The 51,562-nt window shown below is 71.7% G+C and carries 38 protein-coding genes (1 of these 38 only partly in view); 13 read left to right on the top strand and 25 right to left on the bottom strand.

Going from position 1 to position 51,562, the window contains the following annotated elements; all coding sequences use genetic code 11:
* On the bottom strand, nucleotides 1–910 hold a 910-nt coding region (locus ACWEN6_RS00685; RefSeq protein ID WP_452568282.1), incomplete at its 3' end, for a PAS domain-containing protein.
* Between the two features lie 488 nt (nucleotides 911–1,398).
* Between ACWEN6_RS00685 and ACWEN6_RS00680 the strand changes: the two genes are divergently transcribed.
* Nucleotides 1,399–1,725, top strand: coding sequence for a hypothetical protein (locus ACWEN6_RS00680; protein WP_452568281.1), 327 nt, complete (start codon nucleotides 1,399–1,401; stop codon nucleotides 1,723–1,725).
* 106 nt (nucleotides 1,726–1,831) lie between these two features.
* On the top strand, nucleotides 1,832–3,709 hold the full coding sequence (locus ACWEN6_RS00675) for a hypothetical protein (RefSeq protein WP_452568280.1): 1,878 nt from the start codon (nucleotides 1,832–1,834) through the stop codon (nucleotides 3,707–3,709).
* Nucleotides 3,710–3,748: 39 nt separating this feature from the next.
* On the opposite strand, the gene ACWEN6_RS00670 is transcribed toward ACWEN6_RS00675, so the two are convergent.
* The 7 genes from ACWEN6_RS00670 to ACWEN6_RS00640 form a co-directional block, all read right to left on the bottom strand.
* Nucleotides 3,749–5,458: an ABC transporter family substrate-binding protein gene (locus ACWEN6_RS00670; RefSeq protein WP_452568279.1), complete on the bottom strand. Its 1,710-nt coding sequence runs from the start codon at nucleotides 5,456–5,458 to the stop codon at nucleotides 3,749–3,751.
* 40 nt (nucleotides 5,459–5,498) lie between these two features.
* Nucleotides 5,499–7,604, bottom strand: coding sequence for a dipeptide ABC transporter ATP-binding protein (locus ACWEN6_RS00665; protein WP_452568515.1), 2,106 nt, complete (start codon nucleotides 7,602–7,604; stop codon nucleotides 5,499–5,501).
* A 164-nt stretch (nucleotides 7,605–7,768) separates the two neighbouring features.
* Nucleotides 7,769–8,683, bottom strand: a complete 915-nt coding sequence (locus ACWEN6_RS00660) for an ABC transporter permease (protein ID WP_452568278.1) — start codon at nucleotides 8,681–8,683, stop codon at nucleotides 7,769–7,771.
* Nucleotides 8,680–9,666 carry an ABC transporter permease gene (locus tag ACWEN6_RS00655; RefSeq protein ID WP_452568277.1) on the bottom strand — a complete coding sequence of 329 codons (987 nt, stop codon included), beginning with the start codon at nucleotides 9,664–9,666 and terminating at the stop codon, nucleotides 8,680–8,682. The genes ACWEN6_RS00660 and ACWEN6_RS00655 overlap by 4 nt, the downstream gene beginning before the upstream one ends.
* Nucleotides 9,667–9,888: 222 nt before the next feature.
* Nucleotides 9,889–12,102, bottom strand: a complete 2,214-nt coding sequence (locus tag ACWEN6_RS00650) for an AAA family ATPase (RefSeq protein ID WP_452568276.1) — start codon at nucleotides 12,100–12,102, stop codon at nucleotides 9,889–9,891.
* A gap of 344 nt (nucleotides 12,103–12,446) precedes the next feature.
* A complete protein-coding gene (locus tag ACWEN6_RS00645; RefSeq protein ID WP_452568275.1) occupies nucleotides 12,447–12,881 on the bottom strand; it encodes a CBS domain-containing protein in 435 nt (144 codons plus the stop codon).
* Nucleotides 12,882–13,074: 193 nt separating this feature from the next.
* Entirely contained in the window at nucleotides 13,075–14,937 is a 1,863-nt protein-coding gene (locus ACWEN6_RS00640; protein ID WP_452568274.1) for a tetratricopeptide repeat protein, read from the bottom strand.
* Nucleotides 14,938–15,337: 400 nt separating this feature from the next.
* Between ACWEN6_RS00640 and ACWEN6_RS00635 the strand changes: the two genes are divergently transcribed.
* From ACWEN6_RS00635 to ACWEN6_RS00625, 3 genes are all read left to right on the top strand, one after another.
* Nucleotides 15,338–16,843: an MFS transporter gene (locus ACWEN6_RS00635; RefSeq protein WP_452568273.1), complete on the top strand. Its 1,506-nt coding sequence runs from the start codon at nucleotides 15,338–15,340 to the stop codon at nucleotides 16,841–16,843.
* 174 nt (nucleotides 16,844–17,017) lie between these two features.
* Nucleotides 17,018–17,848 carry a DoxX family protein gene (locus tag ACWEN6_RS00630; RefSeq protein WP_452568272.1) on the top strand — a complete coding sequence of 277 codons (831 nt, stop codon included), beginning with the start codon at nucleotides 17,018–17,020 and terminating at the stop codon, nucleotides 17,846–17,848.
* Between the two features lie 84 nt (nucleotides 17,849–17,932).
* Nucleotides 17,933–19,105: a low temperature requirement protein A gene (locus ACWEN6_RS00625; RefSeq protein WP_452568271.1), complete on the top strand. Its 1,173-nt coding sequence runs from the start codon at nucleotides 17,933–17,935 to the stop codon at nucleotides 19,103–19,105.
* A gap of 99 nt (nucleotides 19,106–19,204) precedes the next feature.
* Here the strand turns inward: ACWEN6_RS00625 and ACWEN6_RS00620 are convergent, their stop codons facing one another.
* The 3 genes from ACWEN6_RS00620 to ACWEN6_RS00610 form a co-directional block, all read right to left on the bottom strand.
* A complete protein-coding gene (locus tag ACWEN6_RS00620; RefSeq protein ID WP_452568270.1) occupies nucleotides 19,205–20,260 on the bottom strand; it encodes a LacI family DNA-binding transcriptional regulator in 1,056 nt (351 codons plus the stop codon).
* Nucleotides 20,257–23,094, bottom strand: coding sequence for a glycoside hydrolase family 3 C-terminal domain-containing protein (locus ACWEN6_RS00615; protein WP_452568269.1), 2,838 nt, complete (start codon nucleotides 23,092–23,094; stop codon nucleotides 20,257–20,259). Before ACWEN6_RS00615 ends, ACWEN6_RS00620 begins: the two co-directional genes overlap by 4 nt.
* A gap of 206 nt (nucleotides 23,095–23,300) precedes the next feature.
* A complete protein-coding gene (locus ACWEN6_RS00610; RefSeq protein ID WP_452568268.1) occupies nucleotides 23,301–24,512 on the bottom strand; it encodes an ROK family protein in 1,212 nt (403 codons plus the stop codon).
* A gap of 314 nt (nucleotides 24,513–24,826) precedes the next feature.
* On the opposite strand from ACWEN6_RS00610, the gene ACWEN6_RS00605 reads away from it, so the two are divergent.
* The 4 genes from ACWEN6_RS00605 to ACWEN6_RS00590 all read left to right on the top strand — a co-directional run bounded on the left by ACWEN6_RS00605 (nucleotide 24,827) and on the right by ACWEN6_RS00590 (nucleotide 30,220).
* Nucleotides 24,827–26,539: an extracellular solute-binding protein gene (locus ACWEN6_RS00605; RefSeq protein ID WP_452568267.1), complete on the top strand. Its 1,713-nt coding sequence runs from the start codon at nucleotides 24,827–24,829 to the stop codon at nucleotides 26,537–26,539.
* An 87-nt stretch (nucleotides 26,540–26,626) separates the two neighbouring features.
* The gene (locus ACWEN6_RS00600) at nucleotides 26,627–27,679 is read left to right on the top strand and encodes an ABC transporter permease (RefSeq protein WP_452568514.1); all 1,053 of its coding nucleotides are present in this window, start codon (nucleotides 26,627–26,629) and stop codon (nucleotides 27,677–27,679) included.
* The gene (locus tag ACWEN6_RS00595) at nucleotides 27,676–28,581 is read left to right on the top strand and encodes a carbohydrate ABC transporter permease (protein ID WP_452568266.1); all 906 of its coding nucleotides are present in this window, start codon (nucleotides 27,676–27,678) and stop codon (nucleotides 28,579–28,581) included. Before ACWEN6_RS00600 ends, ACWEN6_RS00595 begins: the two co-directional genes overlap by 4 nt.
* A gap of 10 nt (nucleotides 28,582–28,591) precedes the next feature.
* Nucleotides 28,592–30,220, top strand: a complete 1,629-nt coding sequence (locus ACWEN6_RS00590) for an alkaline phosphatase family protein (protein ID WP_452568265.1) — start codon at nucleotides 28,592–28,594, stop codon at nucleotides 30,218–30,220.
* Between the two features lie 51 nt (nucleotides 30,221–30,271).
* Here ACWEN6_RS00590 and ACWEN6_RS00585 read toward each other — a convergent pair whose 3' ends face one another.
* A complete protein-coding gene (locus ACWEN6_RS00585) occupies nucleotides 30,272–30,520 on the bottom strand; it encodes a hypothetical protein (protein ID WP_354849931.1) in 249 nt (82 codons plus the stop codon).
* Nucleotides 30,521–30,822: 302 nt separating this feature from the next.
* Between ACWEN6_RS00585 and ACWEN6_RS00580 the strand changes: the two genes are divergently transcribed.
* Complete coding sequence (locus ACWEN6_RS00580) at nucleotides 30,823–32,880, top strand: protein kinase domain-containing protein (protein ID WP_452568264.1); 2,058 nt, start codon at nucleotides 30,823–30,825, stop codon at nucleotides 32,878–32,880.
* A 5-nt stretch (nucleotides 32,881–32,885) separates the two neighbouring features.
* Entirely contained in the window at nucleotides 32,886–34,949 is a 2,064-nt protein-coding gene (locus tag ACWEN6_RS00575; RefSeq protein ID WP_452568263.1) for a protein kinase domain-containing protein, read from the top strand.
* 100 nt (nucleotides 34,950–35,049) lie between these two features.
* On the opposite strand, the gene ACWEN6_RS00570 is transcribed toward ACWEN6_RS00575, so the two are convergent.
* Nucleotides 35,050–35,250 (bottom strand): DUF397 domain-containing protein, encoded by a 201-nt coding sequence (locus ACWEN6_RS00570; RefSeq protein ID WP_452568262.1) that lies wholly within the window; start codon nucleotides 35,248–35,250, stop codon nucleotides 35,050–35,052.
* Entirely contained in the window at nucleotides 35,241–36,071 is an 831-nt protein-coding gene (locus ACWEN6_RS00565) for a helix-turn-helix domain-containing protein (RefSeq protein WP_452568261.1), read from the bottom strand. The genes ACWEN6_RS00570 and ACWEN6_RS00565 overlap by 10 nt, the downstream gene beginning before the upstream one ends.
* Before the next feature lie 345 nt (nucleotides 36,072–36,416).
* Here ACWEN6_RS00565 and ACWEN6_RS00560 point away from each other — a divergent pair, with 345 nt between their 5' ends.
* Both ACWEN6_RS00560 and ACWEN6_RS00555 read left to right on the top strand, forming a co-directional pair.
* Complete coding sequence (locus ACWEN6_RS00560; protein WP_452568260.1) at nucleotides 36,417–36,722, top strand: hypothetical protein; 306 nt, start codon at nucleotides 36,417–36,419, stop codon at nucleotides 36,720–36,722.
* Entirely contained in the window at nucleotides 36,667–37,089 is a 423-nt protein-coding gene (locus tag ACWEN6_RS00555; protein WP_452568259.1) for a PIN domain-containing protein, read from the top strand. The genes ACWEN6_RS00560 and ACWEN6_RS00555 overlap by 56 nt, the downstream gene beginning before the upstream one ends.
* A 22-nt stretch (nucleotides 37,090–37,111) precedes the next feature.
* On the opposite strand, the gene ACWEN6_RS00550 is transcribed toward ACWEN6_RS00555, so the two are convergent.
* The 11 genes from ACWEN6_RS00550 to ACWEN6_RS00500 all read right to left on the bottom strand — a co-directional run.
* Nucleotides 37,112–38,683, bottom strand: coding sequence for a SpoIIE family protein phosphatase (locus ACWEN6_RS00550; RefSeq protein ID WP_452568258.1), 1,572 nt, complete (start codon nucleotides 38,681–38,683; stop codon nucleotides 37,112–37,114).
* Nucleotides 38,680–40,374, bottom strand: a complete 1,695-nt coding sequence (locus tag ACWEN6_RS00545; protein ID WP_452568257.1) for an ATP-binding response regulator — start codon at nucleotides 40,372–40,374, stop codon at nucleotides 38,680–38,682. Before ACWEN6_RS00545 ends, ACWEN6_RS00550 begins: the two co-directional genes overlap by 4 nt.
* On the bottom strand, nucleotides 40,344–41,339 hold the full coding sequence (locus tag ACWEN6_RS00540) for an ATP-binding protein (RefSeq protein ID WP_452568513.1): 996 nt from the start codon (nucleotides 41,337–41,339) through the stop codon (nucleotides 40,344–40,346). The genes ACWEN6_RS00545 and ACWEN6_RS00540 overlap by 31 nt, the downstream gene beginning before the upstream one ends.
* Nucleotides 41,336–41,737, bottom strand: a complete 402-nt coding sequence (locus ACWEN6_RS00535) for an anti-sigma regulatory factor (protein ID WP_354849904.1) — start codon at nucleotides 41,735–41,737, stop codon at nucleotides 41,336–41,338. Before ACWEN6_RS00535 ends, ACWEN6_RS00540 begins: the two co-directional genes overlap by 4 nt.
* Nucleotides 41,734–42,099, bottom strand: coding sequence for an STAS domain-containing protein (locus ACWEN6_RS00530; protein ID WP_354849901.1), 366 nt, complete (start codon nucleotides 42,097–42,099; stop codon nucleotides 41,734–41,736). Before ACWEN6_RS00530 ends, ACWEN6_RS00535 begins: the two co-directional genes overlap by 4 nt.
* Nucleotides 42,099–42,935, bottom strand: a complete 837-nt coding sequence (locus ACWEN6_RS00525) for an STAS domain-containing protein (protein ID WP_452568256.1) — start codon at nucleotides 42,933–42,935, stop codon at nucleotides 42,099–42,101. Before ACWEN6_RS00525 ends, ACWEN6_RS00530 begins: the two co-directional genes overlap by 1 nt.
* 217 nt (nucleotides 42,936–43,152) lie before the next feature.
* Nucleotides 43,153–46,092 (bottom strand): glycoside hydrolase family 3 C-terminal domain-containing protein, encoded by a 2,940-nt coding sequence (locus ACWEN6_RS00520; protein ID WP_452568255.1) that lies wholly within the window; start codon nucleotides 46,090–46,092, stop codon nucleotides 43,153–43,155.
* Between the two features lie 72 nt (nucleotides 46,093–46,164).
* Nucleotides 46,165–47,055 (bottom strand): carbohydrate ABC transporter permease, encoded by an 891-nt coding sequence (locus ACWEN6_RS00515; protein WP_452568254.1) that lies wholly within the window; start codon nucleotides 47,053–47,055, stop codon nucleotides 46,165–46,167.
* Nucleotides 47,052–47,993: a carbohydrate ABC transporter permease gene (locus ACWEN6_RS00510; RefSeq protein ID WP_380829669.1), complete on the bottom strand. Its 942-nt coding sequence runs from the start codon at nucleotides 47,991–47,993 to the stop codon at nucleotides 47,052–47,054. The genes ACWEN6_RS00515 and ACWEN6_RS00510 overlap by 4 nt, the downstream gene beginning before the upstream one ends.
* A 115-nt stretch (nucleotides 47,994–48,108) precedes the next feature.
* Nucleotides 48,109–49,428: an ABC transporter substrate-binding protein gene (locus ACWEN6_RS00505; RefSeq protein ID WP_452568253.1), complete on the bottom strand. Its 1,320-nt coding sequence runs from the start codon at nucleotides 49,426–49,428 to the stop codon at nucleotides 48,109–48,111.
* A gap of 18 nt (nucleotides 49,429–49,446) precedes the next feature.
* Nucleotides 49,447–51,562, bottom strand: partial view of a TIM-barrel domain-containing protein gene (locus ACWEN6_RS00500; RefSeq protein WP_452568252.1) — the 3' portion only. The gene runs 170 nt beyond the window's last position; only the last 2,116 of its 2,286 coding nucleotides appear in the window; its start codon lies beyond the right edge, outside the window; its stop codon occupies nucleotides 49,447–49,449.

The following is a 51,562-nucleotide window of genomic DNA, read 5'->3' as shown; positions in this document are numbered from 1 at the left end:
CGACCTGCTCGACCGTGAGGGCCTCGGCGAGCTGGGCGGTGGCGCCCTGCAGGCGCGCGGTGCGCAGGGCGGCGGCGCCGAGCTGGTCGGTCAACCGTCCCCGCATCTCCTCGGCCTCGCGCTGCGGCGTCACGTCGCTGTTGGCGCCCACCCACTCGACGACCCGGCCGTGCCGGATGATCGGGACGGCGCGCACCTCGAAGTGGCGGTAGCCGCTGGCCCGGGTGCGGACGCGGTAGCTCCACTCGAACAGGGTGCGGCCGCGCAGGGCCTCGCGCCAGGCCTCCTCGGCGGCCGGCCGGTCGTCGGGATGAACGGCCTCCAGCCAGCCGTAGGCGAGGTACTCCTCCAGGCTCTGGCCGGTGATGGCCCGCCACTGCGGGGCGTCGTCGACGACGGCCCCGGTGGGCGAGGCGATCCACACGAGCTGCTGCTGGGACTCCACCAGCGAGCGGTAGCGCTCCTCGCTGCGGCGCAACTCCTCCTCGGCGAGCTGGCGCTCGGTGACGTCCACGCCGAACATCGCGACCCCGGCGAGCGCCCCCTTGTCGCCGTGGATCGGGTAGAACGACAAACTCCAGTGGCGGAGCTCACCGGTGGCCGACATGCTGCGGTAGCGCTGGTCGTCGTGGACGACGGCGCGGTGCTCCTGGACGACCCTGCGCAGGGCGGCCTCGATGAGGGCCGACAGGTCGGCGGCGACGATCTCGGACGCCAACCGGCCGACGTGCTCCTCGGCGGCCACGCCGCTGGCGTCGGCGAAACTCTGGTTGACCCGCTGGATCCTGCCGGTGGCGTCGAAGAACGCGAAAGCGAACGGGGCCTCCGCCAGCAGGCCTGCGAACAGGGCGGGGTCTGAGATGTCCACACCCGACTCCCGGGGACGGGGCACGGAGGTTTCGGCGCTCATGGTCGGCACCTCCGTCGCGTGCCAGGGTCTCCCACGAGGCACATCTCCATAACTGTGATTGGTAGCGCGGAATCTGCACTACATCATCGGCGATGGGCACGCGCGGACGGAAGCCCCGGCCGCGATGCGGTCAACGCATCCTGTCAAAAACGCGCCGCGGTGTGCAGCAAGATCGGCCGACTTTCTCACCACGCGCATCGTGGCCTGGTCGGTCCGCAGCACCTCGGCCAAGCCTCCACCCCTCCGGCATCCGCGACCCTGACGGCGGCGCGAGGCGCCGCGACGGCACATGGCGCGCCCGGGACCGGACGCGTTTCGAAGACAGCTTCCCACAGGAGCGGCTCCGGGGTGCCCGATGTGCCGAACCCTTACGGCGGCAGGGGTTGACACCATCGCGAGAAAGGGTGGAATGGGAACCGCACGCCCCCTCAGAGCACTGGTCCGGGGGATGGATGTCCCCCGGCTCATCGGAGGATGCGAAACCGCCCATGCCTGCTCTAGCAACGCGTTTCACCGAAGGGACCGCCGACCGGCGGGGGACCGGCTCACAGGCGACCGCACCGCGTGAGCCCCGTTCTCCCGCGTCGGGGGACGAAACCGCCGTCAGTGCCCGTCTCCAGGACGAGTTCCTCGGAGTGCCCGTCGAGGTCGTTGACCGCTGTGTGGAGGACGTCGAGGCGTGCGCCGCGCATCTCGGCGTCGATGTCACCACGGCCGTCGTCGAGCGCATCGCCCGCGAGCATCTGCTGGCGGTGGCGAGCTCGGTGCCGCTGACCGACCGCCCGCCGAGCGGCGCGCACGAGCCCCGCGGATGACCTTCGCCGGCTCGGCGGGGTGACAACGCGGCCCTGACTGTAACAGCGGGGTCACCAGGGCGCGTTCCGTGCACCTTTCGGGCGCGGAATGCGAGAAGGTAAGGGCGTGAGCCGCCGACGACGACGAGACCCCCGGGGGACCCAGCCGCCGGACGACGTGTTCGCGGAAATGCTTACGGCGGCCCGCGAACTGCTCGCCGTCCGCAGTCCTCTGGACGCCGAGCTGATGGTCTCCGACATGCTGGGCGCCTGGTGGGGCCGCAGGCTGCGCCGGGGCGACGTGGAGGAGTTCCTCGGCGAGGGGCTGGTCGACTACGCCGCGAAGGCCGGCACGCCCGCCGCCCTCACGTTGCTGGTCGCCGTCGCCTATCTCGGCACCGCCCGTCAGGCCGCCAAGGCCGAGGGCGCCGCGCTGGCGCTCATGGAGTCCGACGTCGCCCGGCCCCGCTGGGCCGAGCGCGTTGGAGCGGTCAAACCGCGCGGCTGTTACGTCTCCAGGGACGCCTACGGCGACCAGGACACCGTGGTGTGCACCTTCGCCTACCGCGGGGCCCCTCCGGCCTTCCAGGGCCGCGACAGCGCCGCCTCCGCCGCCGTCTCCGCCCACGCCTCCTCCCACGGCGCCGCGGCCCCGGCCGGCTCGTCCCAGGGCACGGGCGCCGCCGCCCACGGGGCGTCCGCCGCCCAGAGCACGGGCGCCGCCGCCCAGGAGGCACCCGCCGCGCAGGGGGCGCCGGCCACTCAGGAGACCGCCGCCCAGGAGGCCGCCGGCCAGGCGACGGCCGGCCACGGGGCGGTCGCCTCCTCCGGCCAGGACGCCGCGACCGCGCCGCAGGCGCCGGCCCCTCCGGTGGAGCATCCCGAGGACGCCCACGCGCTGGTGGTGGTCGTCGACTACAACATGCGCGGCATGGCCCGCGACGCCTGGGTCTCCTCCCACGTGGACGAGCTGCTGCGCAAAGCCGCCGTCGAGGCCGCGGGCAATCCGATGCTGTCGTTCGAGGAGATCGAGCCGCAGCAGGCCAGGGCGCTGCTGGAGTTCGCGATGAAGGCCACCGCCGGGTCCCTGGGCCGCCGCAAGGGCCCGAAGCTCGTCAGCGACGGCTACAGCGCCTTCCACGCCTTCGCCAGGGCCCGCATCAAGGCGCTGCCCCCGGGCCGCAAGCGCCCCGCCCCGCTGCTCAGCGAGGCGCCCTACAGCCGCGACCGCCGGGCGATGCTGGCGGCGGAGTTCCTGGCCTCCGACGCCGCCGAGCACCTGTCGGACCCCTCGGCCGCCTCCCGGTGCGCCGACCACATCATCGACTACGGCTGCGACGAGGACTTCAACCGCCCGCTGCGGGTCAGCCCCACCAAGTGCGAGACCTTCCTGCTCGACTGGCTGCCGCGCAAGGTGCTGCTCAGCCCGGCCGAGCAGGAGGCCATGCCGCACGTCCTGCTGTCGTGGGTGCGCTTCGCCGCCGCCAGGACCGGCCTTCCCGAGGAGGGCGTGCGGGCGACGCTGGACGCCGTCTGGGAGGCCACGGGGCGCTTCACCGAGGCCTACCGCGACCCGACGACCTTCGGCCTGGACCGCTCCCTCGTGGAACGTCTCCTGCCCGACGGCGACCTTTCGGCCCTGGCGCGGCGGGCCTTCGCCTTCCCGTTCCTGGAGGGCACGCACGGCGACGTCGAGCTGTGGCGGCTGCGGCCCTCGGAGGACGCCGACCGCCGCATCCTGCTGGAGATCGACCACGCCGACGAGCGCGACCGCCCGGACTTCGCCGAGCACCTGGCCTGGCACGAGGAGATCGCCAAGCGGCTGTGGGACGGCGAGCCCGAGCAGCTGTGGGAGGCCGCGCAGCGCCTGCTCGACCTCGGGCACGACCGGCACGACGTGCTGCACGTCCTGATGGAGATCGCCGAGCGCATCGGCGACCACCCCGACGAGCTGGCCGCCGCCCTGGACGACATCGCCGACATCCCCGACGAACCGCCCGCCTGACCGAGGTGTGTCCCGGCCTCGGGGGCCGGGACGGGGCGATCAGCGCGTGAAGCCGATGTCGGCGTACCTGAGGGTGTAGAAGCCCGGGGCGCCGATGTTGGCCAGGGTCGCCTTGACCCCCCAGTTCTGGGGGCGCTGGTAGAGCGGCAGCACGTTGACCTCGCGCCAGATCAGCTTGTCGGCCTCGTTGGCGTCGCGGCGCGCCCGCACCGGGTTGAGGTCGGAGGACGCCCGGCGCATCGCGGCGTCGATCTCGGGGCTGCCCGACCTGCCGAAGTTGGCGTTCCAGCGCGCCTTGCCGTCGGAGGCCCTGGTGCGGTCGGCGTAGGTGGCGTAGCTGCTGGAGATCGGGAACGGCGTGCCGATGTAGGAGAACGGCGCGATGTCGAAGTTGCCGGGGATGACGTACTTGGAGAAGAAGTCGTCGCTCGGCACCGACTGGATGGTGACCGTCACCCCGATGCGGCGCAGCATGGCCTGGGCGAGCTCGGCCTCCGACTTGCTGAGCTGCAGCCCGGAGGGGATGACGAAGCGCACCGCGAGCTCCTTGCCGTCCTTTCGCCGGGTCGGGCTCGCCCTGCGCCAGCCCGCGGCGTCCAGCAGGCGCTCGGCCTTGGCCGGGTCGAAGGCGCCGAGTTCACCGGAGTTGTCCTGGTAGCCGACCTGGGTGTTCATGAACAGGTGGTTCTGCAGCGGCGTGCCCTTCCAGCCGAGGCCCTGCAGGTCGGACCGGGTGATCGCCGAGCGGTCCAGGCCGAGGACGATGGCCTGGCGCACCCGGGCGTCCGAAAGCGCGGGGCTCTCGGCGTTGAGGGTGAGGTGCCGGAAGTCGGGCCCCGCGGCCTGGCGGATGACCGCGCCCCTGGCCTGCGCCGCCCTGGCGAGGTCGGGCGCGGACGGGCCGACGTCAAAGACGTCCAGCTCACCGTTGGTGAACGCCCCGACGAGGGAGTCGGTGGCCAGCGACCGGTAGATGATCTTGTCGAGCTTGGCGCGCCCGCCCCACCACCGGTCGTCGCGGACGATCGTGATCGTCTTGGCGGTCAGGTCGAACGCCTGAAATCTGAACGGCCCGGCGGTCACCGGCACGCGGTTCAGCCAGCCGGTGTTGAAGGCGTCCGGCGTCGCGTCGGCCGACTTCGGATACAGCGGCCAGAACAGCGACTGCCACTCTGAGAAGGGCGTCTGGAAGGTGACCTGCACCTCGTAGTCGTCCTTGCCCCGGGCGACGCTCGCGATGTCCTGGTAGCCGGTCGTCGAGGCGACGTGGAAATCGGGGTTGCGGCCGTTCATGGCCTTCCACTGGGCCTCGTAGTCCTGCCAGGTGATCGGCCGGCCGTCGGACCAGCGGGCCCGGCGGTTGAGGGTGTAGGTGACCACCTGGCGGGGGTTGGTCGCGGTGACCCGGGCGTCGGTGACGTAGTCGGTGTTCGGGGTGGGCGTGGCGTTCTCGTCGGCGCGGAAGGCGGCGGGCATGAGCGCGTCGACGACCTTCTTGACCTCGGCCAGGTTGCCGTCGACGTGGTTGATGTTCCACTGGGTGGGGAACTCGGTGAGCCCCCAGTGCAGGGTGCCGCCGTCCTTCACCCGCTCGCGGGGCACCGGGTTGACGTCGAAGGCCTTCACGGACGCGGGCGCGCCCCCGGCGGCGCGGTGGCCGCCGTCCGCGCCGCCCCCGCAGGACGCGGCCGTGAGCGGCACGGCGACGGCCAGGGCGGCGGCCAGCGCCCGCCTGCGGACTGTTGTCACGTTTCCTCCCGATCTACAAGCTCTCGATACCGGCGCCGCCTCAGACGACGCCCAGCCTCTCCGCGTGGTGGCACGCGGCCCCGTGGTCGCCCTCCACCGGGCGGACCTCGGGCTCCTCCTCGACGCAGCGCTCCCGCGCCGGGCCGGCGAGGGTCGCGAACTTCGGGCAGCGGGTGCGGAACCGGCAGCCCGACGGGGGGTCGGCGGGACTGGGGAGGTCGCCTTCCAGCAGGATCCGGCGGCGCCGGCGCTCCTTGTCGGGGTCGGGGATGGGGACGGCGGACAGCAGGGCCTGGGTGTAGGGGTGCGCCGGGCTGCCGTAGACCCGCTCGACCCGGCCGATCTCGGCGATGCGGCCGAGGTACATGACGGCCACGCGGTCGGCGATGTGCCGGACGACGGCCAGGTCGTGGGCCACGAAGAGGTAGGACAGCCCGAGGCGCCGCCCGAGTCCGGACAGCAGGTTGAGCACCCCCGCCTGGACCGACACGTCCAGCGCGGACACCGGCTCGTCCAGCACGACCAGGCGGGGCGAAAGGGCCAAGGCGCGGGCGATGGCGACCCGCTGGCGCTGACCGCCGGAGAAGTGCTGCGGGTAGCGGGCGGCGTCGGCGGGGTCGAGGCCGACGAGCCCGAGCAGGCGCCGCACCCGTGGGCCGGTGTCGCGGTGACCGTGGGTGACCAGCGGCTCGGCCACGATGTCGTGGACGGTCATGCGCGGGTCGAGGGAGGCCAGGGGATCCTGGAAGACGACCTGCAGGCGCCGCCGGACGGCCATGCGGTCGCGCGGGGTGAGCGTCGCGGTGTCGCGGCCGAACACCGCGACGCGGCCCGCCTCGGGACGGGACAGTTCGAGGATCTCCATCAGCGCCGTGGTCTTGCCGCATCCGGACTCCCCCACCAGGCCGAGCGTCTCGCCCTCGCGGATGTCGAAGCCGATGCCGTCGACGGCCCGGACGGTGCCGACCCGGCGCCGGAACACGGCACCCTTCATCAGGGGGTGGTGCTTGACCAGCCCGGCGACCTCCAGCACCGCGGCCCGCCTCTCTCGCGGCTCCGCCGGCGCGGCCTCGACGCGCGCGGGGGCGGCGTCGCCCGCCGCGGGCCGGGCCGCGGCCTTCACGAGCGGGGCGCCGGAGGTCCCGTCGAGGTCGCCGGAGCGGTGGCAGGCCGCGCGGTGCCCGGGGGCCACCTGCGCCGGCGCGGGCTCGCTCCGCGCGCACGCGGCGACCGCCATCGGGCAGCGCGGCTCGAACGGGCAGCCGGGCGGCAACCGGGACGGGCAGGGCGGCGCGCCGTCGATCGGGGTCAGCGGCAGCCGCTCACCCGCGTCGAGGCGCGGCACCGAGCCGAGCAGGCCGATGGTGTACGGCATGCGGGAGCGGTGGTAGACGTCGCGGACGGTGCCGGACTCGGCCTCGCGCCCGGCGTACATGACCAGCACCCGGTCGGCGAAGCCGGCGACGACCCCGAGGTCGTGGGTGATCAGCACGATGGCGGCGCCGGTCTCGCGCTGGGCCTTCTTGAGGACCTCCAGCACCTGGGCCTGGATGGTGACGTCCAGGGCGGTGGTCGGCTCGTCGCAGATGACGACGTCGGGGTCGTTGGCGATCGCCATCGCGATCATCGCCCGCTGCCGCATGCCGCCGGAGAACTCGTGCGGGAACGCCCTTGCCCGCCGCCGGGGGTGGGGGATGCCCACCAGGTCGAGCAGCTCGACGGCCCGGTCGGCCGCCTGCCGGCGGCTCACCCGCTGGTGGACGCGCACGGCCTCGGCGATCTGGTCGCCCACGCGGTAGACGGGCGTCATGGCCGACAGCGGATCCTGGAAGACCATCGAGATCGCCCGGCCCCGGTAGGCCGCCAGGCGCTTCTCGGGGACGCCGAGCAGCTCGCGGCCGTGCAGCAGCACCGAGCCGGACACCGTGGCGTGGCGGGGCAGCAGGCCCATCACCGCCAGGCACGCGGCGGACTTGCCCGCGCCGGACTCCCCCACGATGCCCAGCACCTCGCCGGCCCCGACGTGGAACCCGACGCCGCGCACCGCCCGCACGCCGCCGAAGGCCACCTGGAGGTCGCGCACGCGCAGGACGGGGTCGTGCACGGCGGGCTCCGCCTCGCGCGCCCGCGAGACCGGGTCGTCCACGGCCCGCTCGCCCTCGCCTGCCTGGCCCGCCCCCTCTCGCAGAGCGGGCTCGGCGTCATCGGCCTGCCGCGCCCGCTCTCGCACGGCGGGCTCAGCGTCGCGCACGCCCCGCGCCCGCTCTCGCATGGCGGGCTCCACGTCGCGCACGCCCCGCGCCCGCCCGCTCACGTGGACCTCCCCGCGCCGGGGTCGAACGCGTCGCGCAGCGAGTCGCCGACCAGGTTGACCGACAGGATCGTGATGATCAGCCCGCCGGCCGCGAACCAGAACGTCCAGGGCGCGTACAGCGCCGTCTTGGACCCGTCGGCGATGAGGCCGCCGAGGGAGACGTCAGGCGGCTGAACCCCGAACCCGAAGTAGGACAGGCTCGTCTCGGTGAGGATGGCGGCGCTGACGTTCAGCGTCGCGTCCACGATCAGCAGAGACGCGAGGTTCGGCATGACGTGCCGGAAGATGATGGTGCGGGGCGGGACGCCCATGAACCGCGCCGCCTTGACGTACTCGCGTTCCTTGATCGTCTGGGTCATGCCGCGCACGATCTTGGAGGTGACCATCCACAGGAACAGCGCGAGCATGACGACGAAGAGCATCCACCGCCCGCCGGCAAACAGCGGCGACATGACCGCGAGCACCAGGAACGCGGGCAGCACCAGCAGCAGGTCGGCCACCCACATGAGCGTGCGGTCGGTCCAGCCGAGGAAGTAGCCGGCGAAGGAGCCGGCGAAGGCCGCGAGACCCGTCGAGAGCACGGCGACGAGCAGGCCGACGACCAGCGACTTCTGGGCGCCGCGCATGGTGACGGCGAACACGTCCGCGCCGGTCTGCAGGGTGCCGAACCAGTGGCCGGGCGAGGGCGGCTGCATGAAGGCCGAGAAGTCGAGCTCGCCGGCCGACCAGGGGCAGGCCAGCGGCCCGGCGAAGGCGAGCAGGAACATGGACGCCAGCAGCGCGAAGCCCGCGGCGCCCTGCCTGGTGCGGAAGAACCGCCCGGCCACCACCCGGCCCCGTGAGGGCGCGCGGACCCGCCCGGCCCCGGCCTCCCCCTCGGCGAACTCCTCCTCGCTCAGCGTCGTGGTCATCGGCCCACCCGCACCCGCGGGTCCAGGACGGCGTGCAGCACGTCGGAGGCCAGGGCGGCCAGCAGCACGGCCAGCGCCGCGAAGCAGCTGATCGCCGCGACGGTGTTGACGTCGTTGGTGCGGATGGAGGCCACGAGCTCCTCGCCCATGCCGTGCCAGCCGAACACCGACTCGGTGATGGTGGCGCCGACCAGCAGCGCGCCGAAGGTGAACGCGAAGTACGTCGCGGCGGGGATGAGGGCCGTGCGCAGGGCGTGCTTCACCAGGGCGGTGCGCCTGCGCAGCCCCTTGGCCATCGCCGTGCGGACGAAGTCGGCCTCCAGCACGTCGAGCATCATGTTGCGCTGGTAGCGGCTGTAGACGGCGACCTGGCCGACGGCGAGCGAGAGCGTCGGCAGGGCCAGGTGCTTGACCCGGTCGAGCAGCCCCGCGCCGGGGCCGCCCGCGAGGCCGGGCGTGGCCTCGCCGCTGACCAGGAACACCTGCGCGCCGAGGTGGTCGTTCAGCCAGATGGCGCCGATGATCAGCATGTTGGCGAGCACGACCGTGGGGATCGCGAGCACGGTGAAGGCGGCGATGGTGGACAGCCGGTCGAACCAGCCGTACTGCCCGACGGCCGCGGCGGCGCCGACGAGCACGCCGGCGACGCTGCCGAGCAGCAGGCCGAGCACCACCAGCCGCAGCGTCACGCCGAGGCGCCGCCCGAGCTGGGCGCCGACCGGGTCGCCGTTCCAGGTGCGGCCGAGGTCGCCGTGCAGCACTCCCCCGGCCCAGGTGAGGTAGCGCCCCAGGAGCGGGGTGCGGTCGTCGAGGTTGTGCGCGCGGAGCCGGGCGTCGATGACCGCGGCGGGCGGCCGGGGGTTGCGGCCCTCGTAGTTGGACCGCGGGTCCAGCGCGACGGCGGCCAGCATGTACGCCAGGCTCGCGGCCACGGCGATCAGCACCGCGTAGTTCACCAACCGGCGAAGCAGGAATCCCGCCATCGCCCCCCTTCCGCCGACTGCCGAGGCGTGCCGGATCGCGCACCGTGAGGGATGTTCCGCGTCCCTCCGTGCCCATCCTGCTACATGGCGTAACCATCCGGTGACAAGAAAGTCGTCAATCGGACCAGGTGTCGGCCGCGGGCCACGGCGGGCGGGCCGTCAGGACGGCGCGCGTGCGGCGGTGAACCGAGGACGCGGGCCTCGTGGGCAGGCCCGCGGGGATCAGCGGTCGGCCAGCTCGTCGACGGCGGTGCGCACGTCGGCGCTGGTGATGGTGGTGAGCTCCTCGGCGCTGGCGGTGCCGCCGCGCCCGGCGAGGCGGACGTCGCGGCCGAGCGCGGCCCGCTCGAACAGCGAACGGGCGAAGCGGCCGTTGCCCAGACCGTCGATCAGGCCCTCGGCGCAGACCCACGCGAACACCTCGGCCAGGTCGCGCCGCGCGGAGTCGTCGAACCGGTCGCCCGACTCCTCCGCCAGCAGCGCCGCGATCTCGGTGAGCTCGGCCGCGCTGTAGGAGGGGAACGTCACGCGCTGGTTGAACCTGCTGGCCAGGCCCGGGTTGGTGGCCAGGAGCCGCTCCATCTCGGAGGCGTATCCGGCCAGGATGACGACCAGCCGGTCGCGGTCGTCCTCGGCGCGCTTGAGCAGGGTCTGCACGGCCTCGGCGCCGAAGGCGTCGCCGCCCTGGTAGCCGCTGTTGACCAGGCTGTAGGCCTCGTCGATGAACAGCACGCCGCCGAGCGCCCGGTCGACCAGCTCGTTGGTCTTGATCGCGGTGGCGCCGAGGTGCTGGCCGACCAGGTCGGCGCGGGAGGCCTCGACCACGTCGGGCCGCGAGAGCAGGCCGAGCGCGGCGAAGACGCGGCCGAGCACGCGGGCCACGGTGGTCTTGCCGGTGCCGGGCGGGCCGACGAACACGAAGTGCCGCATCTGCGGCGGCGCGGGCAGGCCCTGCTCCTGGCGCATGCGGGCGACGCGCAACTGCGCGGCGATGGCCCGCACCTGGCGCTTGACCGGCTCGAGGCCGGCCATGCGGTCGAGGTCGGCCAGGGCGTCGGCGAGGCTCGGCGTGGCCTGGTAGCCGCGGAACCGGGCGGTGATCTCGTTGAACGCCTTGGTCAGGTCGGCCGTGGTGGTGGTGAGGAGGTCATCGCGGCTGGGCGAGCCGCCGGCCCCGACCACGCGCACGTCGCGGGCCTGCGCCGCCGCCTCGACCAGGCTGCGGGCGAAGCGGGCGTTGCCCAGTTCGTCGATCAGGCCGCGCCGGTGAACGTCCTCGAACAGCCCGTGCAGCGCCGCGGGGGCGTCGGCCTGCAGCCGCTCGCCCCGCCGGGCGCGCAGCAGCTCGACGATGCCGACCAGCTCGGCCGGCGAGTAGGTGGGGAAGTTGACGCGGGTGGAGAACCGGGACGACAGACCGGGGTTGGAGGCCAGAAAGGCCGACATCTCCTTCTCATAGCCCGCCAGGATGACGATGAGCCGGTCGCGGTCGTCCTCGGCGCGCTTGAGCAGGGTCTGCACGGCCTCGGCGCCGAATCGGTCGTGCTGGCCCTCCCCGGAGTTGACCAGGCTGTAGGCCTCGTCGATGAACAGCACGCCGCCGAGCGCCCGGTCGATCAGCTCGTTGGTCTTGATCGCGGTGGCGCCGAGGTACTCGCCGACCAGGTCGGCGCGCTGGGCCTCGACGACGTACGGGGTCTCGAGCAGGCCGAACGCGTAGAAGATCTTGGCGACCGTGCGGGCCACGGAGGTCTTGCCGGTGCCGGGCGGGCCGAGGAACACGAAGTGGCGCATGGGCTGCTCGGAGGCGTACCCCGCCTCGGCGCGCAGCCGCGAGGCCTCGATGGACGCCGCGATCGAGCGCACCTGCTCTTTGACCGGGTCGAGGCCGATCATGCTCTCGAGCTCGCCGAGGGCGTCGTCGACCGAGATCGGCGGCGGCGCCGAGCGCTCGGCGCCGCCGTCACGCTCGGCCGCTCCGTCCCGCACGCGCTGGCGCGCCTGCGCAGGGGCCTCGGGGGGCGCCGCCAGCCGCTTGCGCGCCTGCCGGGCCTGGACCAGGCGGTAGACCAGCACGGCCACGGCGACGCCGTACGCCGCCCACGTGGCGGCGTCCGCCGAGAAGGTGGCCACGGCCAGGCTCACGAGGGCGGCGGCGCCGAGGGCGGCCATGGTGGTGATCCACGGCGTCACCCACCTGATGAGGTGGGCCGCCACGCCGGTCAGCACGGCGAGCAGGACGAACAGGGTGGGCAGCAGGGAGTGCGGGCTGACGTACTCGGCGGCGACCATCATCAGGGACGACCACGCCACCACGACCAGGACGGTCGCGGCGGCGCGGGGATAGCGGAGCGTCAGCTCGCCGTAGCCGAGAAGTAACAGAGTGGTGGCGAAGGTGGAGAACGGCGACCAGCCGAGGAAGACGGCGAGCACCATGGCGCCTATGAGGACAGCGCCGAAGATGACCCGTCTCGTAGCACGGGAAAGCTGGAAATAACGGAGCCGGACGTGCTCGAACGCATCACGGGCCGCGGCGCGCCCCGCCGGCCGGGCCCTGTCGGAGTCCCGCATTTTGCCTCCCCGGTCGCCTCCCGGTTATACCGCACCGGGGCCCCGAGCGCGCGTCCCGCGCCGTGCCCGCCACGACGCGCCGCGTTCACGCCCCCGCGCATGGCGGCGCGCCCCCGTCGGCGCGTCGCGGTGCTCGCGACGGCACGCCGGCGGAGGCGCGCGGGTGGCCTTCCGCCCGGCCGGGGCCGGGCGTTCTCGGGGCGGGGCGGTCAGGCTCCCGCGTAGAGGCGGTGCACGAACTCGGCGAGCTTGCTGTCGGGCAGTTCCTTCGCCAGGTCGGCCTCGCTGATCATCCCGACGATGCGGTGGTTCTCGATCACGGGCAGGCGCTTGATCTGGTGCTGCTCCATCTTCATCAGGGCTTCTTCGATGTCGCTGTCCGCGGACACCCACACCAGCCCGTGGGCCAGTTCGCCGGTCGTCGTCCGGTCGAGGTCCTTGCCCTCGGCGCAGCACTTCACCACGATGTCCCTGTCGGTGATGATGCCCTTGAGCCGGTCGTCTTCCCCGCAGATGGGCAGCGCGCCCACCGCGAGATCGCGCATCATCTGCGCGGCCGTGCGCAGGCTGTCGTGCTCGCCGACGCACTGGGCGCCCGGGTGCATGACGTCCTGAGCCCGCTTGTCGCTTTGCGGTGTGCTCATCGGTACCCCCGAAGGATGCTGGATTTCTACCTATAAGTAGGTATATGTCCAGATCTCGAGACCGTCCCAACCCTGCGCACGGGTAACTTAACGGAAACTTCGTCCCCCGCGAACACCCCGACGGCCCCGAGCCGGGCGGACGCCGGCGACGCCCACGAGGTCACGGCGCCTGCGGCGTCGGGACCCCGTGGGCTCACGGGCGCCGGGGAGCGGGCCTGGCCTCGTGGCGGCCGGGGTACTCGCCGACCAGGACGTGCTTGGGCGTCACCCGGAGCACGTTCTCGGCGGGGTCGGCCAGGGCGATGCCGCGCACCTCGGTCCAGAACCGCCGCCCGATCGGATCGGCCACGAAGACCGCCACCCGCGGGTCGCGCTCGGCCGCGGCCCAGGCGTCCTCGGCGGCGATCAGGCGCAGTTCCCCCGACCGGGTGACCGAGGTGACCGCACCGACGGCGAGGGTGCGGGGGCCGCCCGCGTCGGTGTAGGACAGCACGACGCCGCGGGAGTAGGTGAACGCCCGCCGCACCTCCGGGCTCAGCGCGACCGACGGGCCCGCGTCCCCGGGCAGGCGGGGGCCGCAGCCCTCGCACATGATCAGCGAGGCCCGCCACGGCCCCGCCGACCCCCGCCACCACGCCCGCGCGGCCCGCGCCGCGAACGCGAGCACCACCACGACCAGCGCCGCGGCGACCGACCACCACGCCCACGCCCCGTCCGATGGCCGCAGGCCCAGGGCCGGCACGGCGCCCGCCGAGACCAGGGCGGCGGACGCCGCGAGCAGGAACGTGAGCGCCACCGCCAGTCCCCGGTCCTCGCGCAGGATCTCCCTCAGGCGCGAGCGCAGGCCGCCGCGCCGGCGCACGTACAGCATGGCGATCGGCACGCAGGCCCCGGCGAGCGCCGCGCGCGGCTCGGCCGCCACCGCGGGCAGCAGGGCGAGCAGGACCACCAGGAACCACAGGCGGGCGGCGATGATCCACAGGGTCACGTCGGTGTCGCGCCGGCCGACGCGTTCGGGGGGGACGGCGGTGAACTCGGCCAGCGCCCGCACGGGCCGGCCCTGCCAGGTCTCGGCGAACGCGCGCAGGCTGGTCACCGCCACCCCGTTGAACAGCACCAGCCCGAACAGTCCTGCCCAGAAGCCGCCGACGACGTCGTCCCAGCGGACCATCTCGGGCGCGCCGGCCGCCGCGACCAGGGGGACGACCTCGTCGGCGAGCGTCCACGCCGGCAGGGTGAGCAGCGCGGCGGCGTACGCGGCGACCGCGAGGACCGTCACCGACACCGCGACGCACAGCCACAGGTCGCGGGCGAGCATGCCCGGCACGTACCGCCACACCGTGATCTGGCGGGCCCGCCGCACGGTGACGGCGGCCGCGAGGAGCAGCACCGCCGCGCCGCCGATGCGCGCCTGGTCGCGCAGGTCGTACCAGAAGGCGAGGACGGCGACGGCCGCGAGGCAGAGCGCCAGGAGCAGGCGCACCTGCCTGGCCCACAGCTCCAGGGCGCGGCGGGCCAGGCCGGTCTCGCGGGGGTCGACGCTCCACACCGGGTCGTGGTGGTCGCGCGGGCGGCCCCAGCGCAGGTGGGCGAGCCCGAGGTTGACCCGCGCCCCGGGGTGCTCCTCCTCCCTGCGCAGCGCGGCGTGGTAGGCCGCGGTGGCCTGCCGGTGGTCGCCGCGCAGCAGGGCGAGGTCGCCGATCAGCACGTGCGGGTCGGGTTGCTCGGGGGCGAAGCGCACGGCGTGCTGGGCCTGGCTCCAGGCGTCGCGCCATCGGCCGGGGAGCCTGCGCAGCGCCGAGCCGAGCCGTAGCCGTGCGGCCCAGGAGCCGGGTGCGAGCCGGACGGCGTCCTGAGCCGCTACGACCGCCTCGGAGTCGCGGCCGAGGCGTTCATGGGCGAGACTCACCAGCCGATGCCCCCACTCGCCGTCGGGGTCGCGCGCGACCGCCTCGCCGGCGGCCTCCAGCGCTCCCTCGGGCAGGTCGCGCGCCAGCCGGGCGACGGCGACGACGCACCAGGCGCGGGGATCGGAGCGATCTCGCGGGGATGGCACCGGTAAGGGATCTGACTCGCTGGCGTTCCCCACGCCGTCATGGTCCGTTGCGGATCACCGATTGCCTAGATGCCGGACATATACCTATAGCTCTCTAGAGAGGTCGGCGCCGCCCCACCTTGATCACCAACCCCAGAGGCACCTCCAGGGCGGAATGTCGCGAAGGTCGGCATAGTCCAATAGCCACCGTTTCACCGCAATCGTTCGGCGACCAGGGGTCCAGGACGCGGTGAGTCAGGGCCATTGTCACAACCCGCTGAACTATCAACCGAGATGGCCTAAGCTGCCTCGCATGTTCTGCGGGCGAGAACCTTTCGGCTGATCAATGACCGTTCTGGGCACCCGGCCAGGGAGCCGTGCCAGAGGCACGACCATAGACCATCAGGCGAACCGGTGGTCGGTGCTCGCGTTGCTCTGTTTCAGCCTCCTGTTGATCGCCGTGGACGCCACGGTCCTGCACATCGCCGTCCCCGCCCTGACCGCCGCCCTGGAGCCGTCCGCGGTCGAGCTGCTGTGGATCATCGACGTGTACTCGCTGGTCGTCGCCCCGCTGCTGGTGACCTTCGGCACGCTCGGCGACAGGTACGGCAAGCGGCGGTTCGTGCTGGCCGGTTATGTCGTCTTCGGCGCGGCGTCGCTCGCGGCCGCCTTCTCGGGCGGTCCGCTCGCACTGATCCTGTCGCGGGCGCTGCTCGGCGTCGGCGGCGCGATGATCATGCCCGCCACGCTCTCGATCATCCGGCAGGTGTTCACCGACCGCCGCGAGCGGGCCATCGCCCTCGGCGTCTGGAGCGCGGTCGCCGCCGGGGGCGCCGCCCTCGGCCCGCTGGTCGGAGGCGTCCTGGTCGAGCACTTCTGGTGGGGCGCGGTCTTCCTGATCAACGTCCCACTGCTGGTGGTGGCGCTGCCACTGGCCGCGCGCCTGCTGCCCCGCTCCGACGGCGACCCCGGCCACGGCTGGGACGCGCCGAGCGCCGCGCTGTCCACACTGGGCGTGCTGTTCCTCGCCTTCGGGCTGAAGGAGCTGGGGCACGGCGGGACGGTCGGGACGGCCCCGGCGGTCGCCATCATGATCGCCGGCGTCGGACTGCTGGTCTGGTTCACCGCGCGCCAGCGCCGCCTGGCCCGGCCGTTCCTGGACATCGGGCTGTTCTCCCAGCGCGGCTTCGCCATCGGCGTCCTGTGCGTGCTGCTGGCCGTCTTCTCCCTCGTCGGGCTCCAGCTGATGCTGGCGCAGTACCTCCAGCTCGTGCTCGGCGACAGCCCGCTGCGGGCGGGGGCCCGCATGCTCCCCCTCATGATCGCCGCCATCGCGGGCGGCCTGTGCGCGGCCCACCTGCTGCAGCGGTTCGGCCTGCGGGCCACCATGACGGGCGGCCTGGCCCTCGCCGGGCTGGCCCTGGCGCCGACCCTCCTCTGGGGGGCAGAACAGCATCCGGTGATGCTCTGCGTGTGCTTCGCCGGCATCGGCTTCGGCGTGGAGGTCGCGCTGCTCGCCGCCTCCGACACGATCATGGCGTCGGCGCCGGAGTCACGCGCCGGCGGCGCGGCGGCGATCGAGGAGACCGCCTACGAGCTCGGCGCCGGGCTCGGGGTGGCCGTCCTCGGCACCGTCACCACCATCGTGTACGCGCCCGGCGTGGCCGCCGTGCCGGGGGTGGCGCCGGCGGCCATGGGCCAGGCCAGGGAGTCGCTGGCCTCGGCCGCGCACGTCGCCCGGGAGGTGGGCGGGCCCGCGGGCGACTCGCTCATGGACGGCGCCCGCGCGGCCTTCGTCACCGCCCTGCACTCCACGATCCTGGTGAGCGTCGCCCTGCTGGCGGTCACCGCGATCACCGCCCTGGTCCTGCTCCCCCGCCGTCCCTCCCCGGCCCCCGGCCCCGACCGCGAACGCATCCCCCTCTGACCCGGCCGGCCCGCGACCCGGCGACCGGCCCACGGCCCCGCCGTCCCGCGCCCCGTCCCGCGCCCGCTTCCGCGTTCCGTCGAGCCCGTCCGTGCGCCGCTCCGGCGCGCATGTCGGGGGCGATACAGGGCAATTGTCTGTGCAACGCCGACCGACCCCAGGAGAATGGCTACCGTGAGACGAACCCTCCAGGATCTCGCCGCGCTGGCCGCCCGGCTGGGCGTCGGCGGCATCTTCTTCGCCAACGGCTGGCACAAGCTGGAGTTCGGGCTGACCGCCACCAGTGAGCAGTTCGCCCGGATGGACGCCCCGGCCCCGGGCATGTGGGCCGCCACCACCATGCTCATCGAGCTCATCGGAGGAGCCCTCCTGGTCGCGGGCCTGGCCGTCCCCGCCTGCGGGCTCATACTCTTCGCCGAGGCGCTGGCCGTGTTCGTGCTGGTCAGCGGGGACACCGGCCTGCCGCTGACCGGCGGGGACATCAACCTCATCGTCGCCCTCGGCTCGGCGTCGGTGCTCCTCGCGGTCGTCGGAGCCGGGCGCCTGTCGGTCGACCACCTGGTCGTGATCCGCAGGCGCGAGGCCGAGGCCGCCGACGAGATGGCCGCCGACGCCGAGGCCGACCATGTCATCGCCTCCTGGCGCGAGACCGCGCGCCCCGCCTCGTCCTCCGGCGACGCCCCGGCCCCCACCGCGTCCGGCACGGGCGGCGACGCGGGCGGCGTCAAGCAGGCCGCCGTCCAGCGCCCGGCCGTCAAGGACGCGAGCGCCAAGGGCCCGGTGACCTTCCCCGAAGGCCGTACCGGCACCGGCGACACCGGCGGCACCCGCGACGCCGGCGGCGCCGGCGAGGTGACCGCGCCCCGCAAGGCGCGGCCGCGCCGCCCGGCCAAGCCCTCCGACGACGCCGAGGACATCACCACCGACGCCCCGTCCACCTCCACCAGAACCGACCGCCTGGTCGCGGGCGGCAGGAAGACCACCACTCCTTCCGACACCGACTAGCGTGACCGCGAACCTCCAGGGCGGATGATCAGCCTCGGGCGAACTCTGCGGTCATAAGAGGCGAATGGGGGCGAGGATGGGCGCATGCGCCTGCCCGGCTGGTTCGCCGAACGTGTCGAGCCCACCTCCCCCCATCAGGAGCTGCGCGTCTCCACGCTGGAGCTCTTCTTCGACCTGGTCTTCGTCTTCACCGTCACGCAGCTCACCACGCTGCTCGTCGACGGCTTCGCCCCGCAGGCCCCCGCGCAGACCGCGCACGGCGGTCCCGTCGAAGGCGCGGTGCGCGTGCTGCTGGTCTTCGGCGTCATCTGGTGGATGTACTCCGGATACGCCTGGCTGACCAACACCGTGCCGCCCGCCCGCCCTGCCCGGCGGGTGCTCATCCTGCTCGGCATGGCCGGATTCCTCATCATGGCACTGGCCATCCCCCGGGCCTTCGACGGCGGCGGGTGGGCCTTCGCGCTCGGCTACCTGATCATCGTGCTGGTCCACGCGGGCCTGTACCTCCAGGCGACCGCCTCGTTCGTCCGGGTCATCCCGTTCAACCTCGCGGCGACCGCACTGCTGTTCGCGGCCGGCCTCGCCGACGGCGTCCTGGTCTACCTGCTCTGGGCGGCGGCCATGGTGCTGCTGTGGGGCAGCCCGTACTTCATCGGGCAAAAGGGCTTCCCGCTGCACCCGGCGCACATCGTCGAGCGGCACGGGCTGCTGGTGATCGTGGCGCTCGGCGAGTCGGTGGTGGCCATCGGCATCGGCGCCCACGGCGAGGTGAGCCCGGCCCTGCTGGCCGCCGCCGCGCTGGGGCTCGCCCTGGCGGCGTGTCTGTGGTGGAGCTACTTCGGCGGCGAGGACGACGCCGCCGCCGAGCACGCGCTGGTACAGGCCGAGCCGGTGCGCCGCACCCGGCTCATCCTCGGCGCCTACTTCTACGCCCACATCCCGATGCTGCTCGGCATCGTCGGCGTCGCGGCGGGGGTGAAGAACGCGATCGGCCACCCGCTGGACCACCTGCACGCCGGCCCGGCGATCGCCCTGGCGGCGGGCGTGACGCTCTACCTGGCGGGCGACACGATGTACCGCCGGGTGCTCGCCCTGCCCGCGCGCCCGCTGCGCACGGTGGCGGCGGCCGTCGCGCCCCTCACCATCCCGCTCGGCCTGTGGTCCTCCATCGCCCAGCTCACCGCCCTGGTGGTCATGCTGTGCTGCGCCCTGGCCGCCGAGCACACCGCCGCGTCCCGGGATGCCGCCACCGGGTGAGCGGCCTGGGCACGGTTCAGAGCGCGGGGTGGTCGGACGCCGCCGTCACGCCGGACCGCGGTGCTCGCCGAGCGGGCCGCGGCCGGCGCGCACCGCCGGTCAGCCCTTCGTCGGTGCGGTCGCCGAGTTCGCGAGGGGCGGGACGGGACCGGGGGCCGTCGTGCTCTGGCGGATGGTGAGCCGGGGCGGCAGCAGGGTGGCGTCGGGGACGGCGCCGCCCTCCAGCTTGGCCATGAGCAGGCGGACGGCCTGGTGGCCGACGTCGGCCGCAGGAATGAGCACCGAGGTGAGCGGCGGGCTGGCCCGTTCGGCGACGTCGTCGGGGCAGATGGCGACGACCGAGACCTCCTCGGGCACCCGCCGGCCGAGCACCCGCAGCGCGCCCAGCACGTGGCCGACCGCGGCCTCGTTGTGCACCACGATGCCCGAGAGCCCCGGATGCTCCTCCAGCAGGGCCTTCACGGTCGCGCACACCTCGTCGAAGCTCTCTTCGCACGGCCGGGCGATCGCCGTCGCGCCGTGCTCGCGCCCGGCCTCGGCGAAGCCCTCCATGGTGCGCTCGGCGTAGCCGGTGCCGCGCTGGTAGACGACGTTCGGCGCGCCCAGCAGCGCGATCTCGCGGTGGCCGAGGGAGGCCAGGTGCTCGGCGCAGATCGCCCCCGCCTGCGCGAAGTCCAGGTCCACGCAGGTCAGCCCGGAGGCGTCGGCCGGGAAGCCGATGAGCACGCTCGGCTCCTCCAGCTCGCGCAGCAGCGGCACCCGGGGGTCGTGGATCTCCACGTCCATCAGCACCAGGCCGTCCACCAGCGCGCTGGCGGCGACCCGCCGCAGCCCGTCGGGCCCCTCGTCGGCGGTCATCAGCAGCACGTCGTGGTCGAACTGCCGGGCGGTGGTGACGACCGAGGTGGCGAACTGCATCAGGACGGGCAGGTGCATGCCGGCGCGCAGCGGCAGCACCAGCGCGATGACGTTGGACCGCTTGCTGGCCAGCGCCCTGGCGCCGGCGTTGGGGTGGTAGCCGAGCGCGCGGACGCTGCGCATGACGCGCTGGCTCGTCGTCGCCGAGATCGCGCGCTTGCCGCTGAGCACGTACGAGACGGTGCTCACGGCGACACCGGCGTGCTTGGCGACGTCGGCGATGGTGACCGTTCTCAACGAGCGCTCCCCGTGACCTGCCGGGTGAAGCGGAGCTCGCTCACCGTGACCCCCTCGTTCTCGAACACGACATGAAGATCGTGCACTCCCGTCGCCCCGGCGAGGGGACAGGTGACCGTGGCCAGGTCGTACCTGTCCCGCGACGGCGCCACCGACACCGCGCCGATGACCTCGCCGTACAGCGGGTCGTCCAGCCGCAGCGTCAGCACGCCGCCCTCGGTGCTGGAGACGGCCAGCAGGCAGTCGGCGGCGCCGCCGGCGAAGTCGACCTCCCGGAAGGCGATCCACCCGCCGGGGTCGGTGCCCCGGACCGCGTCGCCGCCGGAGCGGGCGGCGTCGCACAGCACGATTCCGTCGTACTCGTCGTTGTCGGCCGCGTCCAGGGGGCGGGCGTAGGGGTCGCGGGCGGGGATGCGCTCGCCGGCCACCGTGAAGTGCGCGCACAGCCGGATGTCGCGCGCCGACGCGCCCACCTGGACCTTGTGCGGGGCCTCCTCGACCACGAACCTCCCCCGGGTGACGTCCCAGAACGCCAGGTCGGCGACGTCGACGGACAGGGTGAGGGTGCGGCTCTCCCCGGGCGCGAGCCGCACCCGCTCGAAGCCGCGCAGCTGGCGCAGCGGCTGCTTGACGCGCGAGCGCCGCTGGTGGGTGTAGAGCTGCACGACCTCGGTGCCGGGGCGCAGCCCGACGTTGGTGACGGTCACCCGCACGTGCAGCACGTCGTCCGGCGCGAGGGCGGACGAGGACAGGCGCAGGTCGGAGTAGACGAACCGGGTATAGCCGAGGCCGTGGCCGAAGGGGTACAGCGGCGTGCCCCGGTAGTACAGGTACGTCGAGTCGGTGGCGATGATGTCGTAGTCGAACAGGTCGGGCAGCTCGCGGGCCGACCTGTACCACGTCTGGGTGAGCCTGCCGCCGGGGTCCTCGTCGCCGAACAGCACGTCGGCCAGGGCGTTGCCGTACTCCTGGCCGCCGTGGGCGGACCACAGGACGGCCGGCACGTTCTCCTGGGCCCAGGTGACCGCGAACGGGTAGCCGCTGCTGAGGACCAGCACCGTACGGGGGTTGGCGGCGTGGACGGCGCGCAGCAGCGCCTCCTGCGCGGGCGGCAGGGCGAGGTCGGCGCGGTCCTCGGTCTCGCGGCCGTTGACCAGCGGATGGTCGCCGAGCACGACGACGGCGACGTCGGCGGTGGCGGCCAGCTCGGCGGCCGCCTGGGCGCCGCTCTCGACCATTTCCAGGGTGAGCACGGCGGCCGTGTCGGGGTCGTCGGTGAGCCGCAGGACGCCGTCGGGCGCCAGCCCGACGTGGCGGCCGGTGGAGATGTGGCGCAGCGCCAGGGTGCCGCGGGGACGCTCGTCCAGCCGGAAGGTCTGGCGCACCTCCCAGCCGTTCGGGCCGGGCTGGTCGTTGACCAGCACGCCGTCGTCGCCGACCGACACGTACCTGCCGTTGGCGCAGGCGCGCAGCGCGTAGGCGCCGCCGCCCCAGTCGAACAGGTCGAACCAGGTGGCGCGGGCCTCGCCCGCCGGGGAGACGGCGAGCGGGCCGCCGGCGAAGTGCTCGGCGGCCGTGACGTGGCCTCCCGCCGCGTTGAGCGCGACCCGGTCGACGCCTTCGGCGAAGGCGGTGACGCACCGTTCGGCGAGCCCGGCGCGGGCGGTGACGGCGTAGGGCAGCGTGCCGCTGTACCAGTCCTCCATGAGCGTGTCGGCGAGCGGCCCGATGACCGCGACACGCTCGGGGGCGCGCAGGGGCAGCAGGCCGTCGTTCTTCAGCAGGACGATGGACTGCGTGGCGGCCCGCCGGGCGAGGGCCTGGTGCCCGGCGCTGTTGACGATGTCCTCGGTGATGCCGTCGTAGGGGGTGGCGGGGTCGAACTCGCCGAGGCGGAGGCGGACGGCCAGCGCGCGGCGGACGGCGGTGTCCACGTCGTCCTCGGCGAGCAGCCCGCGCTCCAGCGCCTCGGTGATGTGGCCGAGGGTGGCGGCGGGCCGGTCGTCGTCCTGGGTGAAGCTGTCGGTGCCGGCCTTGATCGCCGCCGCGTAGGCCTGCGGCAGGTCGTCGTGGTAGCCCTGCAGACCGGCGAGGTTGCCGGGGGCGTAGGCGTCGCTGACCACCAGCAGGTCGTCGCGGGTCCAGGCGCGCACGACGTCGTTGATCAGCGGGCTGAGCATGGCCGGGCGGCCGTTGACCAGGTTGTAGGAGGGCATCAGCGAGACGGCGGCGCCGGCCTCGATCGCGGGGCGGAAGGCCCGCAGCTCGTACTCGCGCAGCACGCGGGGCGGCAGGTTGCTGGAGGTGACGCAGCGGTCGGTCTCGTTGTTGTAGGCCAGGAAGTGCTTGAGCGTGGGGGCGGTCCTGAGCGTCGGATGGTCGCCGCGCAGGCCCCGGGAGTAGGCGGTTCCCATGACGCCGGTCAGCCATGGGTCCTCGGAGTAGCCCTCCTCGTTGCGGCCCCAGCGGGGGTCGCGCAGCGGGTTGACGACGGGCGCCCAGACGTTGAGGCCCGCGCCGGCGGGGTCCTTGTGGTGCATCGCCACCACCTCCTCGCCGGTGGCCGCGCCCACCTGGCGCACCAGGTCGGGGTCCCAGGTGCTGGCCAGTCCGATCGCCTGCGGGAAGACGGTCGCCGGGCCGAGCCAGGCGAGCCCGTGCAGGGCCTCGGTGCCGGTGCGGAAGGCCCCGACGCCGAGCCGGGGCACGGCCGCCTGGTACTGGTGCAGCAGGCCGATCTTCTCCTCCAGCGTGAGCCTGGCGAGCAGGTCGGCGACGCGCGCCTCGACCGGCAGGGCGGGATCGCGGAAGGTGCCTGACACCGGTTCGTTCATCTGGGACCGTCCTTCGCTCACCGAGGTGCGTTTCGAAGCGCTTCGACGCCGAGCGTCTCTGGTGGTCGAAGCGCTTCGACGCGGCCGGGACGTCCAGGCGTATCGAAGCGCTTCGACGGTGTGCACGAAGATTTCAGCAGCGTTACATCCGGGGTTCTCCTGAAGAGTGCCGCTTCGCGGCCTTTGGGTCAAGAGTCCTTCGTGAGTCAGCCCTGGGCGGGCAGGCGGCCGGAGTCCACCGAGTCCAGCAGGCGAGCGGCCGCGCCGAGCGCCGCCGCCCCGTAGCCGAGGGTGGAGGCGACCAGGCGGGTGCCGCCGGCCTCCGGGGCGAAGCTGCGGCGGACGAACTCCTCGCGCGCGGCGGGCAGCACCCACGGCGCGAGGGCGATGTAGTAGCCGCCGAGGACGACCACCTCGGGGTTGAGCACGTTGGCGATGATGGACACGCCCTTGCCCAGCTCGCCGCCGATGGTGGCCAGGGTGTCCAGCATGAGCGGGTCGCCTCCGCGGGCGAGCCGCACGACCTCCTCGATCTCGGGCTCCAGCTCGGCGGGCGCGGCGTCGGGGGCGGTGCGATGGAGCACGGCCGTCATGCCGGCGACGGCCTCCAGGCAGCCGCGGCGCCCGCAGCGGCACTCGGCGCCCGAAGGGTCGATCTGGATGTGGCCGATCTCGCCGGTGAAGCCCTGGCCGCCGCGGCGCAGCCGGCCGTCCATGATGACGCCCGCGCCCACGCCGACCGCGCCGGTGAGGTAGACCAGATCCGCCGCCCCCCCGTGCGGGCCGAAGCGGTGCTCGGCGAGCGCGGCGAGGTTGGCGTCGTTGTCCACCAGCACGGGGAAGCCCGGGTCGCGCAGGGCCTTGGCCAGGTCGCCGGCCAGGTCGACGTCATGCCAGCCCAGGTTGGGCGCGATGCGCACCGAGCCGCCCACGTCGACCAGGCCCGGCACCGCGACCGTCAGGCCGAGCACCTGGCGGGCCTCCTTGCCCATGCGGCCGAGCACCCGCCGGGCCAGGGCGGCGACCGCGGCGACCGCCTGGTTCGGGGTGGCGGTCGCGCCGGGGAAGGACCGGCGCCACGACAGCAGCTCGGTGCCCGCCAGGTCGACGGCGACGGCGGTCAGGTAGTCGACGTTCACCTCGATGCCGATGGCGGCGTAGGGGGAGCCGTCCAGCACGAGCATGGTGGCCGGCCTGCCGACGCGGTTCTCGGTGAGGCCGGTCTCGCGCAGCAGCCGCCGGTCGATGAGGTCGGCGACCAGGCTGGACACCGTGGCCTTGTTGAGCCCGGTGGAGGCCGCGATGTCGGCCCGGGAGCAGGGCGCGTTCTCCCGCACGAACCGCAGCACGACCGCGAGGTTGGTGGCCCTGACGTCGGCGAAGTCCGCCGGCTGAGGCCCGGTGTGCGTATTGATCAAAATCAGCCCCGTTCCCGCTGAGCCCCGGTGGGCCCATCATGCCGCATCGTCGAGCCGCTGGTCATACCTCGCCCTCGCCCTCCCTCGCCGGCCGCCGTCACCAATCCGTGACCGGCGGCCCGGGGGAACGGCCGGGCCGTCCCTTGTGGCGCCCGGGCCCCTGGACTAATTTGTTTGGTCATCAGACGAACTAACTCTACCCCGGGGCCCGCCACTCCCAACACCCGACCCTTCACACACCTGGCCCGACCTGAAGGAGCGCCGTTGACACCCCCCGTACTAAGCGCCGCACACCCCCGCGAAGGGAGCCTCCGATGACATCTCCCACTGACGGCGCGAGCGCCGGCACCCATCCCAGCCGCCGGGGGTTCCTCGGCCTGGTCGGCCTCGGCGCGGCCTCGCTCGCCGGAGGCGGCCTCGTGGCCGGCTGCTCCACCCCCTCCGGGCGCAGGCCCGGCAGCGGCGGCGCCACCGCGGCCGCGGCCGACAAGCTGAAGTCGCTCACCCCGTCCTACGTGCCCTTCCAGGCCGTGAAGCCGGACGTCCCCGGCACCGTCTCCAACCTGCTCGGCGTGCCCGACGTCGGCGGCGGCTTCCTGAAATACCCCGCCACCCTGGCCGACGCCGTCCCCGGCACGGCCGGCAAGGGCGGCTCCTACAAGGCGATGACGCCGCTGTGGGGCCCTCCCCCGCCCGGACTGTCGGAGAACGCCTACTTCCAGGCGTGCAACGCCGACATCGGCGCGACCATCGACTTCCAGATCGCCGACGGGATCACCTACGTCGACAAGGTGACGGCCCGGCTCGCGGGCGGCGACATCCCCGACCTCATGGTCATCCCGCAGTGGGAGATCGAGAAGATGGCCGACTTCAACCGGGCCGTCGACCAGGCGTTCGAGGACCTCACCCCCTACCTGCAGGGCGACAAGGTCAAGGCCTACCCGATGCTGGCCAACCTGCCCAGCCCCGCGTGGGGCTTCTCGGTCTTCAACGGCAAGCTCATGGCGGTGCCCTTCCCGACCGACCCGTTCCCCTTCGCCCTGCTCTACCGCAAGGACATCTTCGACCAGCACTCCGACTGGAAGATGCCCACGACCGCCGACGAGCTGTTCGACCTGGGCAAGGCGATCACCGATCCCAAGGGCAAGCGCTGGGCGTTCGGGGACATCCACGAGATGGTGTGGCCCGTCTTCAAGGTCCCGCAGGAGTGGCGGCTGGAGGGCGGCAAACTCGTCTACAAGTACGAGACACCCGAGTGGGAGGCGTGCGTCGCCTTCATGCGCAAGCTCTTCCAGGAGGAGCTCATCCACCCGAACGTGGTCAGCGCCAACCGCGGCGCAAACGAGAAGGACCTGTTCGCCTCCGGCCAGATCGTCATCTACCGCGACGGCCTCGGCGCCTGGCACGAACTGCTGCAGCAGCACCGCGGCAAGAACCCGAAGTTCGCCATCGAGGCGATGCCGCTGTTCTCCCATGACGGCAGCACGCCGATCATGTACCACAACAAGCCGGCGGGGATCTTCACGTTCGTGAAGAAGGGCCTGGGCAAGGACAAGATCGCGGAGCTGCTGTCCGTCCTCAACTGGTGCGCCGCCCCGTTCGGCACCAAGGAGTACGAACTGGCGACCTACGGCGTGGAGGGCAAGCACTTCACCCGGGACGACAAGGGCGTGCCCCAGCTCACCGACCTCGGGCGCAAGGAGGCACAGCCGTCCTACGTCTTCCTCGGCGGCAGGCCCATCGTCGCCGACTACGTCGCCTTCCCCGACGCCGTCCAGGGCAACATCGGATGGCAGAACGCGTCGTTCAAGTACATCGAGAAGACCCCGCTCGACGGCATCCGGGACCAGCGGCCGTCCCGGATGGCCGGCCTGCAGATCCCCACCGAGGACAAGTTCACCGACATCATGCGCGGGCGCCGGCCGGTGAGCGACGTCAAGCAGATCGTCGCCGAGTGGCGGCGCGACGGCGGGGACGAGGCGCGCGAGTTCTACATGAAGGTCCTGCGGGACAACGGCCGTGCGTAGCCGCCCGACAAGCATGGCGAGCGCGACGACCGTGCGCGACGTCCGAACGGGCCGGCCCCGGCCGGGCGGGCGAAGGCGGCCGGAGTGCTGAGAAAGGCCACGGAGACCGGCCCGGCGGGTGACCTGACCTCACCCGCCGGAACCGGCACCACTAACAATGTCCGCAACACCGCCTCCAAAGCAAGCCGGAACGGCAGGAAACCGGGCGGGGCCGCCGCCGATCCCGCCCGCAGGCCGTTGCCGAGCCGCCTCCGGCGGGACTGGCCGCTGCTGCTGATGACGTTCCCAGCGGCCGGACTGCTGCTGGTCTTCCACTACGTGCCGCTGCTCGGCAACGTCATCGCCTTCCAGGACTACTCGCCCTACGTCGGCTTCAAGGACAGCCCGTTCGTCGGGTTCAGCAACTTCCAGTGGCTGCTGGCCGACCAGAGCTTCTGGGACGCGACGCTGAACACGCTGAGCATCACCGCGTTCCAGCTCGTCTTCTACTTCCCCGTGCCCATCGCGCTGGCCATCCTGCTCGACAGCGTCGTGCGCCCCCGCCTGCGGCTGCTCATCCAGGGCATCGTCTACATGCCGCACTTCTTCTCCTGGGTGCTGGTCGTGACGCTGTTCCAGCAGATGTTCGGCGGGGCCGGGCTGATCTCGCAGATCCTGCGCGACCACGGGCACAAGGGCGTCGAACTGATGACCAACCCCGACACCTTCCTGCTGCTGGTCACCGCGGAGACCGTCTGGAAGGACGCGGGATGGGGAACGATCATCTTCCTGGCCGCGCTCGCCGCCATCGACCAGAACCTGTACGAGGCGGCGGCGGTGGACGGCGCGAGCCGCTGGAAGCGGATGTGGCACATCACGCTGCCCGGCCTGCGCCCGGTGATCATCCTGCTGCTGATCCTGCGCCTCGGCGAGGCGCTCAACGTGGGGTTCGAGCAGTTCTTCCTCCAGCGTGACGCGGTCGGCAGGGAGGCGGCGGAGGTCTTGGACACCTTCGTGTACTGGCGCACGCTGACCACCGGCGAGTGGAGCTACGGAGCGGCGGCGGGCCTGGTCAAAGGCCTGGTCGGGCTGCTGCTCATCCTGGTGGCCAACAAGGTGGCCCACCGTTTCGGCGAGCAGGGGATCTACAAACGATCATGACGACCACGACTTCGCGCCCGGCCTGGGACGAGGCGCCGCGCCTCGCCGGACGGCTGGCCAAGAACCTGACGCTCACGCTGATCGCGGCCTGCGTCGTCTTCCCGGTCTACATGGTGGTGCTCACCAGCCTGTCCACCCAGGAGACCGTCACCCGGGCCGGCGGGCTGGTGTGGGTCCCCGGCGAGCTGTCGTTCGCCGCCTACGGCGAGCTGTTCTCCGGCGGAGTGGTCACCCGCGCCGTCGTGGTCAGCCTGGCCGTCACCGCCGTCGGCACGGCGATCAGCCTGTCGGTGACCGTGCTGGCGGCCTACGGGCTGTCGCGGCCCGGCTCGCTGTTGCACCGTCCGCTGCTGTTCATGATCCTGCTGACGTTCCTGTTCGGGCCGGGGATGATCCCGAACTACCTGCTGGTCAGTTCGCTCGGGCTGATCGACAGCTACTGGTCGCTGATCCTGCCCGGGGCCGTGAGCGCGTTCAACCTGGTCGTGATGCGCGCGTTCTTCATGAACATCCCCGGCGAGATGACCGACAGCGCGCGCGTGGACGGCGCCGGCGAGTTCCGCATCCTGTGGCGCATCGTGCTGCCGGTCTCCAAGGGCGTCATCGCGGTCATCGGCCTGTTCTACGCGGTCGGCTACTGGAACTCCTTCTTCAACGCCGTGCTGTACTTGAACGACGCGAGCAAGTGGCCGCTGCAGGTCGTTCTGCGGCAGTACGTCCTGCAGGGGCAGTCGCTGGTGGTCGGCCAGACCAGCGACACCATCGCCGGCCATCCCCTGCCGCCGAGCCTGGCCATCCAGATGTCGATCGTCACGGTCGCGCTGATCCCGGTGCTGTTCGTCTACCCGTTCGTGCAACGCCATTTCACCAAGGGAGTCATCATCGGCGCGGTCAAGGGGTGATGATGTGCGGATGCGAGCGAGAAGAAGACCTCTGACGGCCGTCGCCGCCTGCGGGTTGCTGGGCGCCCTGTCGCTGCCGGCCTGCGCGGCCGTGGCCGACGGCGGCCACGGCCGCCCGGAGCCGCACGTGATCGGCGGTTACCGTCACCTGGTCGTCATCTACGAGGAGAACCACAGCTTCGACAACCTGTACGGCGACTGGGGCCCGGTCGGCGGGCAGCGCGTGGACGGCCTCGGCCGGGACGCCGTCCGGGTCAGGCAGGTCGCCCAGGACGGCACTCCCTACCGCTGCCTGGCCCAGAACGACGTCAACCTCGCCACCCCTCCCCTGGCGGGCACCTGCCAGGACGCCGCGCACGGCGTGGCGGCCAGCCACTTCGCCAACCGGCCGTTCACCATCGACGACTACATCGGGCCCGAGGACAGGACCTGCCCGGCGCCGGGCGTGTCGGCCCCCAACGGCGTGCCGGAGGACGCCGACGGCGCCGAGCCCGGAGGCTGCACGCGCGACCTGGTGCACCGCTTCTACCAGGAGCAGTACCAGATCGACCACGGCCGGCAGGACCGCTACGTGACCGGCAGCGACGCCATCGGCCTCACCATGGGCGTCTACGACACCCGTGAGCTGCCCATCTGGAAGTACCTGCACTCGGCCGGCGCACCCAAGTACGTGATCGCCGACCGCTTCTTCCAGGGCGCCTTCGGCGGCTCGTTCCTCAACCACCAGTGGCTGATCGCCGGCCGCGCGCCCGTCGACACCAGCGCGGGCCCGGGCGGGCCGAACGAGGGGCTGCACTCGGTGCTCGACGCCGCGGGGTTCCCCAACGCCGGCTACCCGCTGTACAAGCCGGCGACGGCGGTCAAGGACGCCCAGCTCACGCAGGCGTGCGGGCCCACGGCCAACCCGGCGTTCGCCTGCGGCGACTACGCGGTCAACACCGTCCAGCCGGCGAGCGCGCCGCACGGCGGCGGGGCGCGGCTTCCGCTCATCGACGACGCCGAGTACCCCAACATCGGCGACCGGCTCAGCGGCAAGGGCGTCAGCTGGGCCTGGTACTCCGGCGGCTGGGACGACGCGGAGGCCGGACACCCGGGCCCGCTGTTCCAGTACCACCACCAGCCGTTCAACTACTTCGCGGCGTACGCGCCCGGGCAGCCCGGCCGCGCGCACCTGAAGGACGAGACGGCGTTCGTCGAGGCGGCCGAGGAGGGGACGCTCCCGGCGGTCAGCTTCGTCAAGCCGTACGGCGCGGAGAACGAGCATCCGGGCTACGCCAGCGAGCCGAACGGCAGCGACCACCTGGTGGACCTGCTCAAGACCGTCCAGAGCGGGCCGCAGGCCAAGGACACCCTGGTGGTCGTCACCTACGACGAGTTCGGCGGCCAGTGGGACCACGTCGCGCCGCCCGGCAGGGACGGCCACACCCGCGGCGCCTCCGACCGGTTCGGGCCCGGCACCCGCATCCCCGCCCTGATCGTCGGCGGGTCGCTGCGGCACTCGGGCGTGGACCACACGGTCTACGACACCACTTCCATCATCGCCACGATCGAGCGAGGGCTGAGGCTGGCCCCCGTCGGCGTCCGTGACACCAAGGTCAACGACCTGACGGGCGCCCTGCGCGCCGCCGGTTCGCTGTGACCTCGGCGCCGGCCCTCTGGTGACACAGGGGGCCGGGCCACGGGCCGGTGGTCAGCGGGAGACGGCCCCGACGTGGTCGACCAGCTCGGAGATGCCCTTCTCGCGGGCGCAGTGAGCGCAGCAATACCAGTGGCCGCTGGCCTCGACACCGTGGCCGATGATGCGGCACCCGCAGTGCTCGCACACGGGCGCCATGCCCTGGATGGCGCACTCGAAGCAGTCATAGGTGTGTACGCCGCCCTTGGCATGCACTTCGAAGCTCATCTCATAATCATTACCGCATACTTCGCATCTAGCCATGATCTTCCTTTCGAGTCGACTTTATCCCGAAGTACCCAGAAAGGAGGCTCAACCCGCTAAGCCGGTCGATTCCGTACACACCTTTTGATGCACTCCGGAAAGCCGGGCACCGGCCCGGACGGCGTGCCGGATCGGGCCTCGCCGCCCGCCCGCTCCCCGTCGCCGCCAGGCGCTCCCGCAGGGCACCCAGGCGTGAGAAGCTGGTCAAAGTCCGGCAAAAGTGATGAGCACTCCCCCGCCATCGCGTTTCATCCGCATAATTGACGATCTACCGACGGACTTTCCCTAAGGAGAATCCCGATATGCCGGAGGCTTCGCCCCTCCTCACGGATGATCCACCCGATTTAGGCGGCTACCAGGTCCTCGGCCGGCTCGGCGAGGGGAGCAAGAGCACGGTCTACCTGGCGAAGGGGCCGGATGACGAGCACGTCGCGCTCAAGCTGCTGCACGCCGGCCTGACCGGCGCCGACCGGTTCCTCGCGAAGGTCGAGGAACTGCGGCAGGTGTCGGCCTTCTGCACGGCCCAGGTCATCGAGACCGGCCTGGCGGGCGAGCGGCCGTACGTGGTCAGCGAGTACATCGATGGGCCCACCCTCAGGCGGGCCGTCGAGCAGGACGGCCCGCTGCGCGGCCCGGCGCTGCACCGGCTGGCCATCGGCACCATGACCGCGCTCGTCGCCATCCACCAGGCCGGCATCGCCCATCGCGAGTTCGACCCCAGCAGCGTCCTGCTCGGCCCGGACGGCCCCCGGGTGATCGACTTCGGCATCGCCGAGGCCCTGGACGCCGGGGTCTCCAGCACGACGCGCTCGGTCGGCAGCCCGGCCTACCTCACCCCCGAACAGCTGGAGGGCTCGGCCGTCGGCGCCGCGTCCGACATGTTCGCCTGGGCCGCCACCATGCTTTTCGCCGCCTCCGGGCGCGACCCGTTCGACGCCGGCAGTATGTCCGCCACGATCAACAAGGTCCTGCGGGACGAGCCCGACCTGAGCGTCCTGGACGGCGACCTGCTCAGCCTGGTGGGCCAGTGCCTGTCCAAGGAGCCCGTCCGCCGCCCCACCTCCGGCGAGGCCCTCCTGCGCCTGGTCGGCCACTCGCAGATCCTCGCCACGGCGGAATCCATCGCCGCGGCGCCCGGCGCGTCCTCCCCGCACGCGGCCGACGCGGCGCCGGCGTGGCCCCCGGGCGACCTGCGTTCGGCGCCGCCCCCCGACCCGGCGTCCCGCGTGACGCTCCCTCCTCCAGGAAGGGGCGCTCGCCGGCGCCGCGCCCTGCTGCTCGCCGCGGGCGCCGTCGCCATCGCCCTCGTCTCGGGCGGCGCGGTCTACGCGCTGGTTCCCCGCACGACCGTCACCCCCGTCGCGCGCGCCACCCCGACGCCTGTGCCGGCGCCGTCCGCCTCGGTCATCCAGGCCTCGCCCAGCCCGCCGGCCCCGCCGACCAAGGACGTGACCCTCCCCGACACCAAGATCGAGCTGCACGAGAACCCGGCGGACCCGTTCCAGGTCAACGCCTACCTTCTCCAGAACATCGACGACAAAGTGCTGAGGACCTACGCCCGCGACGCCGGGACCGACACCTTCCGCAAGATCGCCGAGAACGGCGAGTTCGGCGATCCGACCATCTCGCCGGACGGCGCCTGGATCGCGATCAACCCGATGCTGAAGTTCGCGGCCGGAAACTACGACAACGTCGTCTTCCTCAACCGCAGGACCGGCGAGAGATTCTCCGTCGACACCCTCAAGCAGCCGCTGCGCGGGCTGGCCGGCGTGTGGAGCAGGGACGGCAAGCGCTACCTGCTCACCTTCTACCACTTCACCAAGAAGGAGCAGCAGTACCCCGGTGGCTTCGTCGTGGTTGACGTGACCACCCGCAAGGCCACCGTCGTGATGACCGACGACCAACGGGACGGGCTCGGCAACTTCGACTGGAGCCCGGACGGCGCGTACGTCGTCGGCGCCTACGAGACCAAGGGCAAGCCGAGGTTCGGACTGCGCTTCCGCGACCTGAACGGCGACGTCGTGCGCACCCTGCCGTGGGTGAGCCAGATCCCCGGGGCGGGGCTCTTCTCCCCCTCCGGCGCCTCCTTCTACAGCTACTGCCCGGAGTCGGAGTCGACGAAGGACACCAGCATCTGCGTGTGGAACCTCGCCTCCGGCAACCGCACGGCCACCATCCCGGCCTGGACCAAGATGTCCATCCAGGGCTGGTGGGACGAGCACCACCTGGTCCTGTACGACCAGCGCAAGGCCGACAGGAAGCTCGTCGTCATCGACTTCCACGGCAAGACCACCCGCACGCTGGCCGAGATCCCGAAGAAGGACGCCGAGGCGGTTCAGCTCCACTTCGGCCGGAAGTAGCGCGCATGAGCTCCACAGTCCCTCTGCGCCCCGGCGATCCGATCCGCGTCGGCGACTACGAGGTCACCGGCCGCATCGGTGAGGGCGGCCAAGGCTCGGTGTTCCTCGGCAGGACCCCCGCCGGCCAGTCCGTGGCGATCAAGGTGCTGCGGCCCGGCCCGGCGGGGCAGGACACCGCAGGGCCGGGTTCACCCGACCGGTTCCTGCGCGAGACCGAGATCCTGCGCCGGGTGGCCCCGTTCTGCACGGCCCAGGTCGTGGAGAGCGGCACCGCCGACGGCCGCCCGTACATCGTCAGCGAGTACATCGAGGGCCCCACCCTCCAGCAGGTCGTCGACGCCGAGGGCCCGCTGCGCACCACCCGCCTCCACCGGCTGGCCGTCGGCACCCTGACCGCGCTGTCCGCGATCCACCGCGTCGGGGTGGTGCACCGCGACTTCAAGCCGAGCAACGTGCTGCTGGGCCGCGACGGTCCGCGAGTGATCGACTTCGGCATCGCCCGCGTGCTGGACACCTCGGCGACCGGCTCGGGCGCGATCGGCACGCCGCCGTACATGGCCCCCGAGCAACTGGAGGGCGGGCTCGTCGAGCCGCCCGCCGACCTGTTCGCGTGGGGATCGACGATGGTCTTCGCGGCCACCGGGCGTCCGCCGTTCGGGATGGACTCGCTGCCGGCGGTCGTGAACCGCATCCTGCACCGCGAACCCGACCTCGGCGACCTCCAGGGCGACCTGGGCAGCCTGATCGCCGACTGCCTGTCCAAGGAGCCGGCCCGCCGCCCGGCCGCCCGCGACGCCCTGCTGCGCCTGCTCGGCGCCCAGGAACGGCCCGCCGGGACCGACCTGCTCTCCGCCGGCTCCGCCGTCGCCGCCGGCGCGACGCCGCCCCCGTCCCCTCCCGGCGAGACCTCCGCCCCATCCCCTCCCGTCGAGACGCCGGCCCCGGCCTCTCCCGGTGAGATCGTCACCGTGCCGGGCGCGGCCTCCGCCGGGCGCCCGGGGGTCGTCCGGCTCGCGGCGGGCGCGGCGGCGCTGGCGCTGCTGTCGGGGGGCGTCGTGTACCTGCTCGGCCGGACCGGCGACGCGGAAGGAGGCGGCGGCCCGGCGAGCCCGTCCGCCGGCTCGGTCAAGGCCGTCGCGGAGGCCACCGCCGCACCGGGCCCGGCCACCTCGGCCACGCGGCTGCCCGGTCTGAAGACCACGCTGCACGAGAACCCCGCCGACCCGGTCCGGATGTCCTCCTTCATGTACATCGGGGGTCAGTCGACGCAGAGCTACGAGCGCGACCCCGTCTCGGGCCGCTTCACGGCCACCGGCCCCCTACTCGAACCCGCGATGTCGCCCGACGGCAGGTGGACGGCCATGCTGCCCTGGCTGAAGGAGCAGACACCCCAGCCGTACGACTTCGTCCGGCTGGTGGAGCGGGCGAGCGGGCGGGAGTTCGTCGTCCGGCTGACCGACAAGCGGCTGCAGAACTACAACCCCCAGTGGTCCTCCGACAGCCGCAGGCTGCTGCTGACCACCTACGACAATTCGTCCGGAGTCAGGAAGCCGGTCGGGTTCGCCGTCGTGGACGTCGCCACGACCGCGGTGACACCGGCCACTCTCGACGCGGGGGGCGCGGACGGGGCGCCGGTGATGTGGGCCCCGGGCGAGAGGACCGTCGCACTGCGCTACGGACAGGGCCCGAGTGCCGGCCTGCGCTTCTACGACCTGCGCGGCAGGACCGTCCGCACCATCCCGGACGTGGGCGAGGCCTACGCCACGGAGAACGCCATCTCCCCCGCCGGAAAGTCGTTCGTCACCACCTGCCCCGACGCCTACGGCACCATGTGCGTCTGGGACACCGCGACGGGCCGCCGCCGCTCCTCGTTCTCCGTGCCGAAGTCGTTCCTCACCATCGGGTGGTTCAACGACGCCTACGTGATGTACCAGGACACCTCGAAGAACCCCCAGCAGATCATCGTCGCCGACCTGAAGGGCAGGACCGCCCGCGTGCTCGCCGACATCCCGGCCTCCGAGGACAACGGCAAACCCGGCACCTCCGTCCACCGCTTCACCAGACGCTAGCCGGGCGGGCACCGGACCGCCCACGTCCCGGAGCCTCGGACGTCGCACCGCCGAAAGCCCCCGGGCACACGCGCCGGGGGCCACGGTCACTCACGTGAGGTCAGACTCCGAACCGGCCCGCCTTGACGCCTTGGAGGAACGCCGCCCAATGGTCGTCCGCACACACGACAACGGGCCCGCGCACGTTCTTGGAGTCCCGCACGAGAACCGCCCCGGCGAGATTCGTCGCCACCTCCACGCACTCGCCGCCGTCCCCACCCGACCAGCTGGACTTACGCCAGCGCGCACCGCTCAGGTCCATTTCTCCGTCACCACTTCCTTGATGATCTTGCAGGACAGGTGTTGCGGGTAGGCGTCCGCCCGGACGGCGTCATAGCGGTCGATGATTTCGGTGATGGTGCCTCTGTCGGTTATCGTCCGCCCTCGCGGTTGGGACTCCACTCGGACCGTATACGCGTTACCGCGCATTTCGGCAATGGCGTAAGCACCGATCAGACCCGACAGAGCCTCCGCGCCGTACGGGACGATCTGAATGGTCACCTTGGGCCGGGTCGCCATCTCCAGCAGGTGTTCGAGCTGTTCACGCATCACCTCGGCGCCGCCGACGGGCCGATGCAGAACGCCCTCGTCGATCAGGCACATGACGGTCGGCGGATCGGTGCGCGAGAAGATCGACCTCCTCTGCATGCGCCCGGCGAACCGCTCCTCCATCTGCTCACTGGTCAGGCCGGGCTCCCGCTGGAAGATACGGCGGGCGAACGCCTCGGTCTGCAGCATGCCCGGGATGAGAAGCGGGGCCCAGAAGCGGAGTGCGGTGGCCCTCTGCTCCTCTATCGCCCAGTCGCGGAAGTGGGCGGGGACGGGAGGCGGAGGTGGCCAGACCTCCAGGTACAGGCGGCCCAGATCACCCTCCAGGCCGAAGACCTGGTCGCACAGCCCGGCGAAGTGCTCCGAGGGCCGGAACTTGCACGTCTCGACCATGGCGACGGCGCTGGTGGAGAAGCCGATGCGCCGTGCCAGCTGCTTCTGGGTGAGCCGCGCCGCCAGCCGGTGGCGGCGCAGCTCATAGGCGAACCGCGCCCGAGGCGACTCCTCGGGATCGATGTCGATCATCTTGGTCATGAGGTCCCCTCGCGACACCTGGCCAGACCTGACTCACCGACCTCAGAGCGACTCTGAAGCCGTTGCGTAGTCGATTCGCTACCAACAGTAAAGGCAGCGCTCCAAGCTTGGGGCGAGAAATAGCGACTCCGTGGACGCATACGGAAAGTCACCGATATCGCGATGCGTCATCCCACCGACGGCAACCGCCCACAACCGACGATCCACAAGCCCCGGGAAAGGGCAACGCACATCCGCTGTCGGCATTACCATCCGCTGACATGACGATGACTACGTTGAGTGAACGACAGAGCACGGTGCGCTCGAGTACACTCCTGACAGAGCGTGGCGGACCGGAGGTGGGCTATGTCCGAGATAACGGTCGACGTGGACGATCAGGTCTTGACGGCAGCGGCACAAGCCCTGCGGAAGTCCACCGAGAAGGACACCGTGAACGCCGCACTGCGCGCAGCGGTCGAACATGGCGGCATCTCTCACGCCGCTCCCCCTCCCACTGCCGATGCCGACGAAGCCTTCGATCGCGCTTGGAACAGGCTGGCAGAGATCGCGGAGTCCGGCGTATGGGACTGGATGTCCGACAAGAGAGCGTATCGCGGTGGCTACCCACTACCTGATCGACTCGAGCGCCCTCTGGCGGATGATGCGCAATGAGGCCGTCCGCGAACAGTGGCATGAACACACCAAGGCGAGATTGATCAGCCTCTGCCCTCTCGTCGAGATCGAGATGTTCTTCGGCGTGCGATGCTCACGCGAGCGTCGCGAACGGCTCGACCTGTTCCATGCGATGTTCGGATGGGTCTTCATACCCGACCGCGTATACGAGCGCGCCCTCCAGACACAGGAACTCATCATCGAGTGGGGCCGGCATCGATGTGCCGGCCCTGTTGATCTGCTGGTGGCGGCGGCCGGGGAGCTCAATGGTCTGACCATCCTGCACTACGACCGTGACTACGAGACCATCGCCAAGGTCACCGGACAACCAGTGGAATGGCTGGCTCCTCCCGGCTCAATGAACTGACCATGAGAGCGGCGGGCGGCGGTCAGGGGTTGCGGCGGACCGCTACCAGGGCGACGTCGTCGGCGCGGGGGCCGAATCTGCGGGTGAGCCGGTCGCAGAAGTCGTTGAGGTCGTCGCCGATCGTCTCGGACATGCCCCTGACGATCTCCAGGCCGTCGTCGAGCAGCATGGTGCGTTCCTCGACGAGCCCGTCGGTGAACAGCACGATGCTGTGCCCGGGAGCCAGGTGCAGCTTGTCGACGCGGTAGACCTCGTCGGTCACCCCGAGCAGGAGGTTGCCGAACCCGTGGTAGTGGGCGATCTCGTCGACCAGAAGCGGCGGAATGTGCCCGGCGTTGGCCAGTTCGACCTCGCCGGTGGCAGGGTCGATGATGAGGATGCACACGGTGGCCGTCATGCCGGGGTGGTAGCGGCGCAGAACCTTGTTGAGCAGAGCCATGATCTCGCTCAGGTCGGTCGTGCCGATGATCGCGGCGTGCAGCGCGTGGCGGAGCTCGGCCATCACCGTCGCCGCGTACAGGGAGTGACCGACCACATCACCGATCGCGACCAGCAGCCGCTCCCCCACCGGCAGGATCTCGTAGAAGTCACCGCCGACTTGGACGTTCTCGGCGGCCGGCTCGTAGCGCACGGCGAAGGCGATGCCCGGGACGTCGGGAAGGCGGGCCGGCAGCAGGCTGCGTTGCAAGGTGAGCGCGATGGTGTGCTCTTCGGTGTAGACGCGCAGGGCGTCGACGGCCAGAGCCAGGGCCTGTCCGAGCTGCCGGAGCAGGTTGACCTCGTCGGGATCGAGGGGTGAGTGGGTGCGGGTGCCCAGGTAGACCGAGGGCCTGCCCTGCTTGCTGCGGCACAGCATGCCGGACGCCGGAGCGGCCGGGCCGGCGCCGGACGCGCCCGGCGGCCAGTCGGCGGGGTCGAGGACCACGGCCCGGACGCCCGCCTGGTCGCCTGGTGCGATGCGCTCGAATCTCTCCAGCATGTCAGCGGGACCGTCATTGGCCACCGCCGTGCCCCCCGCCCGGCCGTCGTACCACCGGACTCTGCCGTCCGGCGGGAGGGCCAACACCTCCGCGTGGCGTTCCAGCATCTCGCCGGCGCCCGCAACGGCCACCTGCAACAGGTGGTCGAAGGTCTCCGCCTCGTTGATCTTCCGGGTCACCTCGGCGAGGAGCGCCAGGCGGGCGGCCATCTGCTCGGCCCGCTGCCGCGCCCGCGAGTAGCGCAGCGTCGCCTCGACGGTTGCCGTGAACTCCTGGGGTTCGACCGGTTCCGACAGGTAGACGTCGGCACCGCGTTCCAGTCCCTCGGTGCGGTCGGCCGGCGTCACGGCCTTGCCCGATATCTGGATGACCGGGATGGAGGCGGTGGCCGGGTCGGCCTTGATCCGCTCGCAGACCTCGAAGCCGTCGATGTCCGGCAGCCGCACATCCAGCACCACCAGCTCGGGCCGCAGTTCGGCGACCATCTCCAGGGCCTCCTGCCCGCCCGCCGCCTCGTGGACCTGGTGGCCGGCCCGGCGCAGCCAGCTCGCGAGGATGTAGCGCTTGGTCTGGGTGTCGTCGACGACCAGCACCGTGGCGGGCGTCTCGTTCATGATCTTCCACCGATGGCGGCGTGGATGGCGGCGAGCAGTTTGTCCCTGCGCAGTCCCTGCTTGGACAGCACGGGGTGGGACGCGGAGGGCTGCGGAGGGTCGTTCGTCACGGTCACCACGGCCACATCACGGAGCAGGTCGTCGTCGGCCATGTGCTGCAGCAGGGCGGTGCCGTCCAGGCGGGGCATCAGCAGGTCGAGCAGGACCACGTCGGGCGGGTTCGCCCGCATCAGCGCCAGGGCCTCGGCGCCGTCGCGCGCCTCGTCGACGTGCGCCGCGACTCCACTCAGCAGGCGCCTGGCCAGGGCGCGGAAGTCCGCGTCGTCGTCGGCGATGAGCATCCGCCGCATCTCGGGCGGCTGCATCCGGTGTGGCAGCCGCAACGTCGCCGTGGTGCCCTCTCCTGGCCGGCTGCTCAGCTCCAGCGTGCCGCCGAGCGCCTCCGCCACCCTGCGCGCGTACGGCAGCCCGAGGCCGGTGCCCCTGACGGGGACCTGCATGGGGCCGGGCACCTGGAAGAACTCCTCGAACACCTTCTCCAGATGACCGGCGGCGATGCCGATGCCGGTGTCGGCGACGGTGAAGACGACCTCATCGGTCGAGGTGTCGAGGTGCGCCAGCAGCTTCACGGTACCGCGCTCGGTGAACTTCAGCGCGTTCGACACCAGGTTGCGCAGGATCCTGGTCAGCAGCACCTCGTCGACGAGCATCTCGTGGACGGAGTCGGCCACCTCGACGCTCAGCGTCACCTCGTGGGTCTCTTCGGAGGGGCGCAAGGTCATGGCGAGCTGTTCGGCGAGGGCGATCACGTCGATGACCGACGGCCGCGGCTCCAGCCGCCCGGCCTCGGCCTTGGCCATGTCCAGCAGCTCGTCCACCAGCTCGAGAAGGGTCTTGGCGGAGGACTCGATCAGGCGCACCTGGTGCGGCTGCTCCCCGGTGAGCGGATCGCCGCCCGGTCCGGCCATCAGCCGGACCAGGCCGATGATGGAGTTCAGCGGCGTGCGCAGTTCATGGCTGACGTTCGTCCAGAAGCGCTTCCTGGCCTCACCGGACTGGCGCAGCCGGCGCGACTTGTCGTCCAGTTCCGCATACAGCGCCACCACGCCGCGGTTGGTCTGGTCCAGCTCCGCCGACAGCTGGCTGTACAGCGCCATGACCCCCTGGTTGGTCTCCTGCAACTCCTCGTTGAGCCGCATGACCTCCTCCAGGGTGGCGGCCAGTTCCCGGTTGTGCTCGCGGAGCTCCTCCAGGACGCCGGCCGGGGCGAGATGGGTGAGCCGGGCGCGCACGTCGTCCAGGTCGAGCGCGTGGATGCTGACCGGAAGCACCTTGGTCATGCGGATCCGGCCGCCGGCGGGGTCGAGGGTGACGTCGTCGAACAGGCGCCCGGCCAGTTTGACGCCTTCTGAGGCGCCGATGTCCGCGCCCAGGCGGTGGTCCACGGTGATGAGCAGTTCGCGCTCGCTCACGGAGAACAGGACGGTGGTCGCGGCGTGGACGTCGAACGCCTCCCGGCCGACCTCGCTCAACGCGGTGGCCACCCTGATCTGGTCCTGCCCTTTCAGCCCCACCATCTCGGCGACCTCGCGTCCGAGCCGGCGGATGGCGAACACGTCCTGCTGGTCGCCCAGCCGGATCCGGATCAGCTCCTGGTCGGTCATGAGGCGGGCTTCACCGTCACCACGCACGCGTCGTCCCTGCGGCTGCCGGCCTCGCGCAGCAGGGTCGCGCTGATGACCGAGGGCGACCGGGCGAACAGGCCCGGCATGCTCGCCGGGTTCCAGCGGCTGGTCAGCCCGTCGGAGTGCAACACCACCGAGGCGCCGGCGGGCAGCGGATACTCGAACTGCCGCGGCCGCCTGGCGTGGTGGCCGGCGATGCCGGGAAGCGACACCATCCCCTGGCGTTGCGGGCCGTGGACGATCCAGCCGGCCACGTTGCCCAGCCCGGCGAAGGACACCTCGTCCCGGCCTATCCTGGCGATCGCGATCGCGCCGCCCCGGGTGTGACCCAGGCCCCGGTGCACGCGTTCCAGGATCTCGGCGGGCGCCAGGTCCGGCATCTGCCGGAAGACGCGCATCGCCTCACGGGACGCCTCGGCGGCCAGGTAGCCGTGGCCGAGCCCGTCGCACAGGACCACGGTGGTCCCCGTGCCGGTCTCGACGGCGGCGAAGGAGTCGCCGCACACCGTTTCCTCCCCGATCGGCCGGGTCAGGCCGCTGGCCCGCAACGGTGGCGGAGGGGCGCCGTCCGCCCAGAAGTGCATCGTCAGCACGGTACCTTTGCCCGGCACGGAGTACACGTCGTGTCGCGAGGCGAGGCGGGACATGGCCCCGAGCCCGATGCCGAGTGTGCCCGCCGTGGAGTGGCCATCGCGCAGCACCTGGGCGAAGTCGCTGATGCCGGGCCCCTTGTCGATGGCCACGAACTCGATCGCGGCCGCCGACCCCGGGTGAGCGCGGAGCAGGACGGTGCCCTCTGTCGCATGCTTGACCAGGTTGGAGACCGCCTCGCTGACCGCGATCGCCATCTCCTCCGTGCGCACAGAGGAGAATCCGGCCGTCGCGGCGAGTGTGGTGGCCGTCTTCCGCAGGGCGCCGACGACGCTGCGGTCTTCGGCGCGGGTCCAGGTGTCTCCTGCGGCGATGGTCATCTCGCCCACTTCGTCACCGTCACCACGGTGCCCACGCCGGGCGTGGAGGTGAGGTCGAACTCGTCCATCAGACGGCGCGACCCGGTGAGCCCGAGCCCCATCCCGCGGCCGGTGCTCCATCCTTCGGTGAGCGCGAGGTCGAGGTCGGGGATGCCGGGCCCCTCATCGCGGAAGGACAGGCGCAGACCCTGCCGTGCGCCTTTGCTGACGATCTCGATGCGCGCCCAGCCGCCGCCGGCGTACACCAGCGCGTTGCGGGCGAGCTCACTCGCCGCGGTCACCACCTTGGTCTGGTCGACCAGGGACAGCCCTACATCGATAGCGGCGTTCCTGACATGCTGCCGCACCAGCACCACGTCGCTGTTACCGGTGATGGGCAGCTCCCGCGGTTCGGTCACCGTGCGGGGTCCCAGACATGGTCCAAGAGCGCGATGCCCTTCTCCAGGTTGAGCGCGGTGCGCACCCCTCCCAGCGACAGGCCCAGTTCCACCAGCGTGATCGCCACCGCGGGGCGCATGCCGACCACGACCGTCTGCGCGTCCAGCATCCGCGCCACCCCGGCGATGGTCGCCAGCACGCGCCCGATGAAGGAGTCGACGATGTCCACGGCGGTGATGTCGATGATCACACCGTGCGCGCCCGTGCTGACCACCATGTCGGACAGATCCTCCTGCAGGGCCAGCACGCTCTGGTCCTCCAGGTCGATCTGGATGGTGACGATAAGAATGTCCCCGAGCTTGAGGATGGGGATGCGCTCCATCAGGACCTCTCTGCCCTGACCGAGATGCGCGCCGAACGGGGCGCGGTGACCTCGACCCCGCTGCGCCTCAGCGCGTGGGCGAGGGCGTCGGCCAGCGTCGCCTTGGTGACGATGTCTCCGAATTCGATGCCGAGCGTGACGATGGTGTTCGCGATCTGCGGGCTGATGCCGGAGATCGAGCACTCGGCGCCCATCAGGCGGGCCGCGGCCACGGTCTTGAGCAGGTGCTGGGCGACCTGGGTGTCGACCGCGGGGACGCCGGTGATGTCGATCACCGCGTGCTCCGAGCCGGTGTCCACCAGCATCTGGAGCAGCTTCTCCATCACCACCTGGGTGCGCGCGGAGTCGAGCGTGCCGATCAGCGGCACCCCGATGATGCCGTCCCACAGCTTCACCACCGGGGTCGACAGCTCCAGCAGTTGCTCCGCCTGATCGCGGATGATCTTCTCCCGGGCCGCGGAGTAGGTCTCGAACGTGTACAGCCCGAGGTCGTCGACGAGTCTGGCGAACCAGATGTACGCGCGCAACGTCTCGGTGTCGCCGGTGGCCTCCACCACCTCGTACACCGCCTCCTTCAGCGCGAAGACCGCGCGCGAGGCCTCTGAGGGGGTGAGGCCCTGCCGTGCGCGGGCGCGGGAGAATTCGGCGAGCAGGCCGCGCACGTCACTGAAGTCCCCCTGGGGATCGGACAACGCCGCGCGCAACGCCGCGTAGAGCTCGCGCAGCTCGTCCTCTGGTGTCTCCGCCATCTGCCGCCAGCGCTGGAGCACCTGAGCCTCGGCGGTGCCGAGGAGATCTTCGATGCGCTGCTGGGCCGCGGAATTCGAGGTGGTCAAAAAGACTCCTGTTGTGTCGCCCCAAGGAATACTCGTCGGTCAGCCTATTGGCCGCGTCCTTCGCCACATAAGTGCGCATCCCGTCATGGCACGGCGCAAAGAAAACAGCGAATCATCGACTGTAACCCAGGCCTGATCGTGCTGTGGCACCGGACGGCGGCACGGCGCCTCGCCGTGACGGGCGAGGCGCCGTGCCTTCCTGCGGATGGGGCGGGGATCACTTGGTCAGGGTGAGGTCCCTGACACGCAGGTCGCCGGTGAAGACGAGGTAGAGGTCGTGACGGCCGCCCGCCTTGGCGAGGGGCGTCCGGGCGGTGGTGTAGGTGTACAGGCCGCCGGTGGCCGGCACCTGGAGGGTGCCGAGCGTCCTGCCGGTGGGCCCGTCGAGGCGCACCTCGATCTTCCCGGGGGCGGTGGCGGCCACGCCGGCGGTCAGGCCGGTGGCGCCGGTGCGCAGGTCGGCGTCCTTGAAGGCGATCCAGTCGCCGGTGGCCGTCCTGCCGACCGCGTCGCCCGCCGCCTTGGTCTCGTCGACCAGCTCGACGCCCGCGTAGTCGTCGAAGTCGGCGGCGCGGGTCGTCCTGAACAGGTCGCGGGGCGGGATCCTCTCCCCCGCGACGTCGAGCGTCGTGCGCTGGTGGACGGCGGCGGAGGAGCCGCCGACCATGACGTCGTGCCGGGCCTTCTCGACCGTCCACCTGCCGCGGGTGACGTCCCACAGGGCCAGGTCGGCGGCCTTGAACGACAGGGTGACGGCCTTGGTCTGCCCGGGCGCGAGGTGGACGCGCTGGAAGGCGCGCAGCTGCTTGACCGGCTGGGTCACCCGCGAGGTCGCCTGGTGGGTGTAGAGCTGCACCACCTCGTCCCCGGCCCGGCCGCCGGTGTTGGTGACCTTGACCGTCGCGGTGACCGTGCCGTCCGGCCGCGCCGTGCCGCTGTTGAGCTTCAGCCCCTGGTAGGCGAAGGTCGTGTAGCTGAGCCCGTGCCCGAAGGCGTACAGCGGGGAGCCCTTGTAGTACAGGTAGGTGTGGCCGGTCTTGGTGATGTCGTAGTCGAGGATGCTCGGCAGGCCGGCCTCCGACTTGTACCAGGTCTGGGTGAGCCGCCCGGCGGGGTTGACGTCACCGAAGATCACATCGGCCAGCGCGTGGCCGGTCTCGGCGCCGGCGTGGGTGGTCCACAGCAGCGAGCCGACCTGGTCCTGCACCTTGGGCATGGTCGTCGGGTAGCTGTCCTCAAGGACGACGACGGTGTTGGGGTTGGCCTTGGTGACGGCCGCGATGAGGTCCTGCTGGCTGTCGCCGAGCGCCAGCCCGGTGCGGTCGTGGTTCTCCCGCCCGGCGACGAACGGGTCGCTGCCCACCACGACGACGGCGGCGTCGGCGGCCTTGGCCTGCGCGGCCGCGGTCGCGGCGCCGCTGGTGAGGACCTCCTTGGCGAAGCGGGCGGCGTCGGCCTTGGCGCCCATCTTCAGCGTGCCGTCGGCGTCGATGGTCACGTACGGGTCCGCGGGCGACCACCAGCTCTCGTTGATCTCGTAGCCCACGTACTTGACGAGGTAGGCGCCGTCGGCCTGCTTCTCCAGTTTGAACTGCTGCTGGACGAACCAGCCGCCGGGGGTGTCGGAGTTGGCGAGGAAGGTGCCCCAGTTGCCGGTGAGCAGCTTGCCGTTGCCGGCGTTGCGCAGGGTGGTCACGCCGTCGGTCCAGTCGGTCAGGTCGAACTGCGAGGCGGCCGTCGGCGTGGTGTCGGACACGGTGACCGCGGCCGAGTCTCCGGTCACGGTGATGTACTTGCCGGTCTTGACGTCCTTGAGGGCGACCCGGTCCGCGGCGTCGGCGCCGGTCACGGTGGCGCCGGCGCGGAGTCGCTCCTTGATGCCGTCCAGCGGGGTGACCTGGTAGGGCATCTTGCCGCCGTACCAGTCGCTGAGCAGGCTGTCGTGCAGCGGGCCGATGACGGCGACCTTCTTGGCGCGGGCGGGGTCGAGCGGCAGGGTCCTGCGGGAGTTCTTCAGCAGCACCATGGCCTTGCCGGCGGTCTCGCGGTTGAGCCGCTGGTTGGCCGGGCTGTTGACGACGTCCTTGGTGATGGAGCCGTAGGGGCCGCCGTCGGGGTCGAACTGGCCGAGCCGGAATCGGATGGACAGGGCGTGCCGCACGGCGCGGTCGATGTCGCTCTCGGCCAGCAGGCCCTTGGCGAGCGCGTCCTTGATCAGCCCGGTCATCACGGCCGGTTTGTTGTCGTCCACGGTGAAGCTGTCGATGCCCGCCTTGAGGGCGGCCGCGAACGCCTCGGTCTCGTTGTCGAAGTAGTGCTCGGGGTCGGTGAGCGCGTGCGGCGCCCAGGCGTCGCTCACGTTGTACAGGGTCTTGTCCGTCCAGCTCCGCACCAGGCCGCCGAGGTCGGGGTTGACGGTGTTGGGCCGCCCGTTGACCAGGTTGTAGGACCCCATCACGCCGGTGGCCGCGTCGGCGGAGATCGCCGGCCTGAACGCCGCCTCGTCGTACTCGTGCTTCACCCTCGGCGGGAGGTTGGAGGAGGTGAGGCTGCGCTGGTACTCGTTGTTGTTGGCCAGATAGTGCTTCAGCACCGGGGCGGTCTTGAGGTGGAGCGGGTCGTCGCCGGACAGGCCCTTGCCGTAGGCGACCGAGATCGCGCCGGTCAGCAGCGGGTCCTCGGAGTAGCCCTCCTCGTTGCGGCCCCAGCGCGGGTCGCGCAGCAGGTTGACCACCGGCGCCCACACCTGGGTGCCCCAGGCGACCGGGTCGGCCGAGTTGTAGCCGCGCACCTCGTCGCCGACGGCCGAGCCGACCTTCTTGATCAGCTCGGGGTCCCAGGTGCTGGCCAGGCCGACGGCCTGGGGGAAGACCGTGCCGCTCGCGAAGGTCTGGCTCCAGCCGTTGGCGTCGTCGTTGGACCAGGCCACGCCGTGCAGGGCCTCGGTGCCGTTCTTGTGGTAGGGGACGCCGAGGCGCGGGATCGCGGCCTGCGACTGGTGCAGCAGCGAGATCTTCTCATCCAGCGTGAGACGGCCGAGCAGGTCGTCGACGCGCTGGTTCAGCGGCAGGGACGGGTCACGGAAGGGCGGGTCCTCGGCCGCCGCGGCGGGGGCCGCCAGCAGCGTGGTGATCAGGCCGAGGACGGCCGCGAACAATAACGGTCGCCGGGGGGACATGGGGCGCCTCCAGGTCAGGTGGTGTGCGCGTTCGACAGGGGATTCAGCGGGTCATTTGACGGCGCCCACCGTGACGCCGCGGGTGAGCGTGCGCTGGAAGATCAGGAAGAAGGCGACGGCCGGGACGATGCCCAGCAGGGCCGAGGCGCTGCTCATGGTGGCGTCCATCATCTTCTCGCCCTGGAGCACGCCGAGCGCGACGGGCACGGTCTGGTTGTCGTTGGAGATCAGGAAGATCAGCGGCAGGAAGAACTCGTTCCAGGTCCAGATGAAGAAGAAGATCATCAGGACCGAGAGCGTGGGGCGGCTGATCGGCACGACGATGCGCCACAGGATGCGCCACCGGCTCGCGCCGTCCATGGCCGCCGCCTCGATGATCTCCTTGGGGAAGTCGCCGAGCACCGCCGACAGCAGGTAGGTGCCGAAGGCGCCCTGGACGACGGTGAAGATGATGATCACCGCGAGCCGGCTGTCGTACAGGCCGGCGGCCTTGGACAGGTAGTACAGCGGGTAGGCCAGGGCCTCCTGCGGGAGGGTGTTGGCCACCAGGAACAGCACGAGGATCCACAGCCGGCCCCGCACCCGGCCGATGCCAAGGGCGTAGGCGTTGAGCACCGACAGCACCACGGCGAGCACCGCGACCGACGCGCTGATCACCAGGCTGTTGAGCAGCTTGCGCCCGAAGTCGACCCGGTTCCAGAACTCGATGATGCCGTCGAGGTAGAGACCGTGCGGCAGGCTGAGCGGCCCGCCGGAGGAGTACTCGGCCGGGCTCTTGACGGCGTTCAGCGTGACGATGGCGAACGGCAGGAGCATCACCACGGCGAGCACGGCCAGCGCGGCGAGCACCGCCCACCTGCCGGGCCCGGCGCCGGGAGTCCGGCCGCGCACGTGGCCGGCGTGTCCCGCGCGCGTGGCCCGGGGTACCGGGAGCGTGGTCATGACGAGCGCTCCTGGATGCGCAGGAACAGGAAGGTGACCACCACGATGATGATCGCCAGGACGGTGGCGATGGCCGAGCCGTAGCCGACGTTCGCCTTCTCGAAGAAGTTCTGGTAGCTGAAGTACGACGGCACGATCGTCGCCTTGCCCGGGCCGCCCCGGGTGAGCACGAAGATCGGCCCGAAGACCTTGAGCGCGGCGATGGTGCAGGTCAGCAGCACCACGAAGGTCTCGGGCCTGATCTGCGGCACGGTGATGTGCCAGAACCTGCGCCACCAGGACGCGCCGTCGATCTCCGCCGCCTCGTACAGCGCGGGGTCGACGCGCTGGAGCCCGGCCATGAAGATGACGACCGGGTAGCCGAGCTGGAACCAGACCATGACGGCCATGACGGTGGCCAGGGCCACGTCGGGGTCGCCCAGCCAGTTCTCCGCCAGGGCGCCGAGCCCGACCGCCTTGAGCACCTGGTTGAGCGCGCCGTAGGACGGGTGGAGCATCCAGCCCCACACGACGCCGGCGACCGCCACCGGCAGCACCTGCGGCAGGTAGTACGCCGCCCGCAGCGCGCTGGCCGTGCGGGGTCCGAAGCGCTTGCCGATGTAGTCGAACAGCGCGGCGGCCAGGATGAGGCCGGCGAAGGTGGGCAGGACCGCCATGGCGAGGATCAGCGCGACGTTGTGCTGGAAGGAGGCCCAGAAGGTCTCGTCCCGCAGCAGCCGCCGGTAGTTGTCGAGCCCGGTCCAGGTGGGCGTGCCGACGCCGCTCCAGCGGGTGAAGCTGGTGGCGACGTTCATCAGGAACGGCACGATGATGACCGCGAGGAAGAGAACCGCGCTGGGTACCAGGTAGACCCAGTACCCGGCGCTCCCGCGCGACCGCCGGACGGGCTCGGGCGTCCGGGCCCTCGCGGGCCGGGCCGCCGGAGCTTGTACTGCCATCTATTGCTCGGCCCCGGCCCCGCCGCCTGGTGGCGGCGGGGCGTGCCGTCCCTCCCCTACGTACACGATGTTCCGGTCTTCTCCGGCTTTGTCACGACTTGTTCGGGCGTGCGGGTCAGCCGCCGATGTCGGCGAGATTGTCGTTGTAGGGCTGCGCGAGCTCGTCCAGCACCTGCGCCGGCGTCTTGCCGCCGTTGATCAGCTCCTGGACGCCGGCGACCAGGACGTCGTAGTAGCCGGGCGCCGGCCAGTCGGGGTAGAAGGCCAGCCCGTCCTGGGTGGACAGCTTGTTGAAGTTCTCGATCAGTTCCTTGTTCTTCTCGTCGGTGATCGCCGAGGGGTCGGCCGCCACCGGCACGCCGCCCGCGTTGCCGAGCTTGTTCTGGATGTCCTTGTTCATGGTGATGTCGATGAAGTCGTAGGCCAGGTCCTTGTTCTTGGACTTCTCCGGCACGACCCACAGGTTGCCGCTGGAGCCGGCGCTCATCTGGTTGCCCGGCCACAGGAAGCTGCCCCACTGGAACCCCTTGGCCTCGGTGGCCACCCGGCCGTACCACCAACTGCCCGAGATCATGATCGGGAACTTGCCGGACATGAAGGCCGTGCCCATGTCCTCGGCCTTCAGCCCCGCCGAGTCCTTGGCGATGTAGCCCTTCTTCACCCAGTCGGCGAAGGTCGTGGCCGCGTAGGTCCATTCGGGGCCGTGGAAGTCGACCTTGCCCTTGTAGAGCTGGAAGGCGTCCACCCAAGGACGCTGCGCCTTGCTCAGCGCGAGCTGGTACACGATCTGCTGGGCGGGGTACTCGGCGCCGCCGAGGGAGATGGGCGTGACGCCGGCCTTGGCGAACTTGTCCAGCGCGGCGGTGAACTCCTCGAACGTCGTGGGCACCTTCACGCCCTGCTTGTCGAAGGCGTCCTTGTTGTAATAGACCATCACGTACTCGGCGTAGTTCGGGATGCCGAACCACTTGCCCGTCCCCATGATGCCGCGGTCGTCGTAGCGCGCCGTGGTCTGCAGGCTCGGGCTGAGCAGCTTGTCCCACCCGCGCTTGGCGACCTGCTCGCTGAGGTCGGTGAGCAGCCCCTGCTTGGACAGCAGGCCCGCGGTCGCGTTGCCCTTGTTGTACTCCATGATGTCGGGCGCCTGGTCGGACCCGAGGACCATGCTCGCGGTCTTCTGGATCTGCTCGAAGCCCTTCTCCTCCACCTTCACCTTCACGTTCGGGTGGCTCGCCTCGAACCGCTTGACGGCCTCGGCCCAGGCGACGCCCATGGCGCTGGTGGCACCCTCGTAGTGCCACAGCGTCAGGGTCTTGGCCTCGTTCGAGCCGCCCCCGCCGCTCGTGCCACTCGTGTCCGAGGAACCCGATGAGCCGCAGGCGGCGAGTGTCAGCGCCGCCGCGACCAGCGCGGCGACGATCCCTGTCTTGGACATGGTGTTTCTCCAGTCGTGCTAGCCGACGACGACCGTGGCCGGGGCGCCGGCGACGGGGGCGATCTCGACGGTGGTGATCGGCAGGGGACCGGTCACGCCGACGCGCAGCACATCGCCGTCCCGGACGGTGGTGATCGTGGTGTCGCCGTCGACGTCCCTGATGATGGTGCTGCCCCCGCCGCCGTAGGCGACGACGGCGACATCGGTGAACGGGCCGTCGCCGACCGTGTCGCGGACCTCGGTCACCGGGATGAGGGCGCCGTGCCGGACGAACAGCGGGATCTGCTCCAGGGGCTTGGTGACGGTGATGTAGCGCCCGCCGCGGTGGACCTCGTGGGTCCAGTAGTCCACCCACTCACCCTGGGGCAGGTACACCTGCCGGGTGCCGTCGGCGGAGGTCATCGGGGCGACCAGCAGGTCGCGGCCGAGCAGGTACTCAAGGTCGGCCTGCCAGGCCACCGGGTCGCCGGGGTGGTCGACGCACAGCGCGCGCATCATCGGCGCGCCGGTGCGGGCCGCCTCGACCGCGGCCGAGTAGATGTAGGGCATGAGCCGGTAGCGCAGCCTGATCGCCTCGACCGCCAGGTGCTCCACCGCGGGGAACTCCCACGGCTCGCGGCTGGTGGTGCCGTGGAAGCGGACCAGCGGCGACAGCGCGCCGAACTGGGCCCACCGCACGTACAGGTCGTCGGAGGGGGTCCCGGTGAAGCCGCCGGCGTCGTGGCTCCAGAACGGGATGCCCGACAGGCCGTGCGACAGGCCGCCGCGGATGGTGCTGCCCATGGCGGGATAGGAGGTGTAGGTGTCCCCGCCCCACTGCGCCGAGTGCCGCTGGCCGCCCAGGAAGGACGAGCGCGCCCACACCATGCCGTGGCCGTTCACCTCGCGGGTGACGCCGGAGACGACGTCGTTGAACATCAGCGAGTAGACGTTGTGCAGCTCGGTGCCGCTCATGCCGTTGTGCGCCACCGCGTCGCTCGGGACGCCCTCGGCGAAGTCGGTCTTGAACAGCGCCACGCCCTGCCGCAGCAGCCCGCGCAGCAGGCCGGTGAACCACTCGACGGCCTCGGGGTTGGTGAGGTCGATGATGCCGCAGGCCGGGTACGAGCCGTGCCAGGAGTCCGCGACGTAGGTCTCACCGTCCTGGTCCTTCAGGAAGTACCCCTTGGCGGCGGCGTCGGGAAAGTCCGGGCTGAGGTGGGAGACGTAGGGGTTCATCCACAGGCAGGTCTGGAAGCCCTGCTCGCGCAGCGTGGCGAGCATGCCCTCGGGGTCGGGGAAGCTCTCGGCGTCCCACCGCAGGTCCGACCAGTGGCCGAGGGTCTGCCAGTAGCAGTCCAGGTGGAGCACGTCGCAGGGGATGCCGCGCTCGCGGATCTTCCCGGCCCGCGCCAGCACCCGCTCCTGGCTGTCCTTGAAGAAGCCCGAGGAGATCCAGCTGCCGAAGGCCCACTTGGGCGGCAGGGCCGGCGCGCAGGTCAGCGTGTCGTACCGGGCCAGGACCTCCGGGACCGACGGGCCGGCGATCAGGTAGTAGTCGATCAGGTCGTCCGGGACGACGATCTCGACACAGCTGTGCGTCGCGCGGCAGAGGTCGAACTCCACCGGCATGCCGCTGTCCACCAGCAGGCCGTAGCCGCGGCTGGAGACGAAGAATGGAACGTTCTTGTAGGAACGATCGGACTCCGCGCCGAAGGCGTCGAAGTTCCACATCAGCGGGCGCTGGCCCCGCTTGTCGAGCGGGGTGAACTTCTCCCCGAATCCGCCGAAGTGCTCGTCCGGCTGGGCGACCAGGCTCTCCTGGTAGGCCACCGCCGCGCCCTCGACCAGGGACCGCCCGAACGGCAGCGTGCGCAGCCGGCCGCTGATGTCCACATGGCCGCGGTCCTGCTCGGTCAGCAGCCGCCCGTCGCCGTCGGTGAAGCGCAGGTGCCAGGGGTCCAGGGTGATCTCGGCGCGCACCGCGCCCGCGTCGACGACGACCCGGCCCTCGCCCGCCTCCACCCGCGCCCCGCCGAACCGGCCCGGGCGGACCATCTCGATCGCGCGCGCCGACCGGGTGCGCGCCGCGACGTCCTCCCCGAGCCGCACGCGGATCACGCCCTCGCCGGCCACCCCGACCTGGACGACCAGC

The organism is Sphaerisporangium sp. NPDC004334, from assembly GCF_053602655.1.
Note: the sequence above shows the minus strand (reverse complement) of the source record. Positions and strands in the feature narration are given on the sequence as shown.

Excerpts from the sequence above, each read along its gene's own strand:
- ACWEN6_RS00590 (WP_452568265.1), top strand. The coding sequence starts at position 28,592 with ATGCGAGCGAGAAGAAGACCTCTGACGGCCGTCGCCGCCTGCGGGTTG.
- ACWEN6_RS00570 (WP_452568262.1), bottom strand. The coding sequence starts at position 35,250 with ATGGACCTGAGCGGTGCGCGCTGGCGTAAGTCCAGCTGGTCGGGTGGG.
- ACWEN6_RS00530 (WP_354849901.1), bottom strand. The coding sequence starts at position 42,099 with ATGGAGCGCATCCCCATCCTCAAGCTCGGGGACATTCTTATCGTCACC.
- ACWEN6_RS00575 (WP_452568263.1), top strand. The coding sequence starts at position 32,886 with ATGAGCTCCACAGTCCCTCTGCGCCCCGGCGATCCGATCCGCGTCGGC.
- ACWEN6_RS00505 (WP_452568253.1), bottom strand. The coding sequence starts at position 49,428 with ATGTCCAAGACAGGGATCGTCGCCGCGCTGGTCGCGGCGGCGCTGACA.
- ACWEN6_RS00680 (WP_452568281.1), top strand. The coding sequence starts at position 1,399 with ATGCCTGCTCTAGCAACGCGTTTCACCGAAGGGACCGCCGACCGGCGG.
- ACWEN6_RS00550 (WP_452568258.1), bottom strand. The coding sequence starts at position 38,683 with ATGAACGAGACGCCCGCCACGGTGCTGGTCGTCGACGACACCCAGACC.
- ACWEN6_RS00515 (WP_452568254.1), bottom strand. The coding sequence starts at position 47,055 with ATGACCACGCTCCCGGTACCCCGGGCCACGCGCGCGGGACACGCCGGC.
- ACWEN6_RS00655 (WP_452568277.1), bottom strand. The coding sequence starts at position 9,666 with ATGGCGGGATTCCTGCTTCGCCGGTTGGTGAACTACGCGGTGCTGATC.
- ACWEN6_RS00645 (WP_452568275.1), bottom strand. The coding sequence starts at position 12,881 with ATGAGCACACCGCAAAGCGACAAGCGGGCTCAGGACGTCATGCACCCG.
- ACWEN6_RS00580 (WP_452568264.1), top strand. The coding sequence starts at position 30,823 with ATGCCGGAGGCTTCGCCCCTCCTCACGGATGATCCACCCGATTTAGGC.
- ACWEN6_RS00565 (WP_452568261.1), bottom strand. The coding sequence starts at position 36,071 with ATGACCAAGATGATCGACATCGATCCCGAGGAGTCGCCTCGGGCGCGG.
- ACWEN6_RS00615 (WP_452568269.1), bottom strand. The coding sequence starts at position 23,094 with ATGAACGAACCGGTGTCAGGCACCTTCCGCGATCCCGCCCTGCCGGTC.
- ACWEN6_RS00605 (WP_452568267.1), top strand. The coding sequence starts at position 24,827 with ATGACATCTCCCACTGACGGCGCGAGCGCCGGCACCCATCCCAGCCGC.
- ACWEN6_RS00625 (WP_452568271.1), top strand. The coding sequence starts at position 17,933 with ATGCGCCTGCCCGGCTGGTTCGCCGAACGTGTCGAGCCCACCTCCCCC.
- ACWEN6_RS00650 (WP_452568276.1), bottom strand. The coding sequence starts at position 12,102 with ATGGTGCTCGCCGTCTTCCTCGGCTGGTCGCCGTTCTCCACCTTCGCC.
- ACWEN6_RS00595 (WP_452568266.1), top strand. The coding sequence starts at position 27,676 with ATGACGACCACGACTTCGCGCCCGGCCTGGGACGAGGCGCCGCGCCTC.
- ACWEN6_RS00585 (WP_354849931.1), bottom strand. The coding sequence starts at position 30,520 with ATGGCTAGATGCGAAGTATGCGGTAATGATTATGAGATGAGCTTCGAA.
- ACWEN6_RS00540 (WP_452568513.1), bottom strand. The coding sequence starts at position 41,339 with ATGACCATCGCCGCAGGAGACACCTGGACCCGCGCCGAAGACCGCAGC.
- ACWEN6_RS00560 (WP_452568260.1), top strand. The coding sequence starts at position 36,417 with ATGTCCGAGATAACGGTCGACGTGGACGATCAGGTCTTGACGGCAGCG.
- ACWEN6_RS00510 (WP_380829669.1), bottom strand. The coding sequence starts at position 47,993 with ATGGCAGTACAAGCTCCGGCGGCCCGGCCCGCGAGGGCCCGGACGCCC.
- ACWEN6_RS00660 (WP_452568278.1), bottom strand. The coding sequence starts at position 8,683 with ATGACCACGACGCTGAGCGAGGAGGAGTTCGCCGAGGGGGAGGCCGGG.